At 67.1% G+C, this 55,026-nt stretch carries 56 protein-coding genes (1 of these 56 only partly in view); 25 read left to right on the top strand and 31 right to left on the bottom strand.

The window, feature by feature from the left end; all coding sequences use genetic code 11:
• Positions 1-622 carry the 5' portion of a malate dehydrogenase (quinone) gene (mqo, locus tag AC3WL7_RS08910; protein ID WP_079221030.1) on the bottom strand. Its footprint begins 1,067 nt before the window's first position, so 622 of the gene's 1,689 nt are visible here — the first part of the coding sequence; it begins with the start codon at positions 620-622; the stop codon falls past the left edge of the window.
• A 216-nt stretch (positions 623-838) separates the two neighbouring features.
• Between mqo and AC3WL7_RS08905 the strand changes: the two genes are divergently transcribed.
• From AC3WL7_RS08905 to AC3WL7_RS08890, 4 genes are all read left to right on the top strand, one after another.
• Positions 839-1,957: a PAAR domain-containing protein gene (locus tag AC3WL7_RS08905; protein ID WP_492750025.1), complete on the top strand. Its 1,119-nt coding sequence runs from the start codon at positions 839-841 to the stop codon at positions 1,955-1,957.
• Between the two features lie 32 nt (positions 1,958-1,989).
• Complete coding sequence (locus tag AC3WL7_RS08900; RefSeq protein WP_492750024.1) at positions 1,990-2,445, top strand: hypothetical protein; 456 nt, start codon at positions 1,990-1,992, stop codon at positions 2,443-2,445.
• Between the two features lie 261 nt (positions 2,446-2,706).
• Positions 2,707-3,072 (top strand): hypothetical protein, encoded by a 366-nt coding sequence (locus AC3WL7_RS08895; RefSeq protein WP_312736057.1) that lies wholly within the window; start codon positions 2,707-2,709, stop codon positions 3,070-3,072.
• Between the two features lie 28 nt (positions 3,073-3,100).
• The gene (locus AC3WL7_RS08890; protein ID WP_492750023.1) at positions 3,101-3,580 is read left to right on the top strand and encodes a hypothetical protein; all 480 of its coding nucleotides are present in this window, start codon (positions 3,101-3,103) and stop codon (positions 3,578-3,580) included.
• Positions 3,581-3,628: 48 nt separating this feature from the next.
• Here AC3WL7_RS08890 and AC3WL7_RS08885 read toward each other — a convergent pair whose 3' ends face one another.
• The 4 genes from AC3WL7_RS08885 to AC3WL7_RS08870 form a co-directional block, all read right to left on the bottom strand.
• The gene (locus tag AC3WL7_RS08885; RefSeq protein WP_492750022.1) at positions 3,629-4,123 is read right to left on the bottom strand and encodes a hypothetical protein; all 495 of its coding nucleotides are present in this window, start codon (positions 4,121-4,123) and stop codon (positions 3,629-3,631) included.
• A gap of 61 nt (positions 4,124-4,184) precedes the next feature.
• Positions 4,185-4,631, bottom strand: a complete 447-nt coding sequence (locus AC3WL7_RS08880) for a GNAT family N-acetyltransferase (protein WP_492750021.1) — start codon at positions 4,629-4,631, stop codon at positions 4,185-4,187.
• Positions 4,632-4,674: 43 nt separating this feature from the next.
• Entirely contained in the window at positions 4,675-5,259 is a 585-nt protein-coding gene (locus AC3WL7_RS08875) for a hypothetical protein (protein WP_492750020.1), read from the bottom strand.
• 123 nt (positions 5,260-5,382) lie between these two features.
• Complete coding sequence (locus tag AC3WL7_RS08870; protein ID WP_492750019.1) at positions 5,383-6,288, bottom strand: LysR family transcriptional regulator ArgP; 906 nt, start codon at positions 6,286-6,288, stop codon at positions 5,383-5,385.
• 137 nt (positions 6,289-6,425) lie between these two features.
• Here AC3WL7_RS08870 and AC3WL7_RS08865 point away from each other — a divergent pair, with 137 nt between their 5' ends.
• The 3 genes from AC3WL7_RS08865 to AC3WL7_RS08855 all read left to right on the top strand — a co-directional run bounded on the left by AC3WL7_RS08865 (position 6,426) and on the right by AC3WL7_RS08855 (position 11,292).
• Positions 6,426-7,061: a LysE/ArgO family amino acid transporter gene (locus AC3WL7_RS08865; RefSeq protein WP_079221037.1), complete on the top strand. Its 636-nt coding sequence runs from the start codon at positions 6,426-6,428 to the stop codon at positions 7,059-7,061.
• Positions 7,062-7,244: 183 nt separating this feature from the next.
• Positions 7,245-9,233, top strand: a complete 1,989-nt coding sequence (locus tag AC3WL7_RS08860; RefSeq protein ID WP_492750018.1) for an alpha/beta hydrolase family protein — start codon at positions 7,245-7,247, stop codon at positions 9,231-9,233.
• 70 nt (positions 9,234-9,303) lie between these two features.
• The gene (locus tag AC3WL7_RS08855; RefSeq protein WP_492750017.1) at positions 9,304-11,292 is read left to right on the top strand and encodes an alpha/beta hydrolase family protein; all 1,989 of its coding nucleotides are present in this window, start codon (positions 9,304-9,306) and stop codon (positions 11,290-11,292) included.
• Between the two features lie 20 nt (positions 11,293-11,312).
• Here AC3WL7_RS08855 and AC3WL7_RS08850 read toward each other — a convergent pair whose 3' ends face one another.
• From AC3WL7_RS08850 to AC3WL7_RS08840, 3 genes are all read right to left on the bottom strand, one after another.
• Positions 11,313-13,067 (bottom strand): peptide MFS transporter, encoded by a 1,755-nt coding sequence (locus AC3WL7_RS08850; protein ID WP_492750016.1) that lies wholly within the window; start codon positions 13,065-13,067, stop codon positions 11,313-11,315.
• 128 nt (positions 13,068-13,195) lie between these two features.
• Entirely contained in the window at positions 13,196-14,344 is a 1,149-nt protein-coding gene (locus AC3WL7_RS08845; RefSeq protein WP_492750015.1) for an acetyltransferase domain-containing protein, read from the bottom strand.
• Between the two features lie 91 nt (positions 14,345-14,435).
• On the bottom strand, positions 14,436-14,960 hold the full coding sequence (locus AC3WL7_RS08840) for a hypothetical protein (RefSeq protein ID WP_492750014.1): 525 nt from the start codon (positions 14,958-14,960) through the stop codon (positions 14,436-14,438).
• A gap of 295 nt (positions 14,961-15,255) precedes the next feature.
• Between AC3WL7_RS08840 and AC3WL7_RS08835 the strand changes: the two genes are divergently transcribed.
• From AC3WL7_RS08835 to AC3WL7_RS08825, 3 genes are all read left to right on the top strand, one after another.
• Positions 15,256-17,220, top strand: coding sequence for an OPT family oligopeptide transporter (locus tag AC3WL7_RS08835; RefSeq protein ID WP_492750013.1), 1,965 nt, complete (start codon positions 15,256-15,258; stop codon positions 17,218-17,220).
• A gap of 202 nt (positions 17,221-17,422) precedes the next feature.
• Positions 17,423-19,501 (top strand): alpha/beta hydrolase family protein, encoded by a 2,079-nt coding sequence (locus tag AC3WL7_RS08830; RefSeq protein ID WP_108760162.1) that lies wholly within the window; start codon positions 17,423-17,425, stop codon positions 19,499-19,501.
• A gap of 131 nt (positions 19,502-19,632) precedes the next feature.
• Complete coding sequence (locus AC3WL7_RS08825; RefSeq protein WP_492750012.1) at positions 19,633-20,862, top strand: DUF819 family protein; 1,230 nt, start codon at positions 19,633-19,635, stop codon at positions 20,860-20,862.
• Positions 20,863-20,949: 87 nt separating this feature from the next.
• Here the strand turns inward: AC3WL7_RS08825 and AC3WL7_RS08820 are convergent, their stop codons facing one another.
• The 5 genes from AC3WL7_RS08820 to AC3WL7_RS08800 are packed head-to-tail and all read right to left on the bottom strand — an operon-like array spanning position 20,950 to position 23,981.
• A complete protein-coding gene (locus tag AC3WL7_RS08820; protein ID WP_492750011.1) occupies positions 20,950-21,429 on the bottom strand; it encodes a hypothetical protein in 480 nt (159 codons plus the stop codon).
• Positions 21,430-21,476: 47 nt separating this feature from the next.
• The gene (minE, locus tag AC3WL7_RS08815) at positions 21,477-21,737 is read right to left on the bottom strand and encodes a cell division topological specificity factor MinE (protein ID WP_079221044.1); all 261 of its coding nucleotides are present in this window, start codon (positions 21,735-21,737) and stop codon (positions 21,477-21,479) included.
• Positions 21,738-21,739: 2 nt separating this feature from the next.
• On the bottom strand, positions 21,740-22,549 hold the full coding sequence (minD, locus tag AC3WL7_RS08810) for a septum site-determining protein MinD (protein WP_079221045.1): 810 nt from the start codon (positions 22,547-22,549) through the stop codon (positions 21,740-21,742).
• Between the two features lie 35 nt (positions 22,550-22,584).
• Positions 22,585-23,376 (bottom strand): septum site-determining protein MinC, encoded by a 792-nt coding sequence (minC, locus tag AC3WL7_RS08805; protein WP_492750010.1) that lies wholly within the window; start codon positions 23,374-23,376, stop codon positions 22,585-22,587.
• An 8-nt stretch (positions 23,377-23,384) separates the two neighbouring features.
• Positions 23,385-23,981 (bottom strand): GNAT family N-acetyltransferase, encoded by a 597-nt coding sequence (locus AC3WL7_RS08800; protein WP_079221046.1) that lies wholly within the window; start codon positions 23,979-23,981, stop codon positions 23,385-23,387.
• 151 nt (positions 23,982-24,132) lie between these two features.
• On the opposite strand from AC3WL7_RS08800, the gene AC3WL7_RS08795 reads away from it, so the two are divergent.
• From AC3WL7_RS08795 to AC3WL7_RS08780, 4 genes are all read left to right on the top strand, one after another.
• On the top strand, positions 24,133-25,326 hold the full coding sequence (locus AC3WL7_RS08795) for a sensor histidine kinase (RefSeq protein WP_492750009.1): 1,194 nt from the start codon (positions 24,133-24,135) through the stop codon (positions 25,324-25,326).
• A complete protein-coding gene (locus AC3WL7_RS08790) occupies positions 25,326-25,967 on the top strand; it encodes a response regulator (protein ID WP_108746175.1) in 642 nt (213 codons plus the stop codon). Before AC3WL7_RS08795 ends, AC3WL7_RS08790 begins: the two co-directional genes overlap by 1 nt.
• 231 nt (positions 25,968-26,198) lie before the next feature.
• The gene (locus tag AC3WL7_RS08785) at positions 26,199-27,272 is read left to right on the top strand and encodes a polyketide cyclase (protein WP_492750008.1); all 1,074 of its coding nucleotides are present in this window, start codon (positions 26,199-26,201) and stop codon (positions 27,270-27,272) included.
• Positions 27,273-27,373: 101 nt separating this feature from the next.
• Positions 27,374-27,745, top strand: a complete 372-nt coding sequence (locus AC3WL7_RS08780) for a DUF423 domain-containing protein (protein ID WP_108746176.1) — start codon at positions 27,374-27,376, stop codon at positions 27,743-27,745.
• A 92-nt stretch (positions 27,746-27,837) separates the two neighbouring features.
• On the opposite strand, the gene AC3WL7_RS08775 is transcribed toward AC3WL7_RS08780, so the two are convergent.
• From AC3WL7_RS08775 to AC3WL7_RS08750, 6 genes are read right to left on the bottom strand one after another with little or no spacing between them, the layout of a single operon-like run.
• Positions 27,838-28,647, bottom strand: a complete 810-nt coding sequence (locus AC3WL7_RS08775) for a M15 family metallopeptidase (RefSeq protein WP_492750007.1) — start codon at positions 28,645-28,647, stop codon at positions 27,838-27,840.
• A gap of 9 nt (positions 28,648-28,656) precedes the next feature.
• A complete protein-coding gene (locus AC3WL7_RS08770) occupies positions 28,657-29,250 on the bottom strand; it encodes a PH domain-containing protein (protein WP_492750006.1) in 594 nt (197 codons plus the stop codon).
• Positions 29,247-30,536 carry an alpha/beta hydrolase gene (locus AC3WL7_RS08765; protein ID WP_492750005.1) on the bottom strand — a complete coding sequence of 430 codons (1,290 nt, stop codon included), beginning with the start codon at positions 30,534-30,536 and terminating at the stop codon, positions 29,247-29,249. The genes AC3WL7_RS08770 and AC3WL7_RS08765 overlap by 4 nt, the downstream gene beginning before the upstream one ends.
• A 2-nt stretch (positions 30,537-30,538) precedes the next feature.
• On the bottom strand, positions 30,539-30,718 hold the full coding sequence (locus AC3WL7_RS08760) for a DUF4177 domain-containing protein (RefSeq protein WP_079221054.1): 180 nt from the start codon (positions 30,716-30,718) through the stop codon (positions 30,539-30,541).
• Positions 30,715-30,894, bottom strand: a complete 180-nt coding sequence (locus AC3WL7_RS08755; RefSeq protein ID WP_079221055.1) for a type II toxin-antitoxin system antitoxin — start codon at positions 30,892-30,894, stop codon at positions 30,715-30,717. The genes AC3WL7_RS08760 and AC3WL7_RS08755 overlap by 4 nt, the downstream gene beginning before the upstream one ends.
• A gap of 41 nt (positions 30,895-30,935) precedes the next feature.
• Complete coding sequence (locus tag AC3WL7_RS08750) at positions 30,936-31,817, bottom strand: SPFH domain-containing protein (protein ID WP_079221056.1); 882 nt, start codon at positions 31,815-31,817, stop codon at positions 30,936-30,938.
• 132 nt (positions 31,818-31,949) lie between these two features.
• Here AC3WL7_RS08750 and purT point away from each other — a divergent pair, with 132 nt between their 5' ends.
• Complete coding sequence (gene purT / locus AC3WL7_RS08745) at positions 31,950-33,137, top strand: formate-dependent phosphoribosylglycinamide formyltransferase (RefSeq protein WP_313141317.1); 1,188 nt, start codon at positions 31,950-31,952, stop codon at positions 33,135-33,137.
• 89 nt (positions 33,138-33,226) lie between these two features.
• On the opposite strand, the gene AC3WL7_RS08740 is transcribed toward purT, so the two are convergent.
• The 3 genes from AC3WL7_RS08740 to AC3WL7_RS08730 form a co-directional block, all read right to left on the bottom strand.
• Positions 33,227-33,385 (bottom strand): hypothetical protein, encoded by a 159-nt coding sequence (locus tag AC3WL7_RS08740; protein WP_492750004.1) that lies wholly within the window; start codon positions 33,383-33,385, stop codon positions 33,227-33,229.
• A gap of 285 nt (positions 33,386-33,670) precedes the next feature.
• The gene (locus tag AC3WL7_RS08735; RefSeq protein ID WP_079221058.1) at positions 33,671-34,885 is read right to left on the bottom strand and encodes an endonuclease/exonuclease/phosphatase family protein; all 1,215 of its coding nucleotides are present in this window, start codon (positions 34,883-34,885) and stop codon (positions 33,671-33,673) included.
• Positions 34,886-34,923: 38 nt separating this feature from the next.
• Positions 34,924-35,679: an arginyltransferase gene (locus tag AC3WL7_RS08730; protein ID WP_079221059.1), complete on the bottom strand. Its 756-nt coding sequence runs from the start codon at positions 35,677-35,679 to the stop codon at positions 34,924-34,926.
• A gap of 163 nt (positions 35,680-35,842) precedes the next feature.
• On the opposite strand from AC3WL7_RS08730, the gene AC3WL7_RS08725 reads away from it, so the two are divergent.
• On the top strand, positions 35,843-36,415 hold the full coding sequence (locus AC3WL7_RS08725) for an EF-hand domain-containing protein (protein ID WP_492750003.1): 573 nt from the start codon (positions 35,843-35,845) through the stop codon (positions 36,413-36,415).
• A gap of 59 nt (positions 36,416-36,474) precedes the next feature.
• Here the strand turns inward: AC3WL7_RS08725 and AC3WL7_RS08720 are convergent, their stop codons facing one another.
• The 4 genes from AC3WL7_RS08720 to AC3WL7_RS08705 form a co-directional block, all read right to left on the bottom strand.
• Positions 36,475-37,695, bottom strand: a complete 1,221-nt coding sequence (locus AC3WL7_RS08720; protein ID WP_492750002.1) for an RNA polymerase sigma factor — start codon at positions 37,693-37,695, stop codon at positions 36,475-36,477.
• A 139-nt stretch (positions 37,696-37,834) separates the two neighbouring features.
• The gene (locus AC3WL7_RS08715; RefSeq protein ID WP_108760149.1) at positions 37,835-38,344 is read right to left on the bottom strand and encodes a pathogenicity-like protein; all 510 of its coding nucleotides are present in this window, start codon (positions 38,342-38,344) and stop codon (positions 37,835-37,837) included.
• A gap of 3 nt (positions 38,345-38,347) precedes the next feature.
• On the bottom strand, positions 38,348-39,268 hold the full coding sequence (tesB, locus tag AC3WL7_RS08710; protein WP_200752761.1) for an acyl-CoA thioesterase II: 921 nt from the start codon (positions 39,266-39,268) through the stop codon (positions 38,348-38,350).
• Positions 39,269-39,394: 126 nt separating this feature from the next.
• On the bottom strand, positions 39,395-40,171 hold the full coding sequence (locus tag AC3WL7_RS08705; protein ID WP_492750001.1) for an enoyl-CoA hydratase/isomerase family protein: 777 nt from the start codon (positions 40,169-40,171) through the stop codon (positions 39,395-39,397).
• Positions 40,172-40,205: 34 nt separating this feature from the next.
• Between AC3WL7_RS08705 and AC3WL7_RS08700 the strand changes: the two genes are divergently transcribed.
• Complete coding sequence (locus AC3WL7_RS08700; RefSeq protein ID WP_200734373.1) at positions 40,206-40,652, top strand: copper chaperone PCu(A)C; 447 nt, start codon at positions 40,206-40,208, stop codon at positions 40,650-40,652.
• A gap of 92 nt (positions 40,653-40,744) precedes the next feature.
• Here the strand turns inward: AC3WL7_RS08700 and AC3WL7_RS08695 are convergent, their stop codons facing one another.
• The 3 genes from AC3WL7_RS08695 to uvrA form a co-directional block, all read right to left on the bottom strand.
• A complete protein-coding gene (locus AC3WL7_RS08695; RefSeq protein WP_492750000.1) occupies positions 40,745-41,494 on the bottom strand; it encodes an enolase in 750 nt (249 codons plus the stop codon).
• 85 nt (positions 41,495-41,579) lie between these two features.
• Positions 41,580-41,987, bottom strand: coding sequence for an acyl-CoA thioesterase (locus AC3WL7_RS08690; RefSeq protein WP_079221068.1), 408 nt, complete (start codon positions 41,985-41,987; stop codon positions 41,580-41,582).
• Positions 41,987-44,980, bottom strand: coding sequence for an excinuclease ABC subunit UvrA (gene uvrA, locus AC3WL7_RS08685; RefSeq protein WP_492749999.1), 2,994 nt, complete (start codon positions 44,978-44,980; stop codon positions 41,987-41,989). Before uvrA ends, AC3WL7_RS08690 begins: the two co-directional genes overlap by 1 nt.
• A gap of 342 nt (positions 44,981-45,322) precedes the next feature.
• On the opposite strand from uvrA, the gene rplU reads away from it, so the two are divergent.
• The 3 genes from rplU (at position 45,323) to cgtA (ending at position 47,142) form a co-directional block, all read left to right on the top strand.
• The gene (rplU, locus tag AC3WL7_RS08680) at positions 45,323-45,640 is read left to right on the top strand and encodes a 50S ribosomal protein L21 (RefSeq protein WP_004148331.1); all 318 of its coding nucleotides are present in this window, start codon (positions 45,323-45,325) and stop codon (positions 45,638-45,640) included.
• A gap of 11 nt (positions 45,641-45,651) precedes the next feature.
• Positions 45,652-45,915 carry a 50S ribosomal protein L27 gene (rpmA, locus tag AC3WL7_RS08675; protein ID WP_004148333.1) on the top strand — a complete coding sequence of 88 codons (264 nt, stop codon included), beginning with the start codon at positions 45,652-45,654 and terminating at the stop codon, positions 45,913-45,915.
• 174 nt (positions 45,916-46,089) lie between these two features.
• Positions 46,090-47,142 (top strand): Obg family GTPase CgtA, encoded by a 1,053-nt coding sequence (cgtA, locus tag AC3WL7_RS08670; protein WP_150455923.1) that lies wholly within the window; start codon positions 46,090-46,092, stop codon positions 47,140-47,142.
• A 200-nt stretch (positions 47,143-47,342) separates the two neighbouring features.
• Here cgtA and rpsT read toward each other — a convergent pair whose 3' ends face one another.
• On the bottom strand, positions 47,343-47,612 hold the full coding sequence (rpsT, locus tag AC3WL7_RS08665) for a 30S ribosomal protein S20 (protein WP_079221071.1): 270 nt from the start codon (positions 47,610-47,612) through the stop codon (positions 47,343-47,345).
• A gap of 117 nt (positions 47,613-47,729) precedes the next feature.
• On the opposite strand from rpsT, the gene murJ reads away from it, so the two are divergent.
• The 5 genes from murJ to ispH all read left to right on the top strand — a co-directional run bounded on the left by murJ (position 47,730) and on the right by ispH (position 54,687).
• On the top strand, positions 47,730-49,334 hold the full coding sequence (gene murJ / locus AC3WL7_RS08660) for a murein biosynthesis integral membrane protein MurJ (RefSeq protein WP_492750094.1): 1,605 nt from the start codon (positions 47,730-47,732) through the stop codon (positions 49,332-49,334).
• A 75-nt stretch (positions 49,335-49,409) separates the two neighbouring features.
• A complete protein-coding gene (locus AC3WL7_RS08655; protein ID WP_492749998.1) occupies positions 49,410-50,357 on the top strand; it encodes a bifunctional riboflavin kinase/FAD synthetase in 948 nt (315 codons plus the stop codon).
• On the top strand, positions 50,354-53,185 hold the full coding sequence (gene ileS / locus AC3WL7_RS08650) for an isoleucine--tRNA ligase (protein WP_492749997.1): 2,832 nt from the start codon (positions 50,354-50,356) through the stop codon (positions 53,183-53,185). The genes AC3WL7_RS08655 and ileS overlap by 4 nt, the downstream gene beginning before the upstream one ends.
• Entirely contained in the window at positions 53,185-53,709 is a 525-nt protein-coding gene (lspA, locus tag AC3WL7_RS08645) for a signal peptidase II (RefSeq protein ID WP_108760142.1), read from the top strand. Before ileS ends, lspA begins: the two co-directional genes overlap by 1 nt.
• 27 nt (positions 53,710-53,736) lie before the next feature.
• On the top strand, positions 53,737-54,687 hold the full coding sequence (ispH, locus tag AC3WL7_RS08640; RefSeq protein WP_108746191.1) for a 4-hydroxy-3-methylbut-2-enyl diphosphate reductase: 951 nt from the start codon (positions 53,737-53,739) through the stop codon (positions 54,685-54,687).
• Positions 54,688-54,720: 33 nt separating this feature from the next.
• Here the strand turns inward: ispH and AC3WL7_RS08635 are convergent.
• Positions 54,721-55,026: hypothetical protein (locus tag AC3WL7_RS08635; RefSeq protein ID WP_492749996.1), on the bottom strand; the 306-nt coding region annotated here is incomplete at its 5' end.

Raw genomic sequence — 55,026 nt, 5'->3', positions numbered from 1 at the left:
AGGTCGCAGCGACCTTCTGCTTCGGGTCGCGGCCTTCCATCAGCAGCGGTGCCCACTGCTTGATCTGTGCCGGATCCTCCGAGTACTGCATGCCGTAGAACAGCGGGTTCTTCACCAGCGCCTGCTGGCGCTTGTGCAGGTAGGCGATGTTGTCATCGCCCCAGACGAAGCTCATGTGCGGGGTCGGGTTGATGAAGTCGCTGGGCTGGCTCAGCCGGCCTTCCTTCACCTGGTGCGACCAGAACTGGCGCGAGACCTCGAACGATTCGGCGATGCCGACCGCGCGCTTGGTCTCGATGCTGCCGTCGGGCAGTTCCGGGGTGTAGTTCAGTTCGGCGAATGCCGAGTGGCCGGTGCCGGCGTTGTTCCAGCCGTCCGAGCTTTCGCCGGCGACCGTGTCCAGCCGCTCGTAGACCTGGATGTTCCAGTCCGGCTGCAGTTCCTGCAGGTAGGTGGCCAGGGTGACGCTCATGATGCCGGCGCCGACCAGGACGACGTCGACCGGCTTGTCGTTGCTGGCGGCGGGCACCGAGCGCTGGGTCAGCGGCCAGTACAGGAACAGCGCGGCGGCCAGCAACAGCAGCACGAGCAGGGCGATAAGAGCCTTGCCAAATTTCTTCATGGGAATGACTTGGGCGTGGGGAAGGGGGCAGGATGCGCGCCGTGACGGCAAATGGCGTGAAGAAACAATGCCTTGCAGCAACCTGCCGGGATTTTAGCCCTTTCTGGCCTTGTTTTGGTGCGATGCAGCATCCCGTTCATCGGGCCACCGCTTTACACTAAGCGGCTGATACCCCGCAACGACCGGCCACGGAGGGGCCGCGCACCGATGTCACGGATGCTGATCGTAGTTGGCGACGCCCTGCAGACGGGCGGCTCGGTCCTTTCAGGGTCGCCCCATACCGATATCGAAGGCCGCGCGGTTGCCCGCGTCGGGGACCGGGTGATCTGTGCCCGCCACGGGCCGGGTTCCATTGTCAGTGGCGATGCGAGCATGGTGATCGACGGCCAGCCGGTGGCGCGCGATGGTGACAAGGCCAGTTGTGGCTGCGCCCTGGTGGCGGGCCAGCAGCAGCGTGCGCATGTCGTTGCCGGCGGTGGTGGTGGTGGTGGTGGTGGCAGCAGCAGTGCGGGTGGAAAGTCGATGACCGCTCTTGGTGCAGTTGCTTCGGTCGCAAAGGTGTTAATGAAGAAGCCGGAGCTGAGGACGCCGGGTTTTGCGCCGCCAGGCACCGAGGCACCGCAGTGCTGGGTGCGTGATCATTCTTTCCACGTATCGCGTGACCCAGACGGTCGCTACTTCGAGAGTTACACGCCGGAGGGAGATCGCTACGAGTACGATCTTCCCGTCAACTACCATCTGGAAGTTCCGTTGCTTGCTGGCGGCGACATCGTGGTGAAGTTGAAGGTCCGTCTCGTTGCGCAGGACCGCATCAGCGCTGCCGAGATCGCGGCGACGAAGCGTCGGATGGCTGAAGGGCTTGAGCAGTTCTGGAATGGGCAATTCCAGTTCCAGATCCTGGATGCACCCTGCGGTTCGCGAAACTTTCCAGTCCGATTCGTTGCTGAGTTCGTCGCCACTGGTGAGGATGTCATCATGGAGCTTCATCGGCATACCACACGAGCGGAGGTATTCGCCGGACGCATCATGATTGGCCTGAATTCAAGCGTCTGGACTCACGCGCACGAATTCGCGCATTGCCTCGGCCTTCCCGATGAATACGTTGACGAAGGCGTGGGAAGTGGGACTATCAAGTACTTTCGGGCAGATGGCATCATCGACAGCGAGGTGGTCACAACCCAGGCAAGCCGAAGTGAGGGGGATCCAGAGGCGACTATCATGTTTGCTCTCGACAGTGCGCTGATCAAGCCCCGTTACGCTTGGGGAGTCGCGCGTGAAGTTCGGGAGTTGCTCAGCGGAGCGCTCGGGAGAGAGATCGTATGCATCGTTTCATAGTTGTCGTTGCCCTCATCCTGGCCCTGTCGCCCATGACCGTCCATTCCTTGGAAGTACCGAGCATGATCCAGCTATCCGCCCACTGCCCTGGTGCAGAACCCTGCCGCTTCAACGGGGAGCGTCTTGAAATCGAGTTGGTTGTGCATAACTCGGGCGACGAACCGATCCAGTTCCCTGTCGACTACTACCTCAATCGGGGGCCGGTGGTGAAGCTTGTCGACAATCACTCGGGGAAGGAAAGATCGCTGAGCCGAGGGCCTTCGAATCTGGCGCTAATGGAGAAGATGCAACAGCTTCAGCCGGGTCAGTCGGTGCGGATTCCGTGCGAGATTTTCGCGGCGGACATCGAGCGGTTCGCATTGCGGCCGATAGACTTGAACGCAGTGCTCAGTGTTACCCCCACGCCCGCGCTTCCCGTATCCCAACTGCAGATGCACAGCATCCAGCTGCGGATTGTGGATGGACGGCCGGGATTCGTCAGTCCGTGAAGCGTGATAGAAAGTGCGGGCATATCCGTATCGGGGATTGACTACCCTGAGCGCATGCGAACTGGACCTTGGTCGACAAGAGCACTAAAGGCGATGTCTTCACCCCGGCGAGGCGGCGCTCGTCGCGGTTCGGCCCTTCTCTTTCTGGCTTCGCTCATGGCAGTTTCGTGCTGTGCAACTGCCGGTGGGGCACCTGAGGATATCGTCTTCAATGCCCGCTGCATCGACAACCCTACCTGCCGTTTCACTGGAGAGGAGATCGTGGTCGAACTCGAACTGCGCAATGATGGAGGGGAGAGCGTGCAGCTGCCCATCCGATACCTGCATCGCATGGGGCCCCGCGTCCAGGTGATGGACAACCACTCCGGCAAATCGACCTGGCTGCGCACGCCCCATCCGGATCGATCTCTGGTCAACGAACTGGAAGCGCTCGCGCCGGGTCAGTTCATCCGGATGACCCGATCCGTCATGCCGGAGCTGCTGCAGTCGTTCGCTCTTCACCCGATCGATGTAAGCGTCGAGTTCTCCCTCAACCTGGTGCCGCAGAAGCCGCGCGAAGAAATGGAACTGGTGAAGAGCCGGGTCCGTATCGCGCAGCAGCCGGAGTATCGCCAGTCCGGCAAGTGAACGTCCGGGAGATCACATGCCCCGTCTCATGATCGCCCTCGCCCTCGCCGCGCCTCTCGCCGTATCCGGCCAGGAAACGTTCCACGGACTCGAACTTCGCGCGCGCTGCATCGACAATGCCCCCTGCCACTTCCTCGGTGAGGACATCCGCGTGGAACTGGAACTGCGCAATGCCGGCAGCGAGGACGTGCAGGTGCCGGCCGGGTTCTACCGTCGTCGCGGGCCCAGCGTGAAGCTGGTGGACCGCCACTCGGGCAAGGAAACGTCGCTGGCCATCAATCCGCCCGACGCGCGCCTGCTCAAGTCACCGCAAACGCTGCGGCCGGGGCAGTCCTTCCGGTTCCCCTGGCGCATCCTGCCAACGGAAATCAGCCATTTCGCCCTGCGCCCGATCGACGTGTCGGCGGTGTTCAGCGTCAACCTGACGCCGGGTGTACGAGGTGGGCAGGCTCGCATCGTCAGCAGCGAGCTGCGCATCACCGACCCGGCTGGCAGCGCGTCGCGCTGAGCCGGACTGCTTACCCGGCAGCGCGCGCCGGTTGGGGCCGCGCGGACATCATTCCGCCGGTTCAGCGTCGACCACTTTCAACTGCGCCTGGACCCGTTGCGCATCGGCGCCGTGTGCGCCGGGCGTCAGGTTGACCGAGAACTGCAGCGTCACGTCCATCGGGCGCAGGGCAAACCGTGTCAGCTCCTGCGGCTTGATCGGGAAGCCGATGCGCAGGGACTGGCCCGCACGCAGCTCCTGCATCTGGTCCCGCAACGCAGCGGCGGCCATGCCGCTGTGCAGGGATGCCAACTTCCCGGAAGCATTGTCTTTCACCTTGACCGAGGGGCCGCGGCTGCGAATGTATTCCAAGGGCAGCGTCACGGACTCGCTGCCTGCATTGCGCAGTTCCAGTTCCACATTGAGCGTGTCGCCACGGAAACGGCACCGCGCGTCGTCGACGCAGCGCGCATGAAGTTCGATCCCGGAAAGGGCTTCTTTGCTGTAAGCAGGCGGCGTAGTGGCAGCAATGATGGCGATCAGCGAGATCACGCGGCGGTCCATTTTGTCTCCTTGGCGATCTTGAGGCCTAGCAGCCCCAGCGATAGCGTCAGCTGGCCAGGCATCAGCCCAGTGCAAGAATCTCGTCACCGGCCTCGTCCACCTCGCCGGTGGGTCGCCAGCCCAGGTAGCGATAGAAACCGTGCGAGCGGGACCGCGGATCAGCCGAGCAGGCGAGGAACAGGCGCGAATGCCCGGCCGCATGGGCAAGCTCGACCACCTCCTGCAACAGCCGCTTGCCGATGCCGCGGTTCTCGTAGTCCGGCAGCAGGGCCAGCACCAGCACTTCACCACTGTCGCGGTCGGCGAAGCCATAGCCGACCACGGTCCCGTCGTCTTCGGCGATGCGGCCGATGAAGTCACCCTCGGCGATGCCCACGGCCCAGCTGTCCACGGTGATGCCCAGTTCGGCCAGCTGCGCGGCGCTGAAGGCATTTTCGCGGGTGCGCCCGCGCAGGTCGATGCAGGCGGCCGCATCATCGGGTCGTGCAGGGCGGTAGTGGATCGGCATCCGTGCTCCTTCGGTGGCGCCGGGCGATGCAGGGCGCGGGTATTCAATCACTGCCAATGGTGAAGTATTCCGCGGCGAAATAGCCAATCTGGTAGGCCAGTGCCACCCCGGCCAGCACCACCTGTGCGCGCGCCGTGCGCAGGTTCCACCCCAGCACACAGACCACCAGCATCAGCGCCGTGTGCAACGGATAGGCCTCGCCCAGCAGCCGCCAGCGACTCTGCCCCTTGATCGCGGTATCCACCAGGTCCAGCAGGGTCAGCGTGGCGATCACGCTGAAGATCCAGCGCCGGCGGTGCATGAGGTACGTGCCGTAGCTGCCGTATTCGCGCAGGTCATCGGGAAACAGCAGGGCACACAGCAGGAACCAGGTGGCGCCGTAGCCGATCACGAACAGGTAGGTCTCGAACGTCCAGCGGTGCACCTCGATCAGGCGGAATTCCCACCACCAGAAGGTGACCAGCGAAACCAGCGCCCACGCGACCCAGCACAGGTGCAGGGCAGAGCAGCCACGCCGCTGCGGGTGCTCGATGATCTGCGCCAGGCCCTTCAGCAGCGTGGTGATCGACAGGCCCAGGATGATGCCCATCACCACGCGGATATGCAGGAATACCGGTTCGGTCTGCATCACCCAGCTCCCTCGTCGGTTGCGGTGATGCTGGCACAGAAATGGGTCTTGCGGGATCCGGCCCCGTGCCGACCAACGGTCGGCACCCACCAGCAGCAGTACACAGGGCGGCAGCCCCCCGCGTCACCGCTTGCGGCGGACCAGCGTGCTCGATGCCTCCAGCACCGACTGGGTCAGCAGGGCCATTGTCTGCACATCACCCTTCCAGTGCTGCCAGTACAGCGGCACGTCCTCCCACGCGCGCTGCCGCACATAGACCAGGCGCCCGGCATCCAGGTGGCGCTTGACCAGCGGCAGCGGGTTCATCGTCCAGCCCAGCCCGCCCAGGTTGGCCTGCACGAAGGCCCGGGTGGACGGAATCCACCACGTCGGCGCCGTGCTGGGCAGCTCATCGCCGGCCATCCGCCGGGCGAAGCGTGACTGCATGTCGTCCTTGCGGTTGAACACCAGCACCGGGGCCTGCGCCAGCGCCTGCGCGGTCACGCCCTTGGCGAAATGGCGCTCGCGGAACTCCGGCGTGCAGGTGGCCGCATAGCGGATGCTGCCCAGCGCATGGATCTGGCAGCCCTGCACCGGCTCGTCCAGCGTGGTCACTGCGCCCAGCACCGTGCCCTGGCGCAGCAGCTCCACCGTGTGGTCCTGGTCCTCCACGCGCAGGTCGAGGGTGGTGCCGGTACGCTGCGCGAACTGCTGCGCGGCCTGCGGGAACCAGGTTTCCAGGCTGTCGTGGTTCACCGCCACCGGGATGCTGGCCTGCGGCAGGTCCTCGTCGGCCAGGCCCATGCGGTGCAGGGCGTCGTGCTCCAGCAGCGCGGTCTGTTCAGCCAGCTGCACCAGCAGCTGGCCCTCGGCGGTGGCGGTGGCCGGCGTGCCACGCTTCACCAGCAGGCGGCCGATCCGGTCCTCCAGCGCTTTCACCCGCTGCGAGATGGCCGAGGGGGTGACATTGAGCGACTGCGCGGCGCGGTCGAAGCTGCCTTCGCGGACGACCGCGGCCAGGGCTCGCAGCTGGGCATGGTCGATGCGCATCGAATTAAGCTCCGCTAATGTTGGTTTAGTAAGTTTAGCTCGTCTTTTAAATGTTGCGGCGCGACAATGGCGCCCGTTCCGGTGCTGTCCGCCTCCGCGAGGCACCGTCCCCCCAGCAAGACAAGGCAGTGAATCCCATGTTCTCGGTCATCTCCGCCAGCACCGGCCTCGGTGCCTGGTTCTCTGGTGCAGCTACCGGCGTCGGCCTGTTCGCCGTAGTCGGTGCCCAGAGCGCCTTCATCCTGCGCCAGGGCATCCTGCGCAAGCACATCGTGCCGGTGGTCGCCACCTGTGCGGCCATCGATGCGATCTTCATCTTCGCCAGCGTGGCCGGCCTGCGCACGCTCACCTCGGCGCTGCCGTGGCTGACCAGTGCCGTGCTGTGGACCGGCGTGGCCTTCCTGGCCTGGTATGCGGTCAAGTCCGCGCGCCGTGCCTTCGCCGGTGGCGGTGGCATGGGCGAGGCTGACAGTGACGACGGCAGCCGCCGCGCGGTGCTGCTGGCCGCGGTCGGCTTCTCGCTCATCAACCCGCATTTCTGGCTGGACATGATGGTGATCGGCTCGATTGCCGAGAACTTCGGCAATGCGCGCATGGCGTTCGCCGCCGGTGTGGTCACCGCCAGCTGCCTGTGGCTGACCGCGCAGGGCCTGGGTGCCCGCCTGCTGGCACCGCTGTTCACCAAGCCCAGCACCTGGCGCGTGCTCGACGGCACCATCGCCGTCATCCTCAGCATCCTGGCCCTCACCCTGGCGGTGCGCGGGGTCCACTGACCCCGGCGCAGGCCATCCCGAACCCCACGTCCTTACTCTCTCTCCAAGGTAGTGGCAGCGACGGCACCGGCAACGGTGCCGTCGTTTTTTCTGCCGTTGCTGCACCGCCACTGGCGGCCGCGGCCGTCGCCTGCCTAGAATCGCGGAGGCTGGACAGGGTGTCCGGCAGCAACAGGGGGAAGGATGCGCAGGATGATGAGTGCCGCGCTGTTGTGCGCGGTGGCCGGTGGGGTATCGGCCGGTAGCGGCGGGGTGGACCTGGACCGGTACCTGAAGCAGGAATCGTTCACCGATGTAAAGCTGTCACCCGGGGGTGACTATCTGGCCGCGACGGTGCCGCTGGAAGATGCGACCGCGCTGGTGATCCTGCGTACGTCCGACCGCAAGCCGGCAGGCGTGTTCCGGCCCCAGGCGAAGAACCATGCCTACAGCTTCGACTGGGTGAGCAACGACCGCGTGCTGGTCGGCCTGGCCGAAAAATGGGGCGCGCTGGACCAGCCGAGGCCCACCGGCGAACTGTATGCAGTCAACGCCGATGGCAACCGCGGCGAGCTGCTGGTCGGCTACCGCGTGCAGGGCCGTGGCCTCGGTACGCGCATCCAGCCCAAGAAGGTCGAGGATGTCGCGGCCTTCCTCACCGACGATCTGCCCGGTGACGACCGCAACGTCCTCATCGCCGTGTGGCCGTTCTCCGATGAGCCCTATACCCGTGTCGAGCGGCTGGACGTACAGACCGGGCAGCGCGTGCGCGTCTCCGGCTCGCCCGTGAAGCGTGCCGACTTCAGCACCGATGCGCAGGGCAACGTACGCTTCGCCCACGGTGCCGCATCGGACAACATCAGCAAGCTCTATTACCGCACCAGCAATGGCGCGCAGTGGGAGCTGATCAACGATGAAGGCCTGACCCACCGGGTCGATACCCCGATCGGTTTTTCCGCCGATGGCACGCTGGCCTACCTGCAGGTGCAGCAGCCGCAGGGCCCCGATGCGATCGTCAGCTGGAACCCGCAGACCCGCGAGCGCGTGCAGGTGCTGCGCGACGAGCAGTTCGATCCTTCCCAGGTGATCTACCAGCCCGGCACCCGTGTCCCGGTCGGTGCCCTGATCCTGGGCGACACCCCGCGCACCCGTTTCTTTGACGAGCAGGGCCCGGACGCGCGGCAGTACCGCAGCCTGGAGGCCGCCTTCGGTGGTCCGGTGTTCATCACGTCCAGCACCCGCGATGGCAGCAAGGTGGTGGTCCAGACGTGGTCGGGCAGCATCCCGGGCGAGTTCTACCTGTACGACACCAAGGCAAAGAACGCCGAGTTCCTCATCAGCCGCAGTGAGTGGATCGACCCCAAGGCTGCCGCCAGCGTGCGTCCGTTCTCGCTGAAGTCGCGCGACGGGCTCACCCTGCATGGCTTCCTGACCCTGCCGCACGGCAGTGACGGCCGCAACCTGCCGATGGTGGTGGTGCCACACGGCGGGCCGATCAACGTCTTCGACGACGGCAGCTACGATCCGGAAACGCAGCTGCTGGCGGATGCCGGCTACGCCGTGCTGCAGGTCAACTTCCGCGGCTCGGGCAACCAGGGGCGCGCGTTCAAGCAATTGGCGGCCGAGCAGTGGGGCAGGACCATGCAGGACGATGTGACCGACGCGACCCGCTGGGCCATCGCCGAAGGCATCGCCAACAAGGACCGCATCTGCATCTACGGTGCCAGCTACGGTGGCTATGCGGCGCTGATGGGCACCATCCGCGAGCCGGGGCTGTACCAGTGTGCGGCGGGCTACGTCGGCATCTACGACCTGCCGTTGCGCTTCACCAAGGGCGCGGCGCAGTCGGCCGACTGGGGCATGACCTGGTTGCGCGACTGGATGGGTGATCCCAAGACACTTGGCGCCTATTCGCCAACGACGCTGGCCGCGCAGGTGAAGGTGCCGGTGTTCCTGGCCGCCGGCGGTGAAGACCAGAACGCCCCCATCGAGCACACCAAGCGCATGGAGGCGGCACTGAAGAAGGTCGGTTCGCCGGTCGAGGCGCTGTACTACAGCACCGAAGGGCATGGCTTCTACCGCCCCGAGCACCGCCGCGAGTACTACACCCGCCTGCTGGCATTCCTGTCCAACAGCCTGGGTGGGGCCACTGCCAGTGCGGCCACGCCGACGGGCAGCGGCAAGGCTCCGTAAGTCCAACCGCGCACGCCGCGCGTGCGCTTCAGCATGCCGGGCAGCCACGGCTGCCCGGCCAGGGGACACCATGAAATCTTCTTTCCTGCTGGCCGGGATGCTGGCGCTGTGTGGCGCCGGCCAGGCCCGTTCGGCCGAGCTCGCGCTGGACGACTACCTGCGCCGCGCCGAGTTCAATGACATCCAGCTCTCGCCCACCGGCGAGTACCTGGCGATGACCCTGCCGCTGGAAGATGCGACCGCCGTCGCCATCCTGCGCACCAGCACCATGGAACTGGTCGGCAACTTCCGGCCGCCGCGCAACAACCACGCCGACAGCGTCGACTGGGTCAGTGACAACCGCCTGCTGATCGGCCTGGCCGAGAAGTGGGGCGCGCTGGACGCGCCGCGGCCCACCGGCGAGCTGTATGCCATGGATGCCAACGGCAAGCGCGGTGACCTGCTGGTCGGCTATCGCGCACGCCCGGACGAGCCGGGCCTGGTCAGCGGCCGCAGGGTGGAGCCGGTGGCGGCCTTCCTCGCCGACCCGCTGCAGGGCGATGACCGCAACGTGCTGATCTCGCTGTGGCCGTTTGCCAATGACACCAGTGCACGGCTGGAACGGTTGGATGTGGTCACCGGCCGCCGCGTACTGGTCTCGCGCTCGCCGGTGCAGCGGGCCACGTTCACCACCGACAACGCGGGCGTGCTGCGCTTCGCCCGTGGCGCTGGCGAAGACAACGTCAACAAGCTGTATTACCGCCAGGATGACGGCCGCTGGACGCTGCTCAACGATGAAGACAGCAGCTACCGCATCGAACGTCCGATCGGTTTTTCCGCCGACAACCAGCTGGCCTACCTGGTGGTGCAGCAGGCCAGCGGGCCCGATGTGGTGGTCAGCTGGAACCCGCAGACCAACGAGCGCCGCACCCTGCTGCAGGATGCAGCGGTCGATCCGACCTACATCATCCACCAGCCGGGCACGCGGGTGCCGGTTGGTGTGCAGTTCGTGGGTGCGGCGCCGCGCAGCGCGTTCTTCGACGAGCAGTCGCCCACCGCGCGCATCCAGCGCATGCTGGAAAAAGCCTTCCTTGGCCACGTGGTCAGCCTGTTGTCGGCCACCCGTGACAATGCGCGCATCCTGGTCAAGGTCGACTCGGGACACAATCCCGGTGACTGGTTCCTGTTCAATACGGCCACCCGCGAAGCGGCGTTCCTGACCGCGCGCAACCGCTGGTTCGACCGCGACGGCGGTGCCAGCGTGCGTCCTGTCACCCTGGCCGCACGCGATGGCATGCCGTTGCACGGCTTCCTTACCGTTCCCCACGGCAGCGATGGCCGCGGGCTGCCGATGGTGGTGAAGCCGCATGGAGGCCCCATCGGCGAGTTCGACGACGGCAGCTTCGAGCGCGACAACCAGTTGCTGGCGGCGGCCGGCTATGCGGTGCTGCAGGTCAACTTCCGGGGTTCGGGCAATCATGGCCGCGCACACACCCAGGCCGCCGCGAAACAATGGGGCCGCGCCATGCAGGACGATGTCACCGATGCCACGCGCTGGGCCATCGCCGAAGGCATCGCCGATGCACGGCGCATCTGCATCTACGGCGCCAGCTACGGCGCGTACTCCGCGCTGATGGGTGTCGCCCGCGAGCCGGCGCTGTACCGCTGCGCGGCCGGCTATGTGGGCGTGTACGACCTGCCGCTGATGTTCAAGCGCGGCGATGTGCAGGACCGCACGTCGGGCGTGAACTACCTGCGCGACTGGCTGGGCGAGCCGGCAACGCTGGCGGAGGTTTCGCCGGTGAACCTGGCGGCCCGGATCAAGGTGCCGGTGCTGCTGGCGGCGGGGCGCGAAGACCAGCGTGCGCCGGTGCAGCACACCGAGCGCATGGAAGCGGCGTTGAAGCAGGCCGGGGTGCCGGTGGAAGCGGCCTACTACGCGCGCGAAGGGCATGGCCTGTACGGCGAGGCCAACCGGCGCGACTACTACACCCGGCTGCTGGCCTTCCTCGCACGCAGCCTGGGGGGCGCCACCGCCGCAACAGCACCTGCAGCGGCGGACAAGGCCAAGGCGCCCTGAGCGAGCGCCGGTGCACGGGGTTACTTCACCCCGTGCATCATCCGCTTCAGCAGTGGCGCGACGATGAAGGCCAGCACCGCACAGCCCAGGCCGATCCACATCAGCAGCCAGAACAGGTGCGCATAGGCGCCTGCAGCCGCCACCATGTCCAGTGATTCACCTTCGGGTACCTCGATCGCTGCCAGCTTGCCAAACAGTGCGGCCAGCGTTTCGGAGAACGCGGTCGCCAGGAACCAGGTGCCCATCATCAGGCTCATCACCCGCGGCACGGCCAGCTGGGTCACCGCCGACAGGCCGACCGGCGACAGGCACATTTCGCCACTGGCCAGCAGGAAGTAGGCCAGCACCAGCCACCACACACTGGCCATTTCACCGGTGGCGCCCACCTGCTGCGCGGCCAGCGCCAGCGGCACGAAGGACAGCGCACCGATCACCAGGCCCCAGGCCGACTTCACCGGCTTGCCCGGCTCCCAGCCGCGGCGGTCCATCCAGGTCCACAGCGCAGCGAAGGCCGGGGCCAGCAGCACCAGGAACAGCCCGCCCAGGTAGGTCAGCGAGCCAGCCGTCTGCGGAATCACCAGGCAGTCGCGTACCAGCAGCACCAGCATCAGCGCCACGATGGCGATGAAGAATGCACGCGGTGCATTCGAGCCCGGACGGCGCTCGGACAGGCGCGCGCTGACCACGAAGCCCAGCGGGGCCAGCAGCAGTGAAACGATCGACCACGGCAGCGGGGTGCCGCCGGTGATGACCAGGGCCGGCACGATGTCCTTGGTCAGCAGGCGATCGGTGAAGGTGACCCACGAGCCGTAGGACTGCTCGTACATCGTGAAGAACACCAGCGCCATGAAGATCAGCACCATCAGCGCGATCATCTGCTGGCGCTGCACCGGCGTGCACTTGCTGCCGGTGAACCACGCAAACCAGACCAGCACGCCGCCCAGCACCACCAGCATCAGCATCAGTGCCAGGCTGATTTCGCCGCCCAAGGCGAAGGCGCCATTGCCGGCCGCCCACATCAGCCACGCCACCGGCAGTACGCCGATCACGGCGCACAGGTAGATCAGCCATTCGCGCGGCAGGCCCAGCACCTTCTGCTTCAGTGCGGCCGGCTGCGGCGGTTCGGCGTGGCCCTGCAGGTACTTCTGGCCCCACAGGAACATGGCCAGGCCGGCCAGCATGCCGATGCCGGCCGCGCCGAAGCCGTATTTCCAGCCATAGGCCTCGCCGAGGAAACCGCAGACCAGCGAGGAGAACAGCGCGCCGAGGTTGATGCCGGCGTAGAACAGCGAGAAGCCCGAATCGCGGCGCGGGTCGTCCTGCGGGTAGAGCTTGCCGACGATGGTGGAGATGTTCGGCTTGAGGAAGCCGACGCCCATGATGATCAGCGCCAGCGACAGGTAGGTCACGGCCAGCGCCGAGGTATCGCGCACCACTTCACCGTTGACGCGGTACGCGGCATGGCCCTCGAAGGCCATGCCCAAGTGGCCCAGCACCAGCAGGATGCCGCCGAACAGCACCGCCCGGCGCATGCCCAGCCAGCGGTCGGCGAGCATGCCGCCGAACACGGGGATGCAGTAGACCAGGCCGCCATAGGCACCGAGCAGGTCCAGGCCGGCCTTGTCGCCGAACAGGTGGTACTTGGTGAGGTAGAGCAGCAGCAGCGCCTTCATCCCGTAGAAGGAGAAGCGCTCCCACATTTCGGTGAAGAAGCAGACGTAGACGCCTTTCGGGTGGCCGAGGAAGTCGTCGGAAGCGATAGCGGCAGAATTCATCGGCGGATTATAGGCGCGTGCCGGGTAGCGCCGGACCATGCCCGGCGGCTCTACGCAACGCCGGGCATGGCCCGGCAGCCCCAGTAGATCCACGCCATGCGTGGATGGGGCTCATCACGCGCGGTCGATTACAGGTAGCGCAGCCAGGCCAGGTCGCGGCGGCGCGCCTTGAACCGGCCGAACAGCAGCGTCGGCGGGTACATCGCCACCGCCAGCGCGCAGGCCACCAGCAGCAGGCCGGCCACCGAATCCAGCGCGTACAGGCTGCCGTGGGTGGGCCCCCAGATGGCCAGCGCGGCCACGTACAGCAGCTTCAGCACGTACAGGTGCAGCAGGTAGAAGAACATCGGCGCCGCACCGATGTCGGCCAGCGGGCGCAGGGCGCGGGCCACCGGCGGCCATTCGTACAGGCGCAGCAGCAACAGGCCCACGCCCAGGGTCAGCAGCAGGAACTGCAGCGACGGCGGGTATTTGGTCACGTTGAACACGCTCATCCAGGTGCGCAGGGCGCTGTCCTGGTGCTGCCATGGCGCCTCGCCGTAACCGTTGGCCAGGCGCAGCAGGGCGAAGGCCGCCAGTGCGCCCAGCCCGGACCACAGCAGCCAGCGCTGGCGCTGCATCGGGTCGCGGTCGCGTGCGAACCACGGACCCATCAGGTAGCCCAGCACGATCACGCCGATCCACGGCAGTACCGGGTAGGACGTGCGCAGGCGCAGCGCGCAGGTCTCGATCCAGTCGCGCTGGTGCAGCATTTTCCACAGCACGGCCAGCACGCCGTTGCCTTCCACGCGCACGCCATCGAAGAGGTTGTGGCCGGCCACCAGCAGCACGCCCAGCACCAGCAGCGCCGGGCGCGGCAGCCACAGCAGGCCGGCCAGCGCGATCATGCTCAGGCCGATGGCCCAGATCACCTGCAGGTACAGCGTGTCCGGCGGGAACTGGAAGGTCCAGGCGAAGTTGACCAGGGTCAGTTCCAGCACGACCAGGAACAGGCCGCGCTTGAGCAGGAAGGCGGCAATGGCGCGGCGCGGATCGGCCTGGCGCTGGCCGTACAGCCACGCCGACAGGCCGGTGAGCAGCACGAACACCGGGGCGCACAGATGCGCCAGCAGGCGGCAGGCAAACAGGGCAGGGGACACGCTGGCCGCATCCATCGGGTCGCCGACCTGGTGCTGCAGGAAGAAGGTCTCGCGCACGTGGTCGAGCAGCATCAGCAGCATCACGGTGCCGCGCAGCTGGTCGATGGAGGCCAGCCGTGGGGAGGGCGTTGGAGCCACGTGTGGTACTCGAGTGGCGTGACAGGATATAACATAACAAGGTCGTGTTTCCAGCACGCGCCGGGAGCTGTGGACGCCAGTACCTGCCCGCTCAGGGCAGGCAGACCGCGGGACTCCAGCCCAGCGCCTTGTCGTACTGGACCTGGATCGCTCGCTGGCTTCCGTCGGGGTTCACCTTCACGCAGAATCGGGCGCTGTAGAACTGGGTGGCACCGGGGCTGGTGGCCGACATCGAGACGTCGTACAGGCGTCCAGGCTGCAGTGGCATGGCCGTTTGCGTTGCAACAGCGTTGGCAGGCACTTCGCCGTAAAGCACGCAGGCTCCGGGTGGAAGCGGCAGTGACGCGGGATGCTTAAAGTAGAAAGACCATTGCCGCTGCAGTGGTGGCGTAATCGCGTCATGCACCTCCACACCGAACACCTGCGGCGTCTTGCCGATACGCTTGCGCTCCTTCTTAGGTAGCCCGAAACAGGGTGTGCCGGCATGGTCGGTGACCTCGACCGCGCCAACGCGACTCCAGGCAGAGGCGTGATCAGTCAGTGGCATCAGGCAGAACAGGGCCGCGATGGCCAGGGCTGGCGATTTGATCGGGCGGACCCGAAGTGCGTTGTTCATGGGGTGCCTCGGCGGCATGCGTTCAGATCGTGAACACGATGCATGGGGCGGTGATGCACTTCAAACGGTGTGGGCTGGAAAGCTGCAGTACCGACTGGCCCGGCCCGTGCAGGACAAGGCGTCAGCGGCGCGAGGCAGCCCACCGGGATGTGCCTGACCGGCTGGGTGTGTTGGCGGAGTTTGGCCAAATGCGACTATCCCACTGGTCACCTGCCCGCAACCCTCCCGAACCGCACTGGACTTGCCGCCCCCTGAACGCTAGCGTGCAAGGGATTTTTTGCCAGCAGGGGCTTCCATGAACCATGACGCTGCGCCCAAGCAGCTCACCTTCCGCGCAGTGGCCCTGGCCATCGTGCTGGCGGTGGTGCTGTCGGCGGCCAACGCCTATCTCGGTCTGTTCGCAGGCCTGACCATCGCCACCGCCATTCCCGCGGCGGTCATCTCCATGGGCGTGCTGCGCCTGCTGGGCGGTGGTTCCATCCTCGAAAACAACATCGTCCAGACCGGCGCTTCGGCCGGTTCGTCCATCGCCGCCGGTGTCATCTTCACCATCCCGGCGCTGGTCATCATGGGCTACTGGCCGGACTTCAAGTACTGGTGGGTGCTGGGCATCGCCGGCCTGGGCGGCCTGCTGGGCGTGCTGTTCTCGGTGCCGCTGCGCCGTTCGATGATCGTCGAAGACCCGCTGCCGTTCCCGGAAGGCAAGGCCGCGGCCGAAGTGCTCAAGGCCGGTGAGAACCCCGGCCCGGGCCTGAAGATCCTCGGCCTGTCGGCCGTCATCGGCGCCTTCGTCAAGCTGGCCGCCGAAAGCGGCCTGCGCCTGATCCCCGATGCCTGGTCGACCTCGGCCTACGTCGGCAGCTCCAAGATCACCGCCTTCATCGGCACCAACCTGTCGCCGGCCCTGCTGGGCGTGGGCTACATCGTTGGCCTGAACGTCGGCATCGTGGTCGTGTCCGGTTCGATCCTGACCTGGCACATCGCCATCCCGATCTACCAGGCCTTCTTCATGAACACCGATCCGGCCCTGGCCGCGTCGGTCGCCGCCGCCTCGTCCACCGAGGCCGCGTTCGCCATCTGGGGCGCGAAGATGCGTTACCTCGGCGTCGGCGCGATGCTGATCGGCGGCATCTGGACCCTGATCTCGCTGCGCAAGTCGCTGCTGAACGGCGTCAAGAGCGGCTTTGCCGCCGCGCGCAAGAGTGGCGGCCCGGTGCTGGCCCACACCGAACGCGACCTGCCGATGAAGTGGATGCTGGTGGCCCTGGTGGTCTTCGTGCTGCCGCTGCTGGCCCTGTACCAGGCCATCGTCGGCCAGTGGCACGTGTCGATCCCGATGACCATCATCATGATCGTCGCCGGCTTCCTGTTCGTGTCGGTCTCGGCTTACCTGGCCGGCCTGATCGGTTCGTCCAACAACCCGGTCTCGGGCATCACCATCTCCACCATCCTGTTTGCTTCGGCCGTGCTGGTGGTGCTGCTGGGCGCCGACGGCCTCAAGCCGGTCGGTGCCGGCGGTGCGCCGCTGGGTGCGGTGGCCGCCATCATGATCGGCGCGGTGGTCTGCTGCGCCGCCGCGGTGGGCGGTGACAACCTGCAGGACCTCAAGGCCGGCTACATCGTCGGTGCCACCCCGTGGAAGCAGCAGCTGATGCTGGGCATCGGCGCGTTCTCGTGCGCGCTGATCATGGCCCCGGTGCTGAACCTGCTGGCGACCGCCTACGGCATCGGCGTGAAGTCCGAGCTGCACCCGAACGCGCTGGCCGCCCCGCAGGCGAACCTGATGGCGTCGGTGGCCAAGGGCCTGTTCGGTGGCGAACTGCCGTGGACCTTCATCGGCATCGGTGCCGTGGTCGGTGCGATCATCATCGCCTTCGACAGCTGGCTGAAGTCGCGCAATTCGCGCTTCCGCGTGCCGGTGCTGGCCGCCGCCATCGGCATCTACCTGCCGCTGGAACTGATGGTGCCGATCTTCCTGGGTGGCCTGATCGCCTACCTGGTCGAGCGCTTCCACAAGGTGCGTGGCGATGACGAAGAAGGCCGCGACCGCGTGCACAAGCCGGGCGTGCTGTTCGCCGCCGGCCTGATCACCGGCGAGGCCCTGATGGGTATCGCCATCGCCGTGCCGATCGTGGTCAGCAGCCGCGCCGACGTGCTGGCCCTGCCGTTCCACCTGCCGGCCGCGCAGTGGTTCGGCCTGGCCGTGCTGTTCCTGGTGGGCCTGCTGATCTACCGCACCGGCAAGCGCGCCATGGCGTAAGAGAATGGGGTAGTGCCGGCCGCTGGCCGGCAACCCAGGCAGATTGCCGGCCAGCGGCCGGCACTACCGCAGACCGCGCTACGGCGCGGTTTGCTTTTTCTGGCGGCGCGGCAACCCCGGCCGGGCGGCCATGACCGATGGCCTTGGCAGCCCCGCCCGCACGGGCCTACCATCGGTTTTTTGCCGTCCTGCGGAGACCTCGATGAAACTGCGTCATGCCCTGCTGCCACTGAGCCTGCTGGCCGCCCTGCCCAGCGTCGCCGCTGCCCGTGGCCTGGAAGTCCGCGACATGGTGGCCATGGATCGCGTCTCCGCCCCGGTCCTGACCGCCGACGGCGGCACCGTGGTGTTTGCCAAGCGCAGCACCGATGCCAACCTCAAGTCCAGCACCGCGCTGTTCGCGCGCAACCTGCGCACCCGCGATGCGGCACCGCCGAAGCAGATCACCCCGGCCGGCTGGAACGTCAACTCGGCCTCGCTCTCGGCCGACGGCCAGACTGTGTACTTCCTCAGCGCCAAGAACGGCAGCCAGCAGCTGTACGCGCAGGCCATCAGCGGTGGCACCCCGCGCCAGCTGACCGATTTCGCGGTGGACGTGGACAGCTACCACGTCTCGCCGCAGGACGACCGCGTGCTGTTCAGCGCCGGCGTGTTCCAGGCCTGTGCCTCGGACCTGGCCTGCACCGAGAAGAAGCTCAAGGACGTGGCCGATGCCAAGGCCAGCGGCAAGGTCTTCGATTCGCTGTTCGTGCGCCATTGGGACACCTGGAACGATGGCCGCCGCAACACCCTGTTCGTGGCCCCGCTGCCGGCGGCCAAGGCCGGCCCGGTGAAGGGCGCCTCGGCGCTGAGCGCGACCATCGACGGCGACGCACCGTCCAAGCCGTTCGGCGGCAATGACGATTTCACCTGGTCGCCGGACGGCGCCAGCGTGGTCGCCAGCATCCGCGTGGCCGGCAAGCAGGAACCCTGGTCGACCAACTTCGACCTGTACCGCTTCGATGCCGCCGGCAAGCAGGCGCCGGTCAACCTGACCGCCGCCAACCCGGCCTGGGATGCCGGCCCGGTGTTCAGCGCCGATGGCAAGACCCTGTTCTACCGCGCCATGAAGCGCCCGGGCTTCGAGGCTGACCGCTTCGGCCTGATGGCGATGGACGTGGCCAGCGGCAAGACCCGCGAGATCGCCCCGCAGTGGGATCGTTCGGCCGGTGAGATCAACCTCTCCGCCGATGGCGCCAGCATCTACACCACCACCGACGACCTGGGCGAGCACCCGCTGTTCCAGATCGACGTGGCCAGCGGCAAGGCCACCAAGGTCATCGGCGATGGCACCGTGTCTGCGGTCAGTGTGGCCGGCAACAGCGTGGCCATCACCCGCAACAGCCTGAAGAGCAACGACCAGGTCCTGGTCGGCATGCTGCCGGCTGCCGGCCAGCCGATCGGCGAACTGCGCGCGCTGACCCCGGCCGCCGGCGACGTGCTGAAGGACGTCAACTTCGGCGACTTCGAACAGTTCGAGTTCAAGGGCTGGAACAACGACACCGTGCACGGCTACGTGGTCAAGCCGCACAACTACCAGGAAGGCAAGTCCTACCCGGTCGCGTTCCTCATCCACGGCGGCCCGCAGGGCAGCTTCGGCAACGGCTGGAGCTACCGCTGGAACCCGCAGACCTACACCGGCCAGGGCTACGCCGTGGTCATGATCGATTTCCACGGTTCCACCGGCTACGGCCAGGCCTTCACCGATGCGATCAGCCAGCACTGGGGCGACCGCCCGCTGGAAGACCTGCAGAAGGGCTGGAACGCCGCGCTGAAGCAGTATTCCTTCCTCAACGGTGACAAGGCCTGCGCACTGGGCGCCAGCTACGGCGGCTTCATGGTCAACTGGATCGCCGGCAACTGGAACAGCCCGTTCAAGTGCCTGGTCAACCACGACGGCGTGTTCGACCAGCGCATGATGGGCTATGCCACCGAAGAACTGTGGTTCACCGAGTGGGAGCAGGGTGGCACGCCGTACGAGAAGGCGGCCAACTTCGAGAAGTTCAACCCGGTCAACCACGTGGCCGACTGGAAGAAGCCGATCCTGGTCATCCACGGCCAGCAGGACTTCCGCATTCCGGTCGAGCAGGGCCTGGCCGCGTTCACCGCCGCCCAGCGCCAGGGCATCGAATCGAAGTTCCTGTACTTCCCGGACGAGAACCACTGGGTGCTGAAGCCGAACAACAGCATCCTGTGGCATGACACCGTCAACGCCTGGCTGAAGCAGCACATCGGCGAATAAGCGTTACCGGCGCCGCCCTTCGGGGCGGCGCTCTGCTTACGGGTAGTGCCGGCCGCTGGCCGGCAACCACATGCTGCTTTCCACCCATACCGGATTGCCGGCCAGCGGCCGGCACTACCAAGAGCGCCTGCATGATCCAGAACGACATCGTCGTCTTCGGCTTGATCGCCGCCACCCTCGGCGCCGTGTTCTGGACCGCCTCGCGCGAACAGGGTGCGTGGAAGCGCTTCTACACCTTCGTGCCAGCGCTGCTGCTGTGCTACCTCATTCCCGGCATCTACAACACCGTCGGCCTCATCGACGGGCAGAACACCAAGCTCTACAACCCGATCGCACGCGACATCCTGCTGCCGGCAGCGCTGATCCTGCTCACCCTGGCGGTGGACATCAAGGGCATCCTGCGGCTGGGCCCGAAGCTGGTGCTGATGTACCTGGGCGCCTCGGCCAGCATCATGCTCGGCGCGGTGGTGGCCTTCCTGGTGATGCGCGCGATCCATCCCGAAACCGTGGCCGGCGATACCTGGGCCGGCATGGCCGCACTGGCCGGCAGTTGGATCGGCGGTGGCGCCAACATGCTGGCCATGCGCGAAGTGTTCGACGTCAACGCGACCACCTTCGGCCAGTTCGCGGTGGTCGATGTCGGCGTGGGCTATGTGTGGATGGCCGCGCTGATCTTCCTGGCCGGGCGCGCGGCGAAGATCGATGCGCGCAGTGGCGCCGATACCTCGGCCATCGATGAACTGAAGGAACGCATCGCGCGCTTCCAGGCCGAGCACGAGCGCATTCCCAGCCTCACCGACCTGATGCTGATCGTCGCGGTGGCCTTCGGCGGCGTCGGTCTGTCACACGCCATCGGCGCGCCGCTGGCGGCGTGGTTCAAGGTGCATGTCAGCTGGGCATCGCAGTTCAGCCTGGATGCGCCGTTCGTCTGGGTGGTGGTGCTGTCCACCACGCTGGGCCTGAGCCTGAGCTTCACCCGTGCGCGCACCCTGGAAGGGGCCGGTGCCTCGCGCCTGGGCTCGCTGCTGCTGTACTTCCTGATTGCCTGCATCGGCATGCAGATGGACCTGCTGGCGCTGCTGGATCGCCCGTGGCTGTTCCTGCTGGGCATCCTCTGGATCGCCGTGCACATCGCCCTGCTGTGGTGCCTGGGCAAGGTGCTGAAGGTGCCGTTCTTCTATTTCGCCATCGGCTCGCAGTCGAACATCGGCGGCCCGGCCTCGGCGCCGGTGGTGGCCGCGGCGTTCCACCCGGCGCTGGCGCCGGTGGGCGTGCTGCTGGGCACGATGGGCTATGCCACGGGCACGTACCTGGCCTACATCGTCGGCATCACCCTGCGCGCGCTGGCCGGGCAGGGCTGATGGGGTAGTGCCGGCCGCTGGCCGGCAACCAGGTAATGCTTCACGGGTTCATGAGGTTGCCGGCCAGCGGCCGGCACTACCGATGCTTTACGCCACCGGCAAGCCGCGTTCGATCAACCACGCACGCGCGTCTTCGGCATCCTGCTCGAACCACGCCTTCGTCGATCCCAGCCGGTACGTGTATCCCCACGCATCCATGTCGACCATCAGCCGCTCGCTGCCCACGCCGGGCAGCTGGCCGGCCAGCACGATCTGCAGGTAGCAGGTGGCGTCTTCCTCCGGCACCGAATCGGTGGCGTCGGTATGCACCTGCGCGCGCCGCTCCGGGGGCAGCACGATCAGGTGGCAGGCCTCATGCAGCATCGAATGCACCGGCGTGTCGTCGCGCACGTAGACGTCGCTGGCGATGATGCCGGCTTCGGGTTCGCCCCAGTAGCTGCCGGGAATGGGCTCGCCGGCCGCGACGTGGTGCAGGCGCAGGTCATGCGCGGCCAGCAGGCGCTGCGCATCGGCGAAGGCGATATCGCCGACGCGGGTCACGTTCGGTTCGGGTGCGGTGTCGGTCATGCGGGGTCACGCGGCCCCGCCCATGCAGGCACGGGCGGGGCAGGGGGTCAGGGTTTTTCCGGGCCTTCAGGCAGCGCCACGGAGATGTCCAGCACGTCGTGCTGGCCATCCTTCACCAGGTCGACCTTCACCGCGTCGACGTCGATGTTGACGTACTTCTTGATCACTTCCAGCAGCTCGCGCTGCAGCAGCGGCAGGTAATCGGGGCCGCCGCGGTTGCTGCGTTCCTGCGCGATGATGATCTGCAGGCGGTTCTTCGCGGTTTCGGCGGTGGTCTTCTTCGCTTTGAGGAAATCGAACAGGCCCATGCTTACCCTCCGAACAGCTTGCTGAAGAAGCCCTTCTTCTCGACGTTGGTGAAGCGCATCGGGCGCTCTTCGCCGAGGATGCGTGCAACGGCATCGTCGTAGGCCTGGCCGGCCGCCGATTCACCGTCCAGGATGACCGGCTCGCCCTTGTTGGAGGCATTGAGCACGTCGCCCGATTCGGGGATCACGCCGATGGCCTTCAGGCCCAGCACTTCCTCGACGTCGGCGATGCTCAGCATCTCGCCGCTTTCCACGCGCACCGGGGTGTAGCGGGTCAGCAGCAGGAAGGCCGGCACGTTCTGGCCCGATTCGGCCTTGTGGGTCTTCGAATCCAGCAGGCCGATGATGCGGTCCGAGTCGCGCACCGAGGACACTTCCGGGTTCACCACCACCACGGCGCGGTCGGCGAAGTACATCGCCAGGAAGGCGCCCTTCTCGATGCCGGCCGGGGAGTCGCAGATGATGTACTCGAAGCCGTCGGCGGCAAGGTCCTTCAGGACCTTGCCCACGCCTTCCTGGGTCAGCGCATCCTTGTCGCGGGTCTGCGAGGCAGCCAGCACGTACAGGTTGTCGAAGCGCTTGTCCTTGATGAGGGCCTGCTTGAGGGTCGCTTCGCCGTGCACGACGTTGACGAAGTCGTACACCACGCGGCGCTCGCAACCCATGATCAGGTCGAGGTTGCGCAGGCCGACGTCGAAGTCGATCACGGCCACCTTCTTGCCGCGCCGTGCGAGGCCGCAGGCCAGGCTCGCGCTGGAAGTGGTCTTGCCGACGCCGCCCTTGCCGGAGGTGACTACGATGATTTCAGCCAAAGGACTTCTCCTGATGATTCTGTTTGGGGGCTGCGTCAGTCCAGCGCAGCGATCTTGATCTGGTCCTGTTCCAGCCACACCTGCACGGCCTTGCCGCGCAGGTTGTCCGGCACATCGTCCAGTACCTTGTAATGGCCTGCAATGGCGACCAGTTCCGCATGGAAATCGCGGCAGAAAATACGCGCCGCGGTGTTGCCCTGGGCCCCTGCCAGCGCGCGGCCGCGCAGGGTCCCGTAGATATGGATGCTGCCGTCGGCGATGACCTCGGCGCCTGCGCCGACGGTGGCCATCACGGTCAGGTCGCAGTTTTCCGCGTACAGCTGCTGGCCCGAGCGCACGTTGCCCAGCTGCATGCGGCCCGGCTGCGGTGCGGCCGCATCGGCGGCGTTGCCCACCGGGGCGACCGGAGCCGGTGCCGGTTCGGCCTTGGCGGCACGTCGCGGTTCGGCGGCGGGTGGCGCGGGCGGCGGCGGGGCCGGTTCGGCCTCGGCGCGCTCGTACTGGGCGCGGAACTTGGCCAGCAGGGGCAGGCCAAGCTGCTGCGAGAGCAGGTCGACCGCCGAGGTGCCATAGGCCAGTGCCACCGGCAGCACGCCGGCGCTGCGCAGCCCATCCACCAGCGCCTGCGCGGTGGCCGCGTCGGGCACCTGGCTCAGGCCGCCGAAATCGAGGATGACCGCCGCGCGGCCGAACAGCTTCGGCGCACGGTTCACGCGTTCCTGCATTTCCTGCACGAGGCGTTCGACATCAAGGGTACGGATGCGCAGGTTGGCAATGCCCACCTGGCCGATCTTCAGTTCACCGGCCTGTTCGTAATCGAAATTCACCGCCACGCTCAGGTCCCCGTCGGCCGCTGTGCCTGCACCGGCAGCTGCCGGTCACGCGCCCATGCCACATCCGGCAGCTTGCCGCCGTAGGTCTCCTGGACCCACGGGTAGCTGCACAGTTCCTTGGCCAGCATGCTGGCGCGCACGTCGACATGCGGCATGGTGTTCTGGCCCAGCTCGCGGAAGCCGAAGCTGCCGTGGAAGAGCAGGGCAGCATCGGCGCCGTGGTCCAGGAACACCTCGCAGGTCATCTGCGGGTAGCGCAGCTCGGCAAAGCTCTGCGCATCGGCATAGAACGCACGGCCGACGCCACCACCGCGACGGCGGCTGGCGACCACGATGCGGTCGATATAGAAGAAGGGGGTGGCCAGCTGCTGCTTGAACCAGGCGAAGTTGCTGCTGTCGTGCTGGCTGTCGCTGCCGAAGCCGATCAGGAAGCCGGCCAGGTTGCCGTCGCGCTCGGCGACGCGGAAATACTCAGCGGTATCGTAGAACAGGTGCAGGCGTGCGGCATCCAGCGGAAGGATGGCCAGGCCAGCATTGTTGTTCAAAGCCAGGACGGAATCGAGCTCGTGCTCGCGCACGTCGCGGATGACAATCGACATTGTGACTCCGTGGGGTAACGCGGTTGGTCCATCAACGGACCCTGCGCACGATTATTGCATGCCCGGGGCGGGCTGCGGCATGAACAGGGGGAAGGGCAGGCATGACTTCCGCCAGAGTGCAGCGGGCGGGGTTCAACCGTAGAGTGCTGGCATGTTGGGAGTCCTCAGCCATACCCGTGTCCTGCGACTGGCCGGCCTGTTTACCTGGGTCATGGTCGGCCTGCCCCTGGCCTACTCGCAGTTCGAGAACCTGCACGCCCGTGCCGACATGGGTGGCTGGGCGGTGCTGCTGTTCCTGGCCTACCTGTCCTTCGGCGCGGCCTACTTCCGGCTGACCCGCTCGCTGCGCAGCGACAGCCACACCACCTGGCTGGACCGCGGCCTGCTGCTGCTGCTCACCGTCGCGGCGCTGGGCGTCAGCTTCCTCAGCGGCTCGGGCCTGGGCAGCATCCTGATGATGGTGGCCGCCGGCGTCATCCCGTGGATGCTCTCGGTGCGGCTGGGCGTGCTGTGGCTGCTGGTCAGCCAGCTGGCGGTGGCGCCGGTCTACTACATGCTGCTGCGCTTCCCGCTGTTCGAGGCGGTCATGCAGTCGCTGCTGTACGGCGGCTTCTCCATGTTCATCTTCGTGACCAGCCTGGTGGCGCGGCAGCAGACCGAGGCCCGCGACGAGCAGCGCCGGCTGAACGCCGAGCTGCGCGCGACCCGGGCCCTGCTGGCCGAGAGCGCGCGGGTCAACGAGCGCACCCGCATCTCGCGCGAGCTGCACGACGTGCTGGGCCACCAGCTGACCGCGCTGACCCTGAACCTGGAAGTGGCCGGGCATCTGGCCGAGGGCCAGGCACTGGAACACGTCAAGCGCTCGCATACCCTGGCCAAGCTGCTGCTGGGCAACGTGCGCGAGGTGGTCAGCCAGCTGCGCGAGACCGGTGCCATCGACCTGGCCGCCGCGCTGCGCCCGCTCACCGAGAACGTGCCCTCGCTGGACATCGTGCTGGACGTGGAGGAGCCGCTGAACGTGGAAGACCCGCAGCGCGCCCACGTGCTGCTGCGCTGCACCCAGGAGATCATCACCAACGCGGTGCGCCACGCCCAGGCCCGCCACCTGTGGATCCGGGTGTACCGTGAGGCGCCGGGCCTGGTGGTGGTGGAGGCCAGCGACGACGGCGTCGGCGCGGCAATGGTCAATGCGGGCAATGGCTTGCGCGGCATGCGCGAACGCCTGCAACAATGTGGCGGCCAGCTGCAGGTGGATACCCACCCCGGCGAAGGCTTCCGCCTGCGGGCCACGGTACCGGCAACGGTGCTGGCGGCCCTCACCGAGGTTCCTGAAGGAGTGCGTTGATGATTCGCGTCTGCCTGGTCGATGACCAAACCCTGGTGCGGCAGGGAATCCGCTCCCTGCTGGCGCTCGACGACGGCATCGAGGTGGTGGCCGAGGCCGCCGATGGCCGCCAGGCCGTCGAGCTGGTCCCGCAGGTGCGTCCGGACGTGGTCCTGATGGACATGCGCATGCCGGTGATGTCCGGGCTGGAGGCGCTGCAGGTGCTGTCGCGCCAGGAGCAGCTGCCGCCGACCATCATCCTCACCACCTTCGACGACGACCAGCTGGTGCTGGCCGGGCTGAAGGCCGGTGCCAAGGGCTACCTGCTCAAGGACGTCACCCTGGCGCAGCTGGTCGGTGCCATCCGCACCGTGGCCGACGGCGGCTCGCTGGTGCAGCCGGCGGTGACCCAGCGCCTGCTGTCGGGCCTGGAGCACATGCGCAACGATTTCGTCAGCCTGGACCGCCCGGACCCGCTGACCGACCGCGAGACGGAGATCCTGCGGCTGATGGCCAGCGGTTTCTCCAACAAGGAGATCGCCAATTCGCTGGGGGTCGCCGAAGGGACCATCAAGAACCATGTGTCCAACATCCTGTCCAAGCTGGGGGTGCGCGACCGCACCCGCGCCGTGCTGAAGGCGTTCGAACTGCAGCTGGTCTGAAAAAAGCCTTTTACGACAAAGGTTTGGGCGAAATTCCGGGTATCTGGCCAGAATGCCCCCCTACATCCAGGGGGGCCGGATGCGTTACTCTTCAAAATCTTTGTCCATACAAATACGCAGCCGGCACGGAAACCGGTGCGCCAATCCGATAACAATGCCTGCGAAGCCTGCTAGGATTGGCGCTTCGCTTCAATCAACCCGGCCGTGGGATCGGCCCCGGAGACTCTCTGAATGACCCGTATTATCGAGTTCCTGATCGCCTTGGGGATCGTGGCTGGCCTGTTCGTCATTATTGGCGTCTGTCTGCCGGGCGAGCGTCACATCACCGAAAGCATCGAGACCAACCGCAAGATGACGATCGTGTACGACACGGTCAACAGCCTGCGCCGCTTCAAGGACTGGAACCCGCTGGTTCTGCGCGATCCCGCCGTTGATCTGAAGCTATCCGGCCCGGCCTCCGGCAAGGGTGCCACGCTCGACTTCTCCTCCAAGGACCTGGGCAACGGTTCCTGGAAGATCACCGAGTCGGAAGAAAACAAGCGCGTTGTGATCGCCATCGAAGACCCGACCAAGGGCCACGACAAGGTCACCACCTTCACCCTGGAGCCGACCGGCAAGGGTGGCCGTAACGTCAAGATCACCCAGGATTACTCGGTGAAGTACGGCTTCGACCTGTTCGGCCGCTACGCAGGCCTGTATGTCAGCCGCCAGATCGGCGACGACATCAAGATGGGTCTGTCGCGCATGGCGAACATGCTGGCCACCGTGCCGAACGTCGACTACCGCACTGCCGAAGCCCCGCTGACCGATCTGGCCATCGTGGAAGTGCCGGCCGAGGACCTGCTGGTCGTCAACGCCGGTAACGTCGATCGCGGCCAGGAGACGATCACCAAGTCCATCAAGGACAACGAAGAGTGGATCAAGCGCGTGATGGATGCCAATGGCCTCGAAGCCGCTGGCCCGTTCCGCATCATCACCACCGATTTCGGTGCTGAGAAGTACGCCTTCGACATCGCCCAGCCGGTGAAGAAGAAGGGTACCGAAGGCACCGGCGCTGAAGAACTGACCGTCAAGATCGACGGTGGTGCACCGGTCAAGTACCAGCGCGTTGCTGCGCACCGTTCGGCCCACGCGGCCTATACCGGCCACATGGCTGGCCTGGACGTTGCTCGCAACGCCCTGCGTGCCTGGGCTGTGACCAACGGTTCGGAAGTGATCGATCGCCCGTACGAAACCTGGAAGGACGGTCTGGATAAGTCGTTCACCCCGGAAGGCACCTACGACATCTACTGGGCCGTCAAGTAAGCTTCGGCTGACCCATGTAATGTTGGATACGAAAACGCGCCGCTTCCTGCGGCGCGTTTTTTTTCATCTGCGCCCGGTGGGGCGCTGCGCAAGGAGCAGTGATGTTCAATCCGGAACGACGCGCGCGTAAGCCTTCCCTGCTGGCCTGCCTGGGCGCGCTGCTGGCGGCGGCCTCGATCGGCCTGTCCGCCTACGCCTCGCACGGCGTGGCCGAGCCGCTGGCCCAGCAGCATCTGAACATGGCCGCGCTGTATGCCTTCGCCCACGGTGCGGTGCTGCTGGCGCTGGGGCCGCGCGCACAGGGGGCCATCGCCCACCTGGGACTGTATGCGCTGCTGCTGGGCGTGCTGCTGTTCTCCGGCAGCCTGGCCGGCGCGGCGCTGTGGCAGTGGCCGACGCGGCTGGCACCGGTGGGTGGCACCACGTTGATGGCGGGCTGGGTGCTGCTGGCGTTCAATGCGCTGAGGCGCTGACGGCCGTTGCGACGACGACCGCCGTGTAGAGCCGAGCCCACGCTCGGCTGCCTTTGATCGGGCCGACGCAGCAGCCGAGCATGGGCTCGGCTCTACAGTGATCCGTTCCAGCACCAGTGCCACGGCTCGTAGACGATGCCGTGCGGGTTGTCGCGCGGGTAGCTCAGGCTGAAGCCATGGGTGCCGGCATTCGCCTGCAGCCAGGCAAACGCGTCCGTCGCCTCGAAGGTTTCCTCGGCCGGCGCGTCGCCCGGCGTGCCGATGTCCAGCGCATGGCCGCTGTGGTGTTCGCTGAAACCCGGTGCCGCGTTGACCTTGAGGATGTCCGCCACGCCCAGGCCACGGGCCAGCTTCCGTTCGAAGATGCCCAGCTGGTAGGCGTGGCTGCGGAAGCCGGAGATCGCGTCCAGTGCCACGCCATCGCGCGCGGCGTGCAGGCGCATGCGCCGCCAGCCCTGCGCGGCGCCACGGCGCAGCCACAGCGGGCGGCCGAAGCGGTCGCGCCCAGCAAAATGCAGCACGCAGGGCTCGGCCTCCAGGGCCAGGCCGCTGTCCTGCGCGTATTCCTGCGCATCCAGCCCCAGCTGCTGCAGGCGCTGCTGCAGGCCGGCCAGCGGCAGCCACTGCGCCTCCAGGTGCGCCGCAAACGGGCGCGCCCCGGCGCCGCCCTCCAGCAGCGCCAGCGCTTCGTCCACGCCGGGTTCGCGCGGCAGGTGCGGCACCAGTGAGTGCACGCCCTGTGGCAGCACCGCGGCCAGGTAACGGCCATCGCGCTTGCGCCGCAGCACCCAGCGCGCACGCGCCAGCAGGCGCGCATCCAGGTTGCTGCGCGCGCGCAGCAGGGCGGCCGGCCACAGTTCCACGGCCTCGGTGTTGATCAGCAGGGGGGCGCGACGGTGCATGCCCGCAGCTTACTGCGGTGGCGCGGTCGCAGCCACCTTGCGCAGTGCGTCCAGCAGGGCCTGCGGCCGGTCCAGGCTGAGCAGCAGCGTGCTGCCGCCGCGCACCGGAATCACCAGCGTGTGCTGGCGATCGGTGACCAGGGCAAAGCCCTTGCTGCCTCCCTGCAGTCGGAAGTGCCCCGAATAGAAGCCCGGCATCGAGTAGCCATTGGTCTTCAGGCGCAGGCCATAGCGGCGGTCACGGCTGAGGTCGACCACTTCGGCCTGGTCCAGCTGCATCTGCGCGACCGGCGTGCGACGCCGGTATAGCGTCGAGCGCACGTCCAGCACATCCCCGTCCAGGCTGACCCGGCGGCGGAAGAACATGGTGCCCAGGCCGGCGCCGATCAGCACCAGCGTCGCCAGGCTCCAGGCGGCGCTGCCCCACATCCGGAAGAACGGTGGCGACAGGGTGATCTCCATCCACGGCGCATCGGCGGGTGCGTCTTTCAGTTCGGCCCAGACACAGAGGGCAAAGACCACCAGCACCGGACCGAGGATCCACAGCACGCGCAGCGGCGAACTCTCGGCAACGTCGAACGTGCGTGGGTCGCTGCCGCTCATCGCTGCGCCTCCACCCAGCGCGCCACGTCGGCAATCAGGGCCGTGTCGACGTGCCCCGGCTGCGCGTATTCCTTCAGCGAGCTGGGGCCACTGCCGGCCACGCCGATATGGTTCAGGGCCGGGTAGGCCTGCCACTGCACATCCCTGCGGCCCTGCAGCGCCTGCTTCCACAGCTGCCAATCGGCGTCGGGCACCTGGAAATCGCGGCCACCGTGCAGCATCAGCAGGGGCGTGTGCAGCGCCTTGGCATCGCCACGTGCGTCGACCGCTTCGATGCTCTTCCAGAACGTCTGCGGCACGCCCAGCGGCAGTTCGCTGGCGGCGACCGGTGCACTGCCACGGGCAGCGGCGATCTGCGCATCGAGCCGGTCCAGGAACGCCTGTTCCGGCGCGCTGATGTCACCGTCCAGGCCGAGCAGATAGCGGTTCTGCTCGGGCAGCAGATCCAGCAGGGTGCGTGCCGGTGCCGCCCACAGGATCGCGCCACGCGCCTGCGGCCAGCGGCTGGCGATGCGCGGGGCGAGCATGCCGCCCTGGCTGTGGCCGAGCACGAAGACACGGCGGCCATCGATGCGCGGATCGGCGGCGAGTGCGGCAAGGGCCGCGACGGCGTCGTCGGTGGTTTCATCATCGACGGTGAAGTTGCCGCCGCGGAAATCCTGCGGGCGGGCAAAGGTGCGCTTGTCGTAGCGCAGCACCGCGATGCCCTGTGCGGCCAGGCCGCGGGCGATGTCCAGGAACGGGCGGCTGGCACCGATGGTTTCGTCACGGTCCTGCGGGCCCGAGCCATGCACCAGTACCACCGCCGGGAACGGGCCCTTGCCCTTGGGCAGGGCCAGCGTGCCCGGCAATGCGCCGCGCGCCTGCGGCACACTGAAATCCGCCTCGCTGTAGTTCGCGTCGGCCGGTGACGGCGCGGCCTTGGCTGCCGGGGCAGGGCGCAGCAGCAGGCCGGCCACCTTGTCCTGCGCATCCACCGCCACCTGCGCGATCACTGCGCCGCTGGCGAACTGCAGCGGCACTTCCACCAGGTGCACGCCCTGCTGTTCGCTGCTGTGGGCGGTGCCACGCTGCTTCAGTTCACCCAGCGACTGCCACAGCCCCTGCAGCTTTTCGGCCGGCACGGCGCTGGCCATCTTCGGGGTGAACATCGCTTCGGCCTCGGCGATGCGCCCGGCCTGCAGGTGGTCCAGCAGCTGCGTGGCGACCTGCTGCGGCTCGGCGGCCAGGGCACCGCCGCTGAAGGCGGCCAGTGCGACGGCGAACAGGGTGGGGCGCAGGCGCATGGTCACTGCTCCTTCTTGAAGACCAGCATGGCCGGGCGCATCGGCGCCGGGATGATGATGTTGACCAGTTCCCAGCCGAGCTGGCCCTGGCGGTTCAGCTCAGCCTGGATGTCCTCCGGCTTCTGCAGGCCCATCAGCGACGTTTTGACTTCGACAGTCAGGTAGCTCCAACGCTTGCTCATTCCTTGTCCTCCGACGATGGCTTGGGTTTCGGCAGGCGTCCTGCCTTGCGCAGGGCGTCGCGCAGCACGTATTCGATCTGCGCGTTGAGGCTGCGCAACTCGTCGTCAGCCCAGCGCTGCGCGGCGGCCAGGACATCGGCGTTGATACGCAGCGGATAGGCTTTCTTCTCACTCATGCAAGCTCCTGGCGGGGCGGTGGGGCGCCCCGTTGCGAGGTTCAGTACAGCGAACCAGCGTTGACGATCGGCTGGGTGCCACGGTCCGAGCACAGCACGGTCAACAGGTTGCTGACCATGTGTGCCTTGCGCTCCTCATCCAGCTGCACAACGCCGTTCTTCTGCAGTTCGGCCAGGGCCATCTCAACCATGCCCACCGCGCCGGCGACGATGCGGGTGCGGGCGGCGATCACCGCGTTGGCCTGCTGGCGCTGCAGCATCGCCTGGGCGATTTCGGCGGCATAGGCGAGGTGGCTGATGCGCGCGTCGATCACCTGCACGCCGGCATCGGCCAGGCGCTCGGCCAGCTCGTTCTTCAGGTGCAGGGAAATCTCGCTGGCGTGGCTGCGCAGGGCCAGCTGTCCTTCTTCATGCTGGTCGTAGGGATAGCTGGTGGCCATCGCGCGCAGCGCCGATTCGGACTGGATGTGCACGAAGCTTTCGTAGTCGTCCACGTTGTAGACCGCCTCGGAGGCATCGATCACCTGCCAGACGATCACCGCAGCGATCTCGATCGGGCTGCCGTCGAGCTCGTTGACCTTCAGCTTGCCGCTTTCGAAGTTGCGCACGCGCTGGCTGACCCGGCGCTTGCTGTAGAAGGGGTTGTTCCAGCGCAGGCCGTTGTCCTTGACGGTCCCCACGTACTTGCCGAACAGGCTCAGCACGGCGGCCTGGTTGGGCTGCACGGTGTACAGGCCGGCCATGGCGAACAGCGCCAGCGCGCCGATCAGCAGCCCGCCGAACAGCATCACCAGGTTGGGCGAGCCGGTGCTGGCCTTGGCCGCGATGCCGAGCACGAACAGCGCGCCGCCTGCCAGTACGACCAGCAGGGCGAGGGCCAGCATGCCCAGGCCGTTGGGGGAGGAGAGCGACTTCTCTTTCATGGCGGTACGTCCTTGAGGGTTCGATGAAAAGATATCAAATTGATATCAGTCCGCAAGTGCCGTTCGTCGGCTGGCCGGGGGTAGACCGGCTAGAATGCCCACCCGCCTTCACATCGCTGCCGGACCCCCGCCATGGCCAAGCTTGGAACCCCGTTGTCCCCCTCCGCTACCCGCGTGCTGCTGCTGGGTTCGGGCGAACTTGGCAAGGAAGTGGCCATCGAACTGCAGCGCCTGGGCGTGGAAGTGATTGCCGCCGACCGCTACGCCGATGCGCCGGCGATGCAGGTCGCGCACCGCTCGCACGTGATCGACATGCTCGATGCGATGGCACTGCGCGCGCTGATCGCCCAGGAGCAGCCGCACCTGGTGGTGCCGGAAATCGAAGCCATCCACACCGAGACCCTGGTCCAGCTGGAACAGGAGCAGGGCCTGCGGGTGATCCCGACCGCGCGCGCGGCACGCCTGACCATGGACCGTGAAGGCATCCGCCGCCTGGCCGCCGAAACCCTGGGCCTGCCGACCTCGCCGTACCGCTTCGTCGATACCGAAGCCGAATACCGCGCCGCCGTGGCCGCCATCGGCCTGCCGTGCGTGGTCAAGCCGGTGATGTCCTCCTCGGGCAAGGGCCAGAGCACCCTGCGCAGCGAGGCGGACATCGCCCCGGCGTGGGACTACGCGCAGACCGGTGGCCGCGCCGGTGCCGGCCGCTGCATCGTCGAAGGCTTCATCGACTTCGATTACGAGATCACCCTGCTGACCGTGCGCCACGCCGGCGGCACCTCGTTCTGCGCGCCGATCGGCCATCTGCAGAAGGACGGCGACTACCGCGAAAGCTGGCAGCCGCAGCCGATGTCCAGCGCCGCGCTGGCGCGTGCCGAAGAAATCTCGCGTGCGATCACTGACGACCTCGGTGGCTGGGGCCTGTTCGGCGTGGAGCTGTTCGTGAAGGGCGACGAGGTGTGGTTCAGCGAAGTGTCGCCGCGCCCGCACGACACCGGCCTGGTGACCCTGGTCTCGCAGGAACTGAGCGAATTCGCCCTGCATGCGCGCGCCATCCTTGGCCTGCCGATTCCGGTGATCCGCCAGAGCGGCCCGTCGGCCTCGTGCGCGCTGCTGGCGCATGGCGAGGGCGTGCCGTACTTCAACAACGTGGCCGCCGCGCTGCAGGTGCCGGATACCGCCGTGCGCCTGTTCGGCAAGCCGAGCGTGCACGGCCACCGCCGCGTGGGCGTGACCCTGGCGCGCGCAGAAAGCATCGACGAAGCGCGTTCGATCGCGCGTGATGCTGCCGAAGCCATCGGCGTTGAACTGCGCCCGTAAAACGGTGGCGCCGGGCCATGCCCGGCGCGAACCGTCTGTAGAGCCGAGCCTACGCTCGGCTCTACAACATCCTCAGCAGACGGTAGCGCTCAGCGATGGCGCCAGGGCAGCACGGTCACGTGGATCATGGCCACCGCCCACAGCACCGATCCATACATCCACCAGGTGCCGAAGCGGTCGGCGTAGCCCTTCCAGCAAGCGACGCCAGCCGGTATCAATCCGATCACGACCAAGGGCGCCAGTTGCATCAGCACCGGCTCCACGCAGCACGCCACGGCGACAGTACTGAACACCGCAAGAATGAGTACCACGTTCCTGTGCACTGCCCACCCCCGGCATCGTGTCCTTTTACCGGCAATCTAGCAGAACCGGGAAAGGGGCGAGGGAGCAGCCGAGCATGGGCTCGGCTCTACATCATCCCAGGCAGGCGGTAGCGCCGGGCCATGCCCGGCGGCCGCATCCCGGTGGGTACCGACCGTTGGTCGGTACTCTTCATCCCGGTGGGTACCGACCGTTGGTCGGTACATTCTCCGTTACCGCACGTCCACCCACACCAGGTGGTGGTCGCTGCCGTCGGCGATCTTCGCTTCCGGGCTTTCATTGGCCGGCCAGAACACGCCGCTGCCGACGTACTCGAAGCCGGTCGAGGGCAGCACGTAGTCCAGGCGCATCGTGCCGGACTTCGGGCCGAAATCGCCGGTGGCATGGAACGGCGCACCCTTGCGCACGATGCCCTTGGCCGCATAGGCCAGGCTGGTCTGCTCGCCGCCGACGCTGCGCGGGGTGGGGTAGCGCAGCACGCGCGCATTTTCGATCAGGTTGACGATGGCGTCGTGGCGACCGTCGCCATCCACCGGATCGTTGTTCAGATCGCCGAAGATCACGAAGCGCGCATCCTGGGCCAGGCCGCCGCAGTGGCCCTTGTCATCGCACAGCCAGGGCTTGTCGCCGGCCGACAGGTATTCCTGCCACAGGCGCAGTTCGTCGTGGTTGCGCGCGGCATTGCGCTTTTCCGGGCCATCGAACACCGGCGGGGTCGGGTGCGAGACCAGGGCGTGGACCACGCCGGCGGGGGTCTTCACCGGCACGTCCCAATGCGACTTCGAGGACAGGCGCAGCTGCGACCACACCTGGTCGTTGTAGAAGCTCTTGCCGGTGCGCGGGTCGACCGGGCGGATCGCGCCGGGCATCGTGCTCCACTTCAGCAGCTGGAAGCTGCGCACCTTGGCTTCGTCGATCGGGTAGCGCGACAGCACCAGCATGCCGTACTGGCCCGGGTGCAGGCCGTAGCCCCAGGCATCGTTGCCACGGCTGCGGCCTTCGCCGCCCACCACGCCGTTGCCGTCCAGGTCCAGGCCGCTGGGCACGCCGGTGTTGACCGGCGCCAGATAGCGGTAGGCGAAGTGCAGCGGCTTGCCGCCACCGGGCTGGGCCACTTCCAGGTAGCGCTTCTGGAACAGGTCGGCGGCGCGGTGCGCGTCGTCGAAGTCGAACTCGTTCAGCAGCACCAGGTCCGGGCGCACCTGCTGCAGCACCGCAGCGATCTTGCGCGCGTGCTCGCTGTCGCCTTCCAGTTCCTTGATCAGGCCGCCGGCATCATCCGAATACAGCGAGGTGTTGTAGGTGGCCAGGCGCAGCGTCGAGGACGGCTTTTCGGTCATCGCAGGGGACTTGGCGTAGGCGGGGGCGCTGGCGCCGCAGAGCAGGGCCAGGGCGAGGATCAGGGGATGGCGGCGGGTGATGTTCATGGGCCGTATTGTGCACCCGGCCCGGTGTCAGCGGTTTGTCAGCGTCCGTCCAGTTCGCTGTCGAAATCATGCCATCGGCGGCCGTCGTAGGCCTCCAGCGGGCGGTAGCGGCGCTTGTAGTCCATCTTCTGGTGGTCGCGGATCCAGTAGCCGAGATAGAGGTGCGGCAGGCCCTCGCGGCGGGCCCACTCGATCTGCTGCAGGATGGCGAAGGTGCCCAGGCCGCGGGCGGCATGGTCCGGGTCGAAGAAGGTGTAGACCGCCGACAGGCCGTGCTCGGTCACGTCGGTCACCGCCACCCCCAGCAGCTGGCTGGGCTGGCCGTCGTGGCCGGGCAGGCGCATTTCCAGGAAGCGGGTGTGCGACCAGCTGCCGATCAGGAACTGCTCGAACTCGTGCGGACCGTGGTCATCCATGCCGCCGTTGGCATGGCGGTGGGTCAGGTAGCGGTGGTAGAGGTCGAACAGGTCCTGGCGCGGCATGGCGGCGGTGATGCGCACCTCCAGGTCGGCATTGCGCGCGGCGCAGCGGCGCTGGCTGCGGTCGGCGGCAAAGCGCGCCACCGGGATGCGCACGGCCACGCAGGCATGGCACTGCGCGCAGTGCGGGCGATAGACCAGGTCACCACTGCGGCGGAAGCCCCAGCTCAGGGCCAGCGGGTACAGCCCGCCCAGGCGGCGGTCCTGCGGATCGAGCACCAGATCGCGCGCAACGCGGTCCGACCAGTACCCGCAGGGGTGCTCGCCGGTCTGGAACAGTCTCAGTTCGTCGTCTCTGTCGCCGTGGATCGCCATGGGCACAGCATAGCCCCAGCGTGTCGCAATGGCCGCGACTGTCCGCCGGATGAACGGAACCGGCGTCTGCGTCAACCGATGCCGCGGCCAGGCGTTGTTGTCCCCCGAGGGTGAAGTGATCGCCTCGACGCAACACCGCAATCCCCCTACCAGGAGTGACTCCATGATCCGTACCCCCCTGCTGCTGGCCCTGCTGCTGGGCACCTCCGCCACCGGCATCGCCCTGGCCGCCGATACCCCGGCCACGGCCAATGCCCCGGCGCAGCGCCATGCCACGCTGGACACCAATGGCGATGGCGTCATCGACCGCAGCGAAGCTGCCGCCAACCCGCGCCTGGCCGCGAAGTTCGACGCGCTGGACAAGAACAAGGATGGCAAGCTGTCGCGTGACGAGCTGCCGCGCTGGAAGCATGGCCGTCGCGGTGGCCATGGCGCCTGGATGGCCAAGCTGGACGTGAACAAGGACGGCCGCATCAGCCGCGAGGAAGCCAAGGCCGACCCGCGCCTGGCGGCGCGTTTCGACCAGATGGACGTCAACAAGGACGGCTACCTGGACAAGGCCGACCGCGAGCTGCGCATGAAGCAGCATCGTGATGCCTGGTTCGCTGCGGCTGATACCAACAAGGATGGCCAGTTGAGCAAGGCCGAGTTCGATGCTGCCAAGGGCCTGATGCACGGCGGCCCGCGCCACGGCGGCCCGCGTGATGGCAACGCACCGAAGTCGCCGCGCAACTGATCGCACGCACCCCAGGAACCTGCATCGCCGGCATCATGCCGGCGATGTTTGTTTGCGGGTCAGGCCAGCGATTCCAGCCAGTGCACGCCGGCGACGACCAGCAGCATCAACACGCAGCAACTGATGATCGCCGATCGCCCGTACATGGATTCGTACACCCAGTTGCGGCCCGTGCGTCCGCGTCGCGCGTTGTCGCGGGCGATCAGTGGCGCCATGATCCGCTGCAGCGGCCCCAGGCACTGGTAGCTGACCACGCCCATGCCCAGCAGCAGCGACGAGGTCATCACCCACGTCGGCGCCTTCAGCATTTCGCCGAGCAGTACCGCCAGGCAGGTGCCCATCGCGGTGAAGGTGCTGTAGCGCACGAAGCGCATGATCTGCGCCTGTTCGATCGCCGTTTCGGTGAAGCGCAGCAGGTAGCGCCCGCCGAGATAGCAGCCAACGAAGCCGCCGATCACCCCGCCGACCACCAGGCCAGCGTTGAAGCCGCTGCCGACCAGCGGGCTCTCGCCGATGGCGGCCGTCAGCGAGCCCAGCGCGGTACCACCGGCGGCGCTGACACCGCCCAGGCCCAGCTTGCTGCCACCCACGCCCACGCCGGTACCCAGCAGTATCGCCGCGCTGGCCGTACCGGGCGCGGCGATCAGCACCATCGAGACGACCGTCGTCGCGAAGGCGGCGCTCGGCGCACTGCTGCGTGCGAATTCGCCGAAGCGCTGCAGCAGGCCGTCGCGTACCTGCGCGCGGGCACGTGACAGGCGCTTGCGCACGGCCGCGTCGCTCAGGCCCAGCAGGTCGGCCACCTGCTGCGAACGCTGGCCCTCGCGGTAGTAGAGCAGCAGCACTTCGCGGCTGTCGGTGGGCAGGGCGGAGATGATGTCCTCGGCGGCCACTTCTTCTTCCAGCCGCTGCAGGCGGTCGGCGGCGCCGGGCGCGGGGTCGGCGGCCATGCCCAGGGCGACGTCGGCGGCGTCGCCGGTCAGCGGGCGGCCGCGCTGCGCGCGCAGCCAGTCGCGGGCCAGATTGCGGGTGATCTGCCGCAGCCACGGCAGGAAGCTGGTGGAACTGCGCAGCCGGTGCAGCTGCTGCCAGCCTTTGACGAAGGCCTCCTGGGCGATGTCCTCGCTGGCGTGGCGGTCGCGGGTGATGGCCAGGGCGATGGCGGTCACCGTGTTCTGGCAGGCCAGCACGATGCGCCCATACGCCTGCTGGCAGCCATCACTGGCAGCCGGCAGCTCGCGTTCCAGCGTCTCGTCGATCGTTGCAGCGAAGGTCGTCATGGCGGCAGCTCCTGCTGGGATTGTGTCCCAAGACGGCGCTGCGTGCAGTTTGTGACCGCTCGTGATCCGGTAGTGCCGGCCGCTGGCCGGCACCTTCATCGGGTCTGCGTTGCCGGCCAGCGGCCGGCACTACCCGTCGTCAGGTTGACGGCTGGATGCGGACGCGGATTTCTTCTTCTTCCGGTTCAGCCTGCGGGGCGGTGGGTGCCGGCTGTGGCTGCACCTGCGGGGCCGGGGCCGGGGCAGCCGGGGCCGGGGCGCCGCGGTGGCGCAGGCCGATCACCAGCGCCACGCCGGCGATCACCACCAGCAGGGCGATGCGGATGCGCCAGGCCCAGCCGCGGCCACTGCCCGAGGTCTCGGCGGTATCGCGGAAGGCGAACTCGGCCGTGGGGTGGTCGCGGCGGGTGGTGTCGAGCAGGCGTGCGTCGCGCAGGATCTCGCGCGCACGCGGCTGGTCATCGGCACGCACGATCCACACCGCCGGGTAGCCCTGGCTGTTGCCCAAATCGGTATAGCTGAACTGGCCACGGCGGCGGGTCTTGTACGAGCGGCCGTTGGTGACCTTCACTTCGATGTCGTGGCTGCGCAGCAGCTCGGCCACGCCCTCGACGGTTTCCACGCGTTGGCTGCTGAAAATCTGGCGCATTGCTTACTCCTTGGCCGGCACGGCGGCGGCGGCATCCTGGTCCGGCACCACGCGGATCAGGCCTTCCTGGGCGGTGCTGGCCACCAGCACGCCGTCACGGGTGAAGAACTGGCCGCGGGCCAGGCCGCGCGAATCCTGCGCGCTGGGGCTGTCCAGCGAATACAGCAGCCAGTCGTCGGCGCGGAACGGGCGGTGGAACCAGATCGCGTGGTCGAGCGAGGCCATCTGCACGTGCGGGTGGTAGTAGCTGATGCCGTGCGGGAAGGTGGCCGTGCCCAGCAGGTGGAAATCCGAGGCATAGGCCAGCAGGGCCTGGTGCAGCTCGGGCGCATCGCCCACCGGTTCGCTCAGGCGCAGCCAGACCTGGTGGTAAGGCGGGCGCTTGGGCGGGTTCAGTTCGTCGCGCGGGTACACGTGGCGGAACTCGAACGGGCCACCACGCGAGAGCCAGCGCTGCACCTTGATCGGCAGCCGCTCCAGCACCTCGGCCGGCAGCGGGCGGTTCGGCTCGATGTCTTCCGGCTGCGGCACCTCGGGCATCTTGTGCTGGTGCTGGGCACCGGTTTCGGCCTGCTGGAACGAGGCCGCGCAGAAGAAGATCACCTTGCCGTGCTGGATCGCGGTGACCCGGCGCACGGAGAAGCTGCCGCCATCACGGGTGCGGTCCACGTCATAGACGATCGGGTGGTCGATGTTGCCGGCACGCAGGAAATAGGCGTGCAGCGAATGCACGTGGCGACCGTTGTCGACCGTGGCCTGTGCCGCCGCCAGCGCCTGGCCCAGCACCTGGCCGCCAAACACGTACTTGGTGCCGATGTCGCGGCTCTGCCCGCGGAACAGGTTGTCCTCCAGCCGCTCCAGGGTGAGCAGGTCGATCAGCTCGGAGACGACGGGTTCGGGCGTGTCGTTCAAGGGGGCGGCCACAGCAATGAAGAAGGCTCGATTATACCGGTCAGGGGTGGCCCATCATCGGTAGTGCCGGCCGCTGGCCGGCAGCCTCGTGATCCTCTGGGGTGCCTGCGGCTGCCGGCCAGCGGCCAGCACTACCGTTTACTTGCCCAGCCGGGCCACCAGCGCCTGCAGGGCGTTCTGCGCATCCGGTGCAAACCAGGCTTCGACGAAGCGGTCCAGCTGGATCAGGTCCGGGTGCAGCGCCTCGTGCAGGTCGGCACGGGCGATGGCGCGGGTCAGCAGCATCGGCTGGCGCGGCTGCCTGAGCAGGTTCTGCAGCCAGGCGATGGCGCGTGCCACCACCAGGTCGCCCTCGGCCAGTTCATCCACCAGGCCGATCTGCAGCGCCTGTTCGGCCGGCACCAGCGCGCCGGTGCTGAGCAGGATGCCGGAGCGGTGCACGCCCACGGCGCGGCGCAGCAGGCGCTGGATGCCTTCCGGCGCCACCAGGCCCACCTGCACCTCGTTCAGGCCGATGGCATACGGGCGGGCCGGATCGGCACTGTGCGCCATCACCCGGTAATCGCAGCACAGCGCCAGCACGCAGCCGCCGGCCGGCGCATGGCCGGTGAGTGCCGCCACCACCGGGATGCGGCTCTCGGCCACGGTACGCACCGCGCCGAAGAAGGCGTTCCAGCTGTCCAGCAGCTTGTGCTTGTCATCGCCGTGGGAGAGCAGGTGCGGCACGTCCATGCCGCCGGTGAAGATGCGCTCGCTGCCCGACAGCACGATGCCGTGCACGTCCTCGGCCATGGCCAGTTCGACGGCGTGGATCAGCTGGCGGCACAGTTCGGTGTCCAGTGCATTGACCGGTGGCCGCGCCAGGCGCAGTTCGCGGATGGGGCCATGGTTGATCACCTCGATGAGCGTCGTCATGCTGCGGTCTCGTTGCGGACAGGAATCTGAGGCGATGATAACCAAACCATTCGTTGGCGTATTGTGGCTGCTGTGTGCGGGTGCAGCATCGGCGGCGAGCGCCGTGCCAGCCTGCGTCACCGTGCAGCAGGGCTGGGCACGCCTGCCACCCAACCCGGCCATGCCGATGACCGCCGGCTACGGCGTGATCCACAACGGCTGCGCGAAAGCGGTGGCCATCACCGGTGCACGCAGTGCCCGCTTCGCTGACGTGTCGCTGCACGAAACCACGATCGTCGATGGGGTCAGCCGCATGCGCGCGGTCGAGCGCCTGCCGCTGGCGCCGGGCGCCCGCGCCGAGCTCAAGCCCGGTGGCCTGCACCTGATGCTGATGGAGGGCAAGGGTGCGTTGAAGGAAGGCGAGGCCGTGCCGCTGCAGCTGCAGCTGGAGGGCGGTGGCGAGGCCAGCGCGACGTTGGCGGTGCGCAAGGCCGCGCCGTAACACGTCGCTCGTTTCGCCGGGCATAGCCCGGCGCTACCGGTGATGGTCCGGCGATCATGCCTGGGTAGCGCCGGGCCATGCCCGGCGGGGGTTTACGACCAGTCGAACGTAAACAGGACCGTGCGGCTGTGTGGTTCGTAGAACATCATGATCGCATCGGCACCGGCCGCGACCCAGTGGCTGGCCGGCACGCTGGCCACGTGGAAGAACGCATGGCCGTCGCGGGTCAGCTGCAGGCCATCGTCAGGCAGGTGGCTGCTGTCATTGCGGAAACGCAGGCTGCCACGCTGCCGGTAGCCCGCCAGATCCCGCAGCTGGAATGCCGCAGGCAGTGGGGAGTAGTCGGACCAGTTGCCAAACCAGATCGGGCCGCCCAGTTGCTGCAGCCATGCCTGTTCGTCCAGTTCGCCCTCGCCGTAGCGCGAGCAGCTGGCCAGGCGCCCGTGCTGCTGGAAATGCGCACGCGCCTTGGCATGGCTCTCGCGCATTTCCACGATGTGGGCGCGGGCCTCCTCGCCATCCACGGCTTCGCCCAGGAAGTATTCCTGCGTGCCGAGGAAGCGCATGCGGTTGTCCGCGGTCAGCTCGAAGGCGATCCAGTTGATGCCGGTGAACGCGTTGTGGTGCGCGGTGGTGTCGTCACCGATACAGCCTTCATAGGGTTCGATCGGGCACAGCAGGGTTGCCATCTGGCCGGCCAGCTCCGGGCGCAGCACGCCCAGGTCGATCTTCAGCAGCGGCAGCAGGTGCTGGCCGAGCCAGGCCTGGTCGGCGGGGAAGACGTCGGCGGGGAAGGGGACCATGCCGGGCAGCAGGTCGCGCAGTTCGGTGCGGTGGATCATCCCAGTCCTTTGAATTTCAACGGTAGCGCCGGGCCATGCCCGGCGAACCAAACGCCGACCAAGGTCGGCCTCTACAAGAAGCGAATCAGGTAGAGGCGCTGCGGATCGCGTCCGGCAGCGGCGCGCTCTTGCCGGTCTGGGTGTCCATCCAGACCACCACCACGTTGCCATCCGAGTACAGCTTCGCATCATCCTGCTGGTCGACGATGCGGTGGCCGATGGTCACGCTGCTGTTGCCCAGGCGCTCGACGAACAGCTCGACCAGGATGTCGTTGGGCCACACGATCGGCAGGCGGTAGTTGACGTTGGTCGCGGCCACCACCGGTGCGATGCGGTCGGTCATCGACACGCCTTCCACGCCCAGCATCCAGCGCACGCGCGCTTCTTCCAGGTAGGAAATGTACTTGGCGTTGTTGACGTGGCCCATGCTGTCCATGTCACGCCAGCGCACGCTGATCGGGATGCGGGCCAGGATCTTGTGTTCGCTGCTCATCAGGCGTCCTTCTTCTTCGTCGTGCTCTTGCTGGCCTTGCCGGTGCTCTTGGCGGCCACGGCCTTCTTCGCCACCTTGGTGGGCTTTTCAGGCTTCACCTTGCGCGGCGGGCGGGCGTCGGGCTTGTTGGCCACGGCGGCCGGTCGTTCCGGGCGCGCGCTGGTGGAGGGCAGCATGCGGGCGAGGAACTGGCCGGTGTACGACTGCTGGCAGGCCGCCACGTCTTCCGGCGTGCCGGTCACCAGGATGGTGCCACCGCGGTGGCCGCCTTCCGGGCCCAGGTCGACGATCCAGTCGGCGGTCTTGATGACGTCCAGGTTGTGCTCGATCACCACCACCGTGTTGCCTTCGTCGCGCAGCTTGTGCAGCACGCCCAGCAGCGCTTCGATGTCGTGGAAGTGCAGGCCGGTGGTCGGCTCGTCGAGGATGTACAGGGTGCGGCCGGTATCGCGGCGCGACAGTTCCTTGGACAGCTTCACGCGCTGCGCTTCACCACCGGACAGCGTGGTCGCGCTCTGGCCCAGCTTGATGTAGCTCAGGCCCACGTCCACCAGCGTTTCCAGCTTGCGGGCGATGGACGGCACGGGCTCGAACAGCTTCAGCGCATCTTCGACGGTCATTTCCAGCACGTCGTTGATGTTGTAGCCCTTGTACAGGATCTCCAGCGTTTCGCGGTTGTAGCGCTTGCCGTGGCAGACGTCGCAGGGCACGTACACATCCGGCAGGAAGTGCATCTCGACCTTGATCAGGCCATCGCCCTGGCAGGCCTCGCAGCGCCCGCCGCGCACGTTGAAGCTGAAGCGGCCCGGCGAATAGCCGCGCGCACGTGCTTCGGGCACCTGCGCGAACAGCTCGCGCAGCGGCGTGAACAGGCCGGTGTAGGTGGCCGGGTTCGAGCGCGGGGTGCGGCCGATCGGCGACTGGTCGATGTCCACCACCTTGTCGAACAGGTCCAGGCCGTCGATCTCCTTGTACGGGGCGATCGGGTGCGAGGAGCCGTTGATCTCGTTGGCGGCCAGCGAGAACAGGGTGTCGTTGATCAGGGTCGACTTGCCCGAGCCGGACACGCCGGTCACGCAGGTCAGCAGACCCGACGGAATCGCCAGGTCCACGCCCTTCAGGTTGTTGCCGCTGGCACCGCGCAGGTGCAGGGTCATCTTCGGGTTCGGCTTGTGCCGGCGCGCCGGGATCTCGATCGCGCGCTTGCCCGACAGGTACTGGCCGGTCAGCGAGCGCGGTGCATCCAGGATGTCCTGCAGGGTGCCCTGGCCGACGATCTCGCCGCCATGCACGCCCGCGCCCGGGCCGATGTCCAGCACGTAGTCGGCCAGGCGGATCGCATCCTCGTCATGCTCGACCACGATGACCGTGTTGCCGAGGTCGCGCAGGCGGGTGAGGGTGCCCAGCAGGCGTTCGTTGTCGCGCTGGTGCAGGCCGATGGACGGCTCGTCGAGCACGTACATCACGCCGACCAGGCCGGCGCCGATCTGGCTGGCCAGGCGGATGCGCTGCGCTTCGCCACCGGACAGCGTGTCGGCCTTGCGCTCCAGGGTCAGGTAATCCAGGCCGACGTCGACCAGGAAGCCGAGGCGCTCGCCGATTTCCTTGACGATCTTTGAGGCGATCTCGCCGCGCCAGCCCGGCAGGCTCAGTTCGCTGAAGAACTTCAGTGCTTCGTCGATCGGCAGCACCACCAGGTCCGGCAGCGGGCGGTCGGCCACGAACACGTTGCGCGCGGCCTTGTTCAGGCGCGCACCCTTGCATTCGGGGCAGGCGTGTTCGCTGATGTACTTGCCCAGTTCTTCCTGCACCGCCGCCGATTCGGTTTCCTTGTAGCGGCGCTCCAGGTTGGGAATGATGCCCTCGAAGCGGTGCTTGCGCTGGGTGCGGCCACCGGCCTCGGTGAAGTAGGTGAAGGTGATCGCATCATCGCCGCTGCCGTACAGCACGGCCTGCTGCACGTTGGCCGGCAGCGAGTTCCACGACGCATCGACGTCGAACTTGTAGTGCTTGGCCAGCGAGGCGATCAGCTGGAAGTAGTAGGCATTGCGGCGGTCCCAGCCGCGCACCGCACCGGCGGCCAGCGACAGTTCCGGGTGCACCACCACGCGCGCCGGGTCGAAGAACTCGGCCATGCCCAGGCCATCGCAGCCGGGGCAGGCGCCCATCGGCGCGTTGAAGGAGAACAGGCGCGGTTCCAGCTCGGGCAGCGAGTAATCGCAGACCGGGCAGGAATACTTGGAGGAGAACAGGGTCGGCGCGGTTTCGGCGTTGTCCAGGCTCTGCACCGAGGCCATGCCGTCGCCCAGCTTCAGCGCGGTCTCGAAGCTCTCGGCCAGGCGCTGCTTGATGTCCTCGCGCGGGCGGAAACGGTCGATCACCGCTTCGATGGTGTGCTTCTGGCGCAGCGCCAGCGGCGGCACCGCGTCGATTTCATACAGCTCGCCGTCCACCCGCACGCGCACGAAGCCCTGTGCACGCAGCTGGTCGAAGACCTGCGCATGCTCGCCCTTGCGGTCGCGGATGACCGGGGCCAGCAGCATGTAGCGCTGTTCCGGGTCCAGGGTCAGCACCTGGTCCACCATCTGGCTGACGGTCTGTGCTTCCAGTGGGTAGCCGTGGTCCGGGCAGCGCGGGGTGCCGACGCGGGCGTACAGCAGGCGCAGGTAGTCGTAGATCTCGGTGATCGTGCCGACGGTCGAACGCGGGTTGTGCGAGGTCGACTTCTGCTCGATCGAGATGGCCGGGGACAGGCCCTCGATGTGGTCCAGGTCCGGCTTTTCCATCACGCTCAGGAACTGCCGTGCATAGGCCGAGAGCGACTCGACGTAGCGGCGCTGGCCTTCTGCATAGATGGTGTCGAACGCCAGCGAGGACTTGCCCGAGCCGGACAGGCCGGTGATCACGATCAGCTTGTCGCGGGGCAGGTCGAGGTCGATGTTCTTGAGGTTGTGCGTCCGCGCGCCGCGGATGCGGATGAAATCCATCGCCATGGGGGATCCGGTTATGGGGGGCGTTGGCTGGGTGCCGGGCCAGCAGGGGGACGGCAATCGGTCAGCCTACCGAGGTGACCAGATGGGGGCAATGGGCGACAATGCCAGCCCGGTGTCTCACCCTGTGAGACAGGCCGACAGCTTTGTGTAGAGCCGAGCCAGGCTCGGCTGCCTGCACCCCGAACCGTTCAGCCGAGCATGGCCCGGCTCTACTGGGCCTCCCTGCCGGGCCGTTCAGGGGTTGACTTGACCCCGCCGCATTGATCTGCGTACAATCCCGCTCCTGTCCGCCCTCGATGGCGACAGTCCATAGACCACAATAACTACAGAGGAAGTCTGGTCATGTACGCAGTACTGGTCACCGGCGGTAAGCAATACCGCGTGGCGCAGGGCGAAAAGCTCCGCATTGAAAAGCTCGAAGTCGAAGTCGGCAGCGAGATCAAGTTCGACAACATCCTGCTGCTCGGCGACAGCGATGGCATCAAGATCGGCGACGCCCTGAGCGGCGCAGCGGTCACCGCTACCGTCCTGTCCCAGGGTCGTGCTGACAAGGTCCGGATCATCAAGTTCCGTCGCCGCAAGCACCACATGAAGCGTCAGGGTCACCGTCAGTACTACACCGAAATCGAGATCACCGGCATTGCCGGTGGCAGCAAGTAAGGAGATAGGTCATGGCACATAAAAAAGGCGTAGGCTCTTCGCGCAACGGTCGCGACTCCAACCCGAAGTACCTGGGCGTCAAGATCTTCGGTGGCCAGGCCATTGAAGCCGGCAACATCATCGTGCGCCAGCGCGGCACCCAGTTCCACCCGGGTTCGGGCGTCGGCCTCGGCCGCGACCACACCCTGTTCGCCCTCGTGGACGGCAAGGTGGAGTTCTCGGTGAAGGGCGCCAAGAAGCGCCGCACCGTCAGCGTCGTGTCGGTCGAAGCCTGATAAGGCTTGGCTGGCGGCCATGCCCCGGCATGGCCTTGCTGGTCGAATCGCACGCTGCATGAAGAGCCCCGCTTCGGCGGGGCTTTTCGTTGGAATCAGTGGTACAACGGGCACGGCCCGACATTCAAGCAAGGCGGCGGCACGCAGGCCGCGCCCATCGCAGGCATCGAAACAATGAAACTGGTAGACGAAGCAGAAATCGAAGTGTTCGCCGGCAACGGCGGCAACGGCTGCATTGGCTTCCGTCGCGAGAAGTTCATTCCGCTCGGCGGCCCGGACGGCGGCGACGGCGGTGCGGGCGGCAGCGTGTACATCCGCGCCGACGAAAACCTGAACACCCTGGTCGACTTCCGCCATGACCGCATCTTCAAGGCGCAGCGCGGCGAGAACGGCATGGGCCGCCAGGCCTATGGCAAGGGCGGCGAAGACCTGACCATCACCGTGCCGGTCGGCACCGTGATCATCAACGTGGCCACCGACGAAATCATCGGCGACCTGACCCAGCATGGCGACCGCCTGCTGGTGGCGCAGGGCGGCCGTGGTGGCCTGGGCAACATGCACTTCAAGAGCTCGACCAACCGCTCGCCGCGCCAGGCGCTGCCGGGCGAGCCGGGCGAAGAGCGCACGCTGAAGCTGGAGCTGAAGCTGCTGGCCGACGTCGGCCTGCTGGGCTTCCCCAACGCCGGCAAGAGCACCCTGATCCGTGCCGTTTCGGCGGCAACGCCTAAAGTGGCCGATTACCCGTTCACCACGCTGTACCCGAACCTGGGTGTGGTGAAGGTGGAAAACTACCGCAGCTTCGTCATCGCCGACATTCCGGGCCTGATCGAGGGCGCGGCCGACGGTGCCGGCCTGGGCGCGCAGTTCCTGCGCCACCTGCAGCGCACCCGCCTGCTGCTGCACCTGGTGGATATCTCCCCCATGGAAGGCGGCGTGGAAGGCATTTCCCCGGTCGAGCAGGTGCGTGCCATCGAGCGCGAACTGGAAAAGCACGACCCGGAGCTGCTGCAGAAGCCGCGCTGGCTGGTGCTGAACAAGGCTGACCTGATGTTCGAGGACGAGGCCAAGGCCGCGGCCGAGCAGATCGTCGCCGAGCTGGGCTGGAAGGAGCCGTGGTTCCTGGTGTCGGCGCTGGGCCGCGAAGGCACCTTCCCGATCATGAGCCGGGTCATGGCGTTCTTCGATCGCCAGAAGGAAGACGAGCTGGAAGCCCGCAACGCGCAGTGATGGTGTTGTGGTTCCGCACGAAAAACCCGGCTTCGGCCGGGTTTTTCATTTTCCGGTAGTGCCGGCCGCTGGCCGGCATACCCCGGGGTTGCCGGCCAGCGCCCGGCACTACCAAATCGCAGGCAACAAAAAACCCGGCCGGGGCCGGGCTTTTGTCTGCTGCCCGACCCGACCCCGAAGGGCAGGGCGGCAACGCCGGATCAGGCGGCCTTGAGGGCCTTGATGCGGTCGTTCAGGCGGCTCTTATGACGAGCGGCCTTGTTCTTGTGGATCAGGCCACGCGCGCTGAAACGATCCAGGATCGGCTGGGCAACGGCGAAGGCGGCTTGGGCGCCGGCGGCATCGTTGGCGTCCAGCGCCTTGATCACTTTCTTGACAGCGGTGCGCAGCATCGAGCGCTGAGCCACGTTGCGCGCGTTGCGCACGACGGTCTGCTTGGCGCGCTTCTTGGCGGACTTGATATTGGCCACGGTGGTGGTTTCCTGAAAAAATCGGTGTTATGGGAACAGCAAGCTAGCTAGTATGATGGCGTAAGAAATGCACGTCAAGTCGATTGTCAAGAGGGACGCTGAGTGAGTTCACCCAAGTTGTTGCGGGGCCTGCTGTCGTTCAGCAGCATGACCATGGTCTCGCGCGTTCTCGGACTTGTCCGGGACTTCGTGGTGACCACCACGTTCGGCACCAACGCCATCACTGATGCTTTCTGGGTCGCCTTCAGGGTACCCAATTTCCTGCGCCGTTTGTTCGCCGAGGGCTCGTTCGCGACCGCTTTCGTGCCGGTGTTCACGGAAGTGAAAGAAACCCGCAGCCATGCCGAACTGCGCGAACTGATGGCGCGCACGGCCGGCACCCTGGGCGGCATCCTCATGCTGGTGACCGCCGTGGCGCTGATCTTCGCGCCGCAGCTGGCCTCGGTCTTCTCAAGCGGTGTTGATACCGACCCGGTCAAGCAGGGCCTGCTGGTCGACCTGTTCCGCCTGACCTTCCCGTTCCTGCTGTTCGTCTCGCTCACCGCCCTGGCCGGTGGCGCGCTCAACAGCTTCCAGCGCTTCGCCATGCCGGCACTGACCCCGGTCATCCTCAACCTGTGCATGATCGCCGGCGCACTGTGGCTGGCGCCGCGGCTGGGCGGCACCCCGGAAAAGCAGATCCTGGCGCTGGGCTGGGCGGTACTGGCCGCCGGCATCCTGCAGCTGCTGTTCCAGCTGCCCTCGCTGAAGGGCATCAACCTGCTGACCCTGCCGCGCTGGGGCTGGCACCACCCGGGCGTGCGCAAGGTGATGACGCTGATGGTGCCGACCCTGTTCGGCTCGTCGGTGGCGCAGATCAACCTGCTGCTGGATACGGTCATCGCCGCCAAGCTGACCGATGGCTCGCAGTCGTGGCTGTCGCTGGCCGACCGCTTCCTGGAGCTGCCGCTGGGCGTGTTCGGCGTGGCCCTGGGCACGGTGATCCTGCCGGCGCTGGCCCGCCACCACGTCAGTACCGACCGTGAAGGCTTCTCGCGCTCGCTGGACTGGGGCCTGCGGATGACCCTGCTGATCTCGGTGCCGGCCATGCTGGGCCTTCTGTTCCTGGCCGAGCCGCTGATCGCCACCATTTTCCAGCACGGCCAGTTCAGCGCCTTCGATACCCGCATGACCGCGCTGTCGGTGTACGGCCTGAGCTTCGGCCTGCCGGCATTCGCCCTGTTGAAGGTGGTGCTGCCGGCGTTCTATGCCCGCCAGGACACCCGGACCCCGGTGCGCGCGGGTGTGGCTGCGCTGGTGGCCAACATGGTCTTCAACTTCGTCCTGCTGGCCGTGCTGTACCAGGTGATGGTGCCCGACGAGCTGAAGGCGCAGGGCGTGATGGCGGCCATCGGCAAGCAGCCGGGCCTGCATCTGGCGCTGGGCATTGCCAGCGCGCTGTCCAGCTACCTGAACCTGGGCCTGCTCTGGTACTGGCTGGGCAAGACCGATGTCTACCAGCGCCGGCCGGGCTGGGGCGGCTACCTGGTGCGCCTGCTGGTGGCCTGCGTGGCCATGGTCGGCGTGCTGCTGGCCCTGCTGCACTGGCTGCCGGCCTTCTCGGCCATGGGCGTGTGGGAGCGGATCGGCGCCCTGGCGCTGCTGGTCGGCGGCGGCGGCGCCACCTACGGGGTGGCCATGCTGGCGATGGGCTTCCGCCCCCGCGACCTGCGCGGGCATTGATCGTGGCCCACGGCGGCTATACTTCAGGGTTACACCATTGAAGCGGCGGCCCCGGGTGGGCCGGAACGAGAGTTGATGAGCAGGCTGTTCAGAAGCGTCGAGGGCGGGGAGCTGTTCCCCAACGGAAGCGTGGTCTGTATCGGTGCATTCGACGGCCTCCACCTGGGGCATCGTGCGCTGGTCCGCCACGCGGTCGCCCGCGCGCGCGCCTTGGGCGTGGCCGCGGTGGCCGTGGCGTTCGAGCCGCTGCCGCGTGAATTCTTTGCCCAGGGCACGCCGCCGCCGCGGCTGACCCTGGCCCGCAGCAAGGTCGAGATCCTGCGCGAACTGGGCGTGGATGCGATCGGCCTGCTGCGTTTCGACGCGGCGATGGCCGCCATGCCGGCCGAAGACTTCGTTCATAAGCTGCTGGCGCAGCGCCTGGGCGCGCGCGAAGTGTGGATCGGCCCGGAGTTCTGCTTCGGCAACCGCCGCCGCGGCGACCTGGCCCTGCTGCAGGCAATGGGCGGTGAGCTCGGCTTCACCGCTGGCGAGATCGAAGCCGTCGACCTGCACGGCGATCGCATCTCCAGCACCCGCATCCGCCAGCTGCTGCAGGCGGGCGATTTCACCCATGCCAACGATCTGCTCGGTCGCCCCTACGCGATCAGCGGGCGGGTGGTGCGTGGGCGCCAGCTGGGCCGCACGCTGGGCTTCCCCACCGCCAACCTGCGCTTCCCGAAGACGCCGGCGCTGTCGGGCATCTACGCTACCTGGGTGCACGGCGTGTTCGACCAGCCGTGGCCGTCGGTGTCCAGCTTCGGTACCCGGCCGACGGTGGAAGGCGTGGAGCCGCTGCTGGAAGCCCACCTGTTCGATTTCCAGGGCGACCTGTACGGTCGACACATCGAAGTGGAATTCGTCGCCAAGCTGCGCGACGAAGAGAAATTCAATGATCTGGCGGCACTGACCGACCAGATGCACCGCGACGCCGACCAGGCGCGCACCATCCTTTCCGAACATAGATTGCGAGCCACTGCGTGAGCCAGGACTACAAGACCACCCTGAACCTGCCAGCCACCGAATTCCCGATGCGCGGCGACCTGCCCAAGCGCGAGCCGGGCATTCTGGCGCGGTGGGAAGAGCAGGGGCTCTACCAGCGGCTGCGTGTCAACGCCGCCGGCCGCCCGCTGTTCGTGCTGCATGACGGCCCGCCGTACGCCAACGGCCGCATCCACCTGGGCCACGCGGTCAACAAGATCCTCAAGGACATCATCGTCAAGTCGCGCTACCTGGCCGGCTTCGATGCGCCCTACGTGCCGGGCTGGGATTGCCACGGCCTGCCGATCGAGATCGCGGTGGAAAAGAAGTGGGGCAAGGTCGGGGTGAAGCTCGACGCCGTCGAATTCCGGCAGAAGTGCCGCGAGTTCGCCGAAGAGCAGATCAACATCCAGCGCGCCGATTTCAAGCGCCTGGGCGTGACCGGTGACTGGGACAACCCGTACAAGACCCTGAGCTTCGATTTCGAAGCCAACGAGATCCGTGCGCTGGCCAAGGTCGTGGCCAACGGCCACCTGGTGCGTGGCGCCAAGCCGGTCTACTGGTGCTTCGACTGCGGCTCGGCGCTGGCCGAGGCGGAAATCGAATACCAGGAAAAGGAATCGCCCGCGATCGACGTGGCCTACGCCGCGCGCGATGCACAGGCCGTGGCCCAGGCCTTCGGCGTGAGCCTGCCGGGCGACGTCGAAGTGGCCGTGCCGATCTGGACCACCACCCCGTGGACGCTGCCGGCTTCGCTGGCCGTGTCGCTGGGCGCGGAGATCCGCTACGTGCTGGCCGAAGGCCCCGCGCACAACGGCAAGCGCCGTTGGCTGGTGCTGGCCGCCGCCCTGGCCGAGCGCGCCCTGCAGCGCTATGGCGTCGAAAACGTGGTGCTGCACGGTGAAACCACCGGCGCGGCGCTGGAAAACCAGCTGCTGGCGCACCCGTTCTACCCGGAGCGCGAGATCCTGGTGCTCAACGGCGAGCACGTGTCCGACGAGGATGGTACCGGTGCGGTGCACACCGCCCCCGGCCACGGCCAGGAAGACTACGTGGTCAGCCAGAAATACGGCCTGCTGGACAAGTACAACGCCGGCCAGATAACCCCGGTCGACGGCCGTGGCGTGTACCTGGAATCGACCCCGCCGGCCGGTGACGTGGTGCTGGCTGGCCAGCACCTGTGGAAGGCGCAGGACGCCATCGTCGGCGTGCTGCGCGAGAACGGTTCGCTGCTGGCCTTCCACCCGATCCGCCACAGCTACCCGCACTGCTGGCGCCACAAGACGCCGGTGGTGTTCCGCGCCACCCCGCAGTGGTTCATCTCGATGGACAAGGCCAACCTGCGCAACGATGCGCTGGCCGCCATCGATACCGTGGGCTGGTTCCCGAGCTGGGGCAAGGCGCGCATCCAGAGCATGGTCGACGGCCGCCCGGACTGGACCATCTCGCGCCAGCGCACCTGGGGCGTGCCGATCGCACTGTTCACCCATCGCCAGACCGGCGAGATCCACCCGCGCACGGTGGAGCTGATGCAGCAGGTCGCCGACCGCGTCGAAGCCGAGGGCATCGATGTGTGGTACTCGCTGGACGCCGCAGAACTGCTGGGCGCCGAAGCGGCCGACTACGAGAAGGTCACCGACATCCTCGACGTCTGGTTCGATTCGGGCGTCACCCATGAAGGCGTGCTGGCCGCGCGTGGCTTCGGCAAGCCGGCCGACCTGTACCTGGAAGGTTCGGACCAGCACCGTGGCTGGTTCCAGTCCTCGCTGCTGACCGGCGTGGCCATCGACCAGCGCGCGCCGTACAAGCAGTGCCTCACCCACGGCTTCACCGTGGACGAGCACGGCCGCAAGATGTCCAAGTCGCTGGGCAACGGCATCGAGCCGCAGGACATCATGAACAAGCTGGGCGCGGACATCCTGCGCCTGTGGATCGCCTCGGCCGACTACAGCAACGAGATGTCGCTGTCGCAGGAAATCCTCAAGCGCAACGCCGATGCCTACCGCCGCCTGCGCAACACCGCGCGCTTCCTGCTGGGCAACCTGGACGGTTTCGATCCGGCCCAGCACCTGCGCCCGCTGAATGAGATGGTCGCGCTGGACCGCTGGATCGTGCATCGCGCCTGGGAACTGCAGGAAAAGATCAAGGCCGCGTTCGACAGCTACAACATGGCCGAGATCGTCCAGCTGCTGCTGAACTTCTGCAGCGTGGACCTGGGTTCGCTGTACCTGGACGTGACCAAGGACCGCCTGTACACGATGCCGACCGATTCGCACGGTCGTCGTTCGGCACAGAGCGCGATGTACCACATCGCCGAAGCGTTCACCCGCTGGATCGCGCCGATCCTGACCTTCACCGCCGACGAGCTGTGGGGTTACCTGCCGGGCGAGCGCGCCGGGCACGTGCTGTTCACCACCTGGTACGACGGCCTGGCGCCGCTGCCGGCCGATGCCCAGCTCAACGCCACTGATTTCGACCAGCTGCTGGCCGTGCGCGAGCAGGTGGCCAAGGTGCTCGAGCCGATGCGCGCCAACGGTGCCATCGGTGCCGCGCTGGAAGCGGAGATCACCATCGCCGCCAGCGAAGAGCAGGCCGCGAAGTGGCAGCCGCTGGCCGATGAACTGCGTTTCCTGTTCATCAGCGGCGACGTGCACGTGCGCCCGGCGACCCCCGACGAGGTGTTCGTCAGCGCCCAGCCGACCCAGAAGACCAAGTGCGTGCGCTGCTGGCACCACCGCGCCGACGTCGGCAGCAACGCCGACCACCCGGAACTGTGCGGCCGCTGCGCCGGCAACATCACCGGTGCCGGTGAAGTGCGGAGCTGGTTCTGATGGCCGCGCCCCGTCCGCATCCGAACGCACTCATCTGGCTGCTGCTCTCGGCCGCCATCATCGGCCTGGACCAGTGGTCCAAGGCCTGGGTGCTGTCGAGCCTGCCGGAGTTCCAGCCGGTGGTGGTCATCGACGGCTTCTGGAACTGGTACCGCACCTACAACACCGGTGCGGCGTTCAGTTTCCTGAGCGACGCCGGCGGCTGGCAGAAGCACTTCTTCACCGTGCTGGCCATCGCCATCAGCGCGCTGATGGCGTGGTGGCTGCGTGCCACCGCCCGTGGCAACTGGAAGGCAGCGGTGCCGTACGCGCTGATCATCGGCGGTGCCATCGGCAACGTGATCGACCGCCAGGTGCACGGTCACGTGGTCGATTTCATCCAGTGGTATATCGGTGACCACGTCTGGCCGGCCTTCAACGTGGCCGATTCGGCCATCGTGGTCGGTGCCGTGGGCATCGCCCTGTTTGGCCTGTTCGACGGCAAGTCCGCCAAAAAGGCGGATAATGCCTCCCCGAAACCGTAAGCCGGCCGCTGCCGGGAGACTGAACTGATGGATGTGCTGCTCGCCAACCCGCGTGGTTTCTGTGCCGGTGTCGATCGTGCGATCGAGATCGTCAAGCGCGCGATCGAAACGCTGGGCGCGCCCATCTATGTCCGCCATGAAGTGGTGCACAACCGCTTCGTGGTCGACGACCTGAAGCAGCGCGGCGCGATCTTCGTCGAAGAACTCGATGAAGTGCCGGACAACAACACGGTCATCTTCAGCGCGCACGGCGTCTCCCAGGCCGTGCGCCAGGAAGCCGATCGCCGTGGCCTGAAGGTGTTCGACGCCACCTGCCCGCTGGTGACCAAGGTCCACTTCGAAGTGGCCCGCCACTGCCGTGCCGGCCGTGACGTGGTGCTGATCGGCCACGCCGGCCATCCCGAAGTGGAAGGTACGATGGGCCAGTGGAACCGCGAAGCCGGTGTCGGCCAGATCTACCTGGTCGAGGACGTGGAGCAGGTTTCCACGCTGGTGATCAACCAGCCGACGAACTTCGCCTACACCACCCAGACCACGCTGTCGGTGGATGACACGCGCGGCATCATCGATGCACTGCGCGAGCGGTTCCCGGAGATGCAGGGGCCGAAGAACGACGACATCTGCTACGCCACGCAGAACCGCCAGGACGCCGTGCGCGACCTGGCCAAGCGCTGCGACCTGGTGCTGGTGGTGGGTTCGCCGAACAGCTCCAATTCCAACCGCCTGAGTGAGCTGGCCCGCCGCGAAGGCGTGGAGAGCTACCTGATCGACGGCGCGCACGAGATCGACCCGCGTTGGGTGGAAGGCAAGCAGCACATCGGCGTGACTGCCGGTGCCTCGGCACCGCAGGTGCTGGTGGATGGCGTGCTGGCCCGCCTGGCCGAGCTGGGCGCCAACGGCGTGGGCGAGCTGGACGGCGAGCCGGAATCGATGGTGTTCGCGCTGCCGAAGGAACTGCGCCTGCGCCTGGTCGACTGACCGGGCAGGGCGTTCGCCGGGCACGGCCCGGCGCTACCAGGTGTGTGTCATCCACGTATGGCGTGGATCTACTGCATCCGGCCGAGGCATCGCATCGCATCCCCGGTAGATCCACGCCACGCGTGGATGGAAACCCGCCACGATCAGCACATCGCATCCCCGGTAGATCCACGCCATGCGTGGATGGGCATCCGCGATGATCGGCACATCGCATCCCCGGTAGATCCACGCCATGCGTGGATGGACACCCGCCACGATCGGCACATCGCATCCCCGGTAGATCCACGCCATGCGTGGATGGGCATCCGCGATGATCGGCACATCGCATCCCCGGTAGAT

The organism is Stenotrophomonas sp. FW305-3-2-15-E-LB1 (assembly GCF_058787375.1).
The sequence above is the reverse complement of the archived record's forward strand: the minus strand, read 5'-3'. Positions and strand labels throughout refer to the sequence as shown.

What these genes read in the sequence shown, in the direction of transcription:
- AC3WL7_RS08905 (WP_492750025.1), top strand. Translation starts at nt 839, where the DNA reads ATGCTGATCGTAGTTGGCGACGCCCTGCAGACGGGCGGCTCGGTCCTT.
- AC3WL7_RS08900 (WP_492750024.1), top strand. Translation starts at nt 1,990, where the DNA reads ATGACCGTCCATTCCTTGGAAGTACCGAGCATGATCCAGCTATCCGCC.
- AC3WL7_RS08890 (WP_492750023.1), top strand. Translation starts at nt 3,101, where the DNA reads ATGATCGCCCTCGCCCTCGCCGCGCCTCTCGCCGTATCCGGCCAGGAA.
- AC3WL7_RS08885 (WP_492750022.1), bottom strand. Translation starts at nt 4,123, where the DNA reads ATGGACCGCCGCGTGATCTCGCTGATCGCCATCATTGCTGCCACTACG.
- AC3WL7_RS08880 (WP_492750021.1), bottom strand. Translation starts at nt 4,631, where the DNA reads ATGCCGATCCACTACCGCCCTGCACGACCCGATGATGCGGCCGCCTGC.
- AC3WL7_RS08875 (WP_492750020.1), bottom strand. Translation starts at nt 5,259, where the DNA reads ATGCAGACCGAACCGGTATTCCTGCATATCCGCGTGGTGATGGGCATC.
- AC3WL7_RS08870 (WP_492750019.1), bottom strand. Translation starts at nt 6,288, where the DNA reads ATGCGCATCGACCATGCCCAGCTGCGAGCCCTGGCCGCGGTCGTCCGC.
- AC3WL7_RS08865 (WP_079221037.1), top strand. Translation starts at nt 6,426, where the DNA reads ATGTTCTCGGTCATCTCCGCCAGCACCGGCCTCGGTGCCTGGTTCTCT.
- AC3WL7_RS08860 (WP_492750018.1), top strand. Translation starts at nt 7,245, where the DNA reads ATGCGCAGGATGATGAGTGCCGCGCTGTTGTGCGCGGTGGCCGGTGGG.
- AC3WL7_RS08855 (WP_492750017.1), top strand. Translation starts at nt 9,304, where the DNA reads ATGAAATCTTCTTTCCTGCTGGCCGGGATGCTGGCGCTGTGTGGCGCC.
- AC3WL7_RS08850 (WP_492750016.1), bottom strand. Translation starts at nt 13,067, where the DNA reads ATGAATTCTGCCGCTATCGCTTCCGACGACTTCCTCGGCCACCCGAAA.
- AC3WL7_RS08840 (WP_492750014.1), bottom strand. Translation starts at nt 14,960, where the DNA reads ATGAACAACGCACTTCGGGTCCGCCCGATCAAATCGCCAGCCCTGGCC.
- AC3WL7_RS08835 (WP_492750013.1), top strand. Translation starts at nt 15,256, where the DNA reads ATGAACCATGACGCTGCGCCCAAGCAGCTCACCTTCCGCGCAGTGGCC.
- AC3WL7_RS08830 (WP_108760162.1), top strand. Translation starts at nt 17,423, where the DNA reads ATGAAACTGCGTCATGCCCTGCTGCCACTGAGCCTGCTGGCCGCCCTG.
- AC3WL7_RS08825 (WP_492750012.1), top strand. Translation starts at nt 19,633, where the DNA reads ATGATCCAGAACGACATCGTCGTCTTCGGCTTGATCGCCGCCACCCTC.
- AC3WL7_RS08820 (WP_492750011.1), bottom strand. Translation starts at nt 21,429, where the DNA reads ATGACCGACACCGCACCCGAACCGAACGTGACCCGCGTCGGCGATATC.
- minE (WP_079221044.1), bottom strand. Translation starts at nt 21,737, where the DNA reads ATGGGCCTGTTCGATTTCCTCAAAGCGAAGAAGACCACCGCCGAAACC.
- AC3WL7_RS08800 (WP_079221046.1), bottom strand. Translation starts at nt 23,981, where the DNA reads ATGTCGATTGTCATCCGCGACGTGCGCGAGCACGAGCTCGATTCCGTC.
- AC3WL7_RS08795 (WP_492750009.1), top strand. Translation starts at nt 24,133, where the DNA reads ATGTTGGGAGTCCTCAGCCATACCCGTGTCCTGCGACTGGCCGGCCTG.
- AC3WL7_RS08790 (WP_108746175.1), top strand. Translation starts at nt 25,326, where the DNA reads ATGATTCGCGTCTGCCTGGTCGATGACCAAACCCTGGTGCGGCAGGGA.
- AC3WL7_RS08785 (WP_492750008.1), top strand. Translation starts at nt 26,199, where the DNA reads ATGACCCGTATTATCGAGTTCCTGATCGCCTTGGGGATCGTGGCTGGC.
- AC3WL7_RS08780 (WP_108746176.1), top strand. Translation starts at nt 27,374, where the DNA reads ATGTTCAATCCGGAACGACGCGCGCGTAAGCCTTCCCTGCTGGCCTGC.
- AC3WL7_RS08775 (WP_492750007.1), bottom strand. Translation starts at nt 28,647, where the DNA reads ATGCACCGTCGCGCCCCCCTGCTGATCAACACCGAGGCCGTGGAACTG.
- AC3WL7_RS08770 (WP_492750006.1), bottom strand. Translation starts at nt 29,250, where the DNA reads ATGAGCGGCAGCGACCCACGCACGTTCGACGTTGCCGAGAGTTCGCCG.
- AC3WL7_RS08765 (WP_492750005.1), bottom strand. Translation starts at nt 30,536, where the DNA reads ATGCGCCTGCGCCCCACCCTGTTCGCCGTCGCACTGGCCGCCTTCAGC.
- AC3WL7_RS08760 (WP_079221054.1), bottom strand. Translation starts at nt 30,718, where the DNA reads ATGAGCAAGCGTTGGAGCTACCTGACTGTCGAAGTCAAAACGTCGCTG.
- AC3WL7_RS08755 (WP_079221055.1), bottom strand. Translation starts at nt 30,894, where the DNA reads ATGAGTGAGAAGAAAGCCTATCCGCTGCGTATCAACGCCGATGTCCTG.
- AC3WL7_RS08750 (WP_079221056.1), bottom strand. Translation starts at nt 31,817, where the DNA reads ATGAAAGAGAAGTCGCTCTCCTCCCCCAACGGCCTGGGCATGCTGGCC.
- purT (WP_313141317.1), top strand. Translation starts at nt 31,950, where the DNA reads ATGGCCAAGCTTGGAACCCCGTTGTCCCCCTCCGCTACCCGCGTGCTG.
- AC3WL7_RS08740 (WP_492750004.1), bottom strand. Translation starts at nt 33,385, where the DNA reads ATGCAACTGGCGCCCTTGGTCGTGATCGGATTGATACCGGCTGGCGTC.
- AC3WL7_RS08735 (WP_079221058.1), bottom strand. Translation starts at nt 34,885, where the DNA reads ATGAACATCACCCGCCGCCATCCCCTGATCCTCGCCCTGGCCCTGCTC.
- AC3WL7_RS08730 (WP_079221059.1), bottom strand. Translation starts at nt 35,679, where the DNA reads ATGGCGATCCACGGCGACAGAGACGACGAACTGAGACTGTTCCAGACC.
- AC3WL7_RS08725 (WP_492750003.1), top strand. Translation starts at nt 35,843, where the DNA reads ATGATCCGTACCCCCCTGCTGCTGGCCCTGCTGCTGGGCACCTCCGCC.
- AC3WL7_RS08720 (WP_492750002.1), bottom strand. Translation starts at nt 37,695, where the DNA reads ATGACGACCTTCGCTGCAACGATCGACGAGACGCTGGAACGCGAGCTG.
- AC3WL7_RS08715 (WP_108760149.1), bottom strand. Translation starts at nt 38,344, where the DNA reads ATGCGCCAGATTTTCAGCAGCCAACGCGTGGAAACCGTCGAGGGCGTG.
- AC3WL7_RS08705 (WP_492750001.1), bottom strand. Translation starts at nt 40,171, where the DNA reads ATGACGACGCTCATCGAGGTGATCAACCATGGCCCCATCCGCGAACTG.
- AC3WL7_RS08700 (WP_200734373.1), top strand. Translation starts at nt 40,206, where the DNA reads ATGATAACCAAACCATTCGTTGGCGTATTGTGGCTGCTGTGTGCGGGT.
- AC3WL7_RS08695 (WP_492750000.1), bottom strand. Translation starts at nt 41,494, where the DNA reads ATGATCCACCGCACCGAACTGCGCGACCTGCTGCCCGGCATGGTCCCC.
- AC3WL7_RS08690 (WP_079221068.1), bottom strand. Translation starts at nt 41,987, where the DNA reads ATGAGCAGCGAACACAAGATCCTGGCCCGCATCCCGATCAGCGTGCGC.
- uvrA (WP_492749999.1), bottom strand. Translation starts at nt 44,980, where the DNA reads ATGGCGATGGATTTCATCCGCATCCGCGGCGCGCGGACGCACAACCTC.
- rplU (WP_004148331.1), top strand. Translation starts at nt 45,323, where the DNA reads ATGTACGCAGTACTGGTCACCGGCGGTAAGCAATACCGCGTGGCGCAG.
- rpmA (WP_004148333.1), top strand. Translation starts at nt 45,652, where the DNA reads ATGGCACATAAAAAAGGCGTAGGCTCTTCGCGCAACGGTCGCGACTCC.
- cgtA (WP_150455923.1), top strand. Translation starts at nt 46,090, where the DNA reads ATGAAACTGGTAGACGAAGCAGAAATCGAAGTGTTCGCCGGCAACGGC.
- AC3WL7_RS08655 (WP_492749998.1), top strand. Translation starts at nt 49,410, where the DNA reads ATGAGCAGGCTGTTCAGAAGCGTCGAGGGCGGGGAGCTGTTCCCCAAC.
- lspA (WP_108760142.1), top strand. Translation starts at nt 53,185, where the DNA reads ATGGCCGCGCCCCGTCCGCATCCGAACGCACTCATCTGGCTGCTGCTC.
- ispH (WP_108746191.1), top strand. Translation starts at nt 53,737, where the DNA reads ATGGATGTGCTGCTCGCCAACCCGCGTGGTTTCTGTGCCGGTGTCGAT.